We start from the raw sequence: 53,484 nt of genomic DNA on the forward strand, positions 1-53,484 counted from the left end.
CGCGAATGCAGTGAGTCAGTCGCTGCTAATATTGCTTGATAAACCGCATTCGCGAGCAAGCCCGCTCCCACAACAGCCGGTTTCCACACTCAACTGGGTGGCGTTTCGGTTTTCAATTGCTCGCGAAACGCCTTGGGTGAGAACCCGACCCGGCGGCGGAACAGCCGAGAGAAGTTGGTCGGGTCGGAAAAACCCAGCACCTCCGACATTTCATTGATGGTCATGCTGGTGTAGGTCAGCAGGCGCTTGGCCTCCAGCAATTGGCGGTCGTGCATGATCTGCAGCGCAGGCTGCCCACCCAACTCCCGGCACGTCCCGTTCAGGTGTGAGACCGAGATGCCCAGCTTGTGGGCCAGGTCTTCGATCTTCGGGTGTTCGCGGTAATGCTGTTCGACCAACTGGGTAAAGCGCCGGAAGTATTCACGCCCCCGTGGGGCCCGAGGGTGGCGACGCTGGATGGCCTGGCGGCTGATCCACACCAGCAGCACGCTGACCAGTGCGTGCATCATCATGTCCCGCGCCGGTTGTTCATCGGCGTACTCATCCTGCAAGCGGACGAACAGGCTGTTCAGGTAATCACTGTCCTTGCCTGCCGGGTAACTGCCCAGCGCCTGCAAGGCCTCTACCGTGGTGCCCAACTGCGTCTGCAAATGGCTGACCAGCGGCGCCGCGAGCGTCACCACGTAACCTTCGACATCCTCGGAAAAACGAAACCCGTGCACACACAGCGGCGGTAATACCTGCAGGGTCGCCTCGTTCAGGGTGGTGCGCTGACCTTCTATTTCAAGCTGTGCCTGGCCTTTGTGCACGTACAGCAACTGGCACAGATCCGCGTGCCGGTGGGGCTGGATTTCCCACTGGTATTCCCGGCTGCGTCGGGAAATGGTTTCGCAGTGCAACAAATCGGGGGTCGGCCATTGCTGGTTTTCCCCGTAAAGCTTGAAGACCGGAATTGCGGTTTTGGTCATGGTTTCAATCCGATACTCAGGAGAGTGGTGCGGTAATCGCCCCGATTGGCAAAAAGCGCAGGCTTTGTCTCAGTTTTCACCTTCTTATGCCGGCCACTCAAGTGAAAAATGTCAGCTACAAGACCAATGACAATTCTTTCACCCCATCCGTTCGGATGGAGCTTGCGGGCGATAAAAATAATGAAAACGCTGAAAACCCAAGTCGCCATCATCGGCGCCGGTCCTTCGGGACTGTTGCTCGGCCAACTGCTGCACAATGCCGGGATCGAGACCCTTATCCTAGAGCGCCAGAGCGCCGATTACGTGCAAGGCCGCATCCGTGCCGGGGTGCTGGAGCAAGGCATGGTCGACCTGCTGAGGCAGGCGGGCGTCAGCCAGCGCATGGACACCGAAGGCCTGGTGCATGATGGCTTCGAATTGGCGCTCAATGGCCAGCTTACCCACATCGACCTCAAGGCGCTGACCGGCGGTCAGTCGGTGATGATCTACGGCCAGACCGAAGTCACCCGCGACCTGATGGCCGCTCGCACCGCCGCTGGCGCCATCACCCTGTACGAGGCCCGTGACGTGCAGCCCCACGGACTCAAAAGTGATCGGCCCTGGCTCACGTTCGAGCATCAGGGCGAAGCCTTTCGCCTGGAGTGCGACTACATCGCCGGTTGCGATGGTTTCCATGGTGTAGCGCGCCAATCGATCCCGGCCGATTCACTCAAGGTGTTCGAGCGGGTCTACCCCTTCGGCTGGCTGGGCATCCTCGCCGATACGCCGCCGGTGCACGCTGAACTGGTGTACGCCAAGCACCCGCATGGCTTTGCCTTGTGCAGCATGCGTTCACCGACCCGCAGCCGTTATTACCTGCAAGTGCCGGTGGACGAACCGATTGACGAATGGCCCGATGCGCGCTTCTGGGACGAACTGAAAACGCGTCTGCCCAGCCATCTTGCCGAGGACCTGGTAACCGGCCCATCGATTGAAAAAAGCATCGCCCCGCTGCGCAGTTTCGTGGTGGAACCAATGCAGTACGGGCGCCTGTTCCTGCTGGGCGACGCGGCGCATATCGTACCGCCCACCGGCGCCAAGGGTTTGAACCTGGCGGCCAGTGATGTGAGTACGCTGTATCGGATCTTGCTCAAGGTCTACGGCGAAGGACGGCTGGACTTGCTGGAGCGCTACTCTGCCATCTGCCTGCGGCGGGTCTGGAAGGCCGAGCGGTTTTCCTGGTGGATGACCTCGATGTTGCATCAGTTTCCCGAGGCGGACGGTTTCAGCCAGCGCATCGCCGAGAGTGAGCTCGATTACTTCATCCACTCCGAGGCGGGGCGCAAGACTCTCGCAGAAAATTACGTCGGACTTCCTTACGAAGCTATCGAATAGCCTGCTATCGTATCGAGCATTCCCGTGGGCCGCCTTTTCCCGCGGGCCCTGCTCGAAGGTTCCGCCGTGACGCACCTCAACCAGCCCGTTCCGCCGCTGCCCGCCGTGCGCAGCATCCTCGCCTCGCTGATGATGGCGATCTTCCTGGGGGCTCTGGACCAGACCATTGTCGCCGTGTCCATGCCGGCCATTTCCGCACAGTTCCACGACGTCAACCTGCTGGCCTGGGTCATCTCCGGCTACATGGTGGCGATGACCGTGGCGGTGCCGATCTACGGCAAGCTCGGCGACCTGTACGGACGACGGCCGATGATGCTGATCGGCATGGGCCTGTTCACCCTGGCCTCGCTGTTCTGCGGCATGGCGCAAAGCATGGAGCAATTGGTGCTGGCGCGGATCCTCCAAGGCATCGGTGCTGGCGGCATGATATCGGTGAGCCAGGCGATCATCGGCGACATCATCCCGCCCCGCGAACGTGGGCGCTACCAGGGCTATTTCAGCAGCATGTACGCGGTGGCCAGCGTCGCCGGGCCGGTGCTCGGCGGCTACATGACCGAGTACCTGTCGTGGCGCTGGGTGTTTCTGATCAACCTGCCTTTGGGCGCTGGCGCCTGGTACGTGGCCCATCGCACCCTGGTCGGGCTGCCGGTGCCGCAGCGCAAGCCGATCATCGATTACCTCGGTACTGTGCTGATGATCGTCGGCCTGACCGCCTTGCTGCTGGGCATCACCGAAATCGGCCAGGGCCATCATTGGCGCGACGACGAAGTGCTGGGGCTGTTGATGATTGCTCTGGTGGCGTTGACGGTGTTTGTCTGGCATGAGCGCCGTGCGCGTGAGCCGTTGTTGCCGATGCATCTGTTCGCCAACCGCAGTGCAGTGTTGTGCTGGTGCACGATCTTTTTCACCAGCTTCCAGGCGATTTCCCTGACCGTACTGATGCCGTTGCGTTATCAGACGGTGACCGGTTCCGGGGCCGACAGTGCGGCCCTGCACCTGCTGCCGCTGGCGATGGGGTTGCCGATGGGCGCCTATTTTGCCGGGCGCATGACCTCGGTGACCGGGCGCTATAAACCGATGATCCTCAGCGGCGCGCTGCTGAGCCCCTTTGCAATCCTCGGCATGGCCATGAGCGCACCCCAGGCGGTGGGGCTGACGGCGATGTTCATGCTGCTGTGCGGGATCGCTGCCGGCATGCAGTTCCCCACCTCGCTGGTGGGCACGCAAAACTCGGTGGAACAACGCGACATCGGCGTCGCCACCAGTACCACCAACCTGTTCCGTTCCCTCGGCGGGGCAGTGGGGGTCGCGTGCATGTCGGCGCTGTTGCTGGCGCTGTTGCAGGATTCGAGCTTCGCCCACCTGGCCAGCGGCGCGCTGGTGAGCGAAGGCAGCTCTGGCAACGTACTGCTCGACGGCCTCAACGCCGCCCCCGGCCCGGCGCAAGACGCCCTGCGGGGAGAACTGGCGGTGACGTTCCGGCATTTGCTGATGGTGAGCGCCGCGGTATCGCTGCTCGGGCTCGCGGCAGCAATCGCAATGCCGAACCGAGTGCTGCGCGGCCGTGAGGACAAAGCCAAATAAACTGCCCGGACGCTAAACCAACCGCAACCACGATGCGAAGCGCGCCGCTCTTGATCTTGCCGTTGCTTTTGATCTCAGGCGCCCCCCACATCCAGGTCGCCTGTCAGGCCGCTTTCGCGGGCAAGCCCGCTCCCACGGTTGGATCGCGGGGTAACAGTTGAATAACGGTCGGCTGTCAGGCCCTCACCGCAAATCGTATTTCAACGTTCCATCAAGGGCTGTAGTACCCGACCGCCACCATGAAATGCCCCGCCTTGCGCACATACGCATGCTTATTCTCGACCTTATCGGTCACCGGGTTCTTCCAGCGGTACTTGTATTCCCCCTGATCCTGCTCGGCCATCAACTTCAGGATCGGCTCTCCCACCGGCCGGCCATCCGGATCCTTGATCTTGCTGAAATCGGTATTGACCAGCCGCAGGTTGGTACCGTGGGCCACATAGCGCTTGGTCTTGAGGTCCACCACAAACACATAGAGGTCATCCTGCAGGAAGCCTCCCTGCAATGAGTTGATGGCCTTGAGCGTGCCCGCTTCATCCTTGAGCAGCGCGCTCACCGCCTTATTGCGCAGGGCCCTGGCCTGTTCCGGAGTGGCCCGTGGCAAGTAATAACCCACCGCCAGGATGCGTTCGCCCACGCGCTGATAAAACACGTGTTTATGTTCGATCTTGCCGTCGTTCCAGTTCTGCCAGCGGTAATCGGCCTGCTGGATGCCCTGGCCTTCCGGAACCTTGAGCGCGTCCTTGAAGGACTGGCGCAGATCCGGTCCCAATACGTCGGACACATCGCGGCCGATCAAGGCGGAAGAGGGCCCGCCACTGGCCAGCAGCACACCCTGGGTGTCGACCACGAACACATAGCGGTCCTGGTCGATGAACTCGCCTTGCCGGCTGAAGGCGGCAAAGGCCTTGTCGCCGTTGCTCTGGTAGTAAGCCAGGGCTTTTTCCAGCAATGCCTTGGCTGCCTGCGCGTCCTCGTCCTGAGTCGTGGCGGCGTGCACCTGGCTGAAACACAACAGCAGCAGCCAAGTGAGTCGGAGCAGTCCCTTCATGGCCTATCCCTCGTTATTGTTGGTGTGACCACAGCGTAGACGCCCGTGGCTCAAGGTGCCGCCAGCCATTGATTGACGATGCCGTCATACACCCCGGTGGCGACGCTCAGGTGCAACCACTGGTCGACGTAACTCTTCCACGCCACATCATCGCGTGGCAGCAGAAAGGCTTTCTCACTGTATTGCATCTGCCGCTCCGGGTTGACCGCACACAGCCCAGGCTTGAGCTTTTGCTGGTAACGCGCTTCGCTGGCGTCAGTGATCATCACGTCGGCCTTGCCCGCCAGCAGTTCGTCAAAGATGGTCACGTTGTCATGCAAGCGAATGTTCGCCTGGCCGAGGTGCGCGCGGGCAAACACTTCGTTGGTACCGCCCGCCGGCTCGATCACCCGCACCTGGGGCTGGTTGATCTGCTCGACGGTCTGGTAGCGCTTCACATCGGCGCAGCGCACCAGCGGGATCTTGCCATCCACGCCCAGGGCCTGGCTGAAGAACGCCTTTTTCTGGCGTTCCAGGGACACGGAAATGCCGCCCACGGCGATATCGCAGCGCTGGGCCAGGAAATCCGGCATCAGGGTTTTCCAGGTGGTAGGCACCCATGTGATGTTGGCGTTGAGGCTCTTGGCCAGGGACTCGGCCATGGCAATGTCGATGCCTTCATAGCGGCCGTCGGCACGCAGCGAGGTATAGGGCTTGTAGTCACCGGTGGTGCAGACCGTGAGCGTGCCGCGCTCAAGCACCTGGTCAAGGCGCGAAGGGGCCGTGTCGGCCAGGGCGCTGGTTGTCAGGCTTGCCAGTACACACAGGGCTAAAGGTGCTTTCATGCGGTGGAATCCTCGGGGCAGGGTGAGGCTGTTGTTTTTGTAGGCGCGAGCTGGCTCGCGAAGCACTCAAGGATGTCGAGTTTAGCCTGACGCCCCGCGTCATCGTAACGTCCTTCGCGAGCAAGCTCGCTTCTACAGAGGCAAGCAGCGTGACATTGGTGCGGCGAATGTTTAGCCAAGTTGCAACCAAACTCCGTCAACCCTGAATTTACCCACCTATGCAGGCATGTGACGCTGGCGGTTATCTCTAGCACTGTGATCCCCGCATGGACGGCTCCTCCGATACCCACCCCGCGACACTGCCGTCCGATCTCGCGTTCTGGGCCCTGTTCCACTGCCGACACGCACGCCCACCAGATACCGCATTCCTACGTTGATCCATCCCCTGGATGGCGCGCACCTGTGCGCCTGCCCGACACCTACGTATGAGAATGCCCATGAGTGTTTTTGCCAGCCTGCACGAAGCCCAGTCTTTCCTTGAACACAACCCGGACATCGAGATGTTCGAGTTGTTTATCCTCGACAACAACGGCGTACCACGCGGCAAGTTGTTGCATCGCGATGAACTGCTGGCGGTGTATGAAAGCGGCCGCCCCTTGCCCAGCACCATCCTTGGCCTGACCATCAACGGCGACGACGTGGAAAACTCCGGGCTGGTCTGGGAGGTCGGCGATATCGACTGTCGCGCCTACCCGATCAGCGGCAGTTTGCAACGCATGCCGTGGCGGCTGATTCCCACCGCCGCCGTGCAGGTCAGCATGCACCCGACCGAAGGCCTGCCCGCCACCGTGGCCGACCCTCGGCATTTGCTCGCCAAGGTGATCGATGGCCTCAAGGCCGATGGTTACTACCCGGTGATGGCGGCGGAGCTGGAGTTCTACCTGCTCGACCAGAAGCCGGACAGCAATGGCCGTCCGCAACCGGCGCGCGATGTCGACGGTGGGCGCCCGCGCTCGACCCAGGTTTATGGCCTGCGAGAGCTGGAGCAGATCGAGCCCTTCCTCGCCGACCTCTACAGCGCCTGCAAACTGCAAGGCATCCCGGCGCGCACGGCGATTTCCGAATACGCGCCGGGCCAGGTGGAGATCACCCTGGAGCATCGCATCGACGCCCTGCAAGCCATGGACGAAGCCGTGCGCTACAAACGCCTGGTCAAAGGCGTGGCACATAAACACGGGATGGCCGCCTGCTTCATGGCCAAGCCGTTCGACGACTTGGCGGGCACCGGCATGCACATGCACGTGAGCCTGGCGGACGCCGAGGGCAACAACCTGTTCGCCAGCGAAGCCACGGACGGCACGCCGCTGTTGCGCCAGGCCGTGGGCGGCATGCTCAGCACCTTGCTTGATTCACTGCTGATGTTCTGCCCCAACGCCAACTCATACCGCCGCTTCCAGACCAACAGTTACGCTCCGCTGGCCGCCACCTGGGGCGTGGACAACCGCACCGTCAGCCTGCGCGTGCCCGGCGGGCCGGCCAACTCGCGGCACATCGAACACCGCATCTGCGGCGCCGACGCCAACCCCTACCTGGCCGCCGCGGCGATCCTGGCCGGCATCCATCGCGGCATCCGTGAACAACGCGACCCCGGCGCCCCGGTAGAAGGCAACGGTTACGCCCAGGCCAAGGAATTGCTGCCCACGGACTGGTTGACCACCCTGCGTGCACTCGAAGGTTCAAGCTGGGCGCGAGAGGCATTCGGCACAGAATTCCTCGGCGTGTACCTGGCGGTAAAACGCGCCGAATATCGCCAGTTCATGGGTGAAGTGGGGGAGCAGGATTGGCGCTGGTATTTGCATCAGGCGTGAGCGGATTGACGGTAGTGAGGGTTTCGACCTTTTTTTCACGTTGCAGTGGTTAAGCTGCAAATCAAGGTCGTTCACTGCCGTTCCACCCCTATGAGCCCGCGATGTCGCCACAACCACCTTCCTCCATCGAGATCGAATACGCCGAGCGCTGCGACCGTGAGCACGCCAGGGTCTGCGGCGAAACGCGCCCGCCCGGATTGCGGCGGCGCCTGGCGTCGTGGCGCGATGAGTGGTTGGTACGCCAGGCGCTGAAAGTCGCCGGTGAACCTGGGCTGGTGCTGGACCTGGCCTGCGGATCCGGGCGCTTCTGGCCGGTGTTGGCCGAACACATCAACCGGGTGATCCTGGCGTCGGACAATTCCCAGGACATGCTCGACCATGCCCGCACCCACCACCCGGCGTCCTTGCTCAAGCGCGTCAAGACATTCCAGGGCTCGGCGTTTTCCATCGGTCTGTCGGCGAATGCGGTGGACTGCATTTTCTGCCTGGAATTGTTTCGGCATGTGCCCAGCAGCGAAGGGCGGCAGGCGCTGCTGCGCGAGTTTCACCGGGTCAGCCGTGACACGGTGATTGTCTCTGTCAGTTCTCGTACTGCGGTTGAGGACGAGTTTCGCCAGGCTGGCTTCAAGGTCCTGCACCACCAGGAATTCATGCCAGGCTCAAGCCTGTGGCGGGTCTACGTGCTGCGTAAGAGAGGATAAGCCCCGTCTGTCGGACTATTCTTCATATCCTGTCGGAGTTTTCATGGACGCCTGTGCACTGCGGATGCTCGCAAGTCCCTTTCGCGATATATACTGCGCGCCATTCTTCAAGGGAGAGCCGTGTGGCCATCGATATTCACTGGATCTGCGACAACGATAGCCTCGGCCAGCATTGCGCCGAATGGCAGCAGTTGCCATTCGTCGCCCTCGACACCGAATTCATGCGGGTCGACACCTTTTATCCCATTGCCGGGCTGATCCAGATTGGTGATGGCGTTCGCGCTTACCTGATCGACCCCCTGACCATCGACAACTGGCAACCCCTGGCCGCCTTGCTGGAAAACCCGGCGGTGATCAAGGTGGTGCACGCCTGCAGCGAAGACCTCGAAGTGTTGCTGCGTCTGACCGGCAGCCTGCCAGTGCCGTTGTTCGATACTCAATTGGCGGCGGCTTACTTGAACCTCGGTTTCTCCATGGGCTACTCGCGCCTGGTGCAAGCCGTGCTGGATATCGAGCTGCCCAAGGGCGAGACCCGTTCGGACTGGCTGCAGCGGCCACTGTCCGAGACGCAGGTCAGCTACGCCGCCGAGGACGCGGTGCACCTGGCCGAGGTCTATACGCGGCTGCGCCCGCGGCTGTCGGATGATAAATACGCCTGGGTCCTGGAAGACGGCGCCGAGCTGGTCGCCAACCTGCGCCGCGAAGTCGACCCTTACGAGGTGTACCGCGACGCCAAGCTGGCGTGGAAACTCTCGCGTGCACAACTCGCCGTGCTGCGTGAACTGTGCGCCTGGCGCGAGCAGCAAGCCCGCGCCCGTGACCTGCCGCGCAACCGCATCATCCGCGAACACTCGCTGTGGCCCCTGGCCAAATCCCAGCCGGATAACCTCGCCGCCCTGGGCAAGATCGAAGACATGCACCCGCGTACCGTGCGTCAGGATGGCCAGTTCCTGCTGGACCTGATCAAACGTGCCGGCAGCGTGCCGATGGACCAATGGCCGCCTGCCGTTGCCGAGCCGTTGCCGGTGGATGCCGCCGCACTGATCAAGCAACTGCGTGCCCTTGGCCAGGCTGAAGCCGAACGCCTGGACATGGCGCCGGAACTGATGCTGCGCAAGAAAACCCTCGAAGCCCTGGTCAAAAGCGGCTACCCCGATGGGCCTTACCAATTGCCAGACTCGCTGCGTGGCTGGCGCCGCGAGTTGATGGGCCAGGCGCTGCTCGACAGCCTGGCCATTGCCGGAGAACAGCCTTGAAACGTATTTGCTCCATCTACCGCAGCAAGAAGAAAGACGGGATGTACCTCTATGTGCTCAAAAGCGATGCCCTCGAGCGCGTGCCGGAGCCGCTGATGGAGGCCTTCGGCAAGGCCCATCACGCGTTTGACATGGTACTGACGCCGGAGCGCAAGCTGTCCCGCGAGGACATCGCCGTGGTCCTGGAAAACCTCGACAAACAGGGCTACCACCTGCAAATGCCGCCGGCCGAGGATGAGTACATCGAACACTTGCCCGAAGAGCTGCTGCGCCGCAACGACCCGATGTGATCGGCGAGTGCCCCAGGGCACAGGCTTCAATGGAATCGTATAAGTGGGCGGTGGCCGTAAGGATGCGGGCGGCCGCCCGTACTGTTTTTGAAAGGTTTTAAGCATGCGTGTTCTGATTGCTGAACAGGATCACCCGCTCTACGCCAAGTTGCTGGGCGAAGCGGCACCGGACCTGGAGGTGCTGACCAGCGGCGACTCGGCCGAGCTGTCACGCCTGGCCGCTGACTGCCCGGTATGGCTGGGCCAGCCGGACCTGTTGGCCACTTTGTTGCGTCAAGGTCATCACCCGCAATGGCTGCAATCGACCTGGGCCGGCATCACCCCATTGCTGGCCGAAGGCCTGCCCCGTGACTATCGCCTGACCCGAGCGGTCGGCATCTTTGGCCAGGTCATGGCCGAGTTTGTCCTCACCTACATGCTCGGGCACGAGCGCGAGGTATTGGCGCGCCTGGTCAGCCAGGTCGAACGCAAATGGGACAATCGCATGGGCCAGAGCCTGGCGGGGCGCAAGGCGCTGATCGTCGGCACCGGCGATATCGGCCAGCGTGTCGCCGAGTTCCTGCTGCCTTTTGGCGTGAAGCTTTACGGTATCGCCAGCACCGCACGCGAGCAGGCACCGTTCATCGAGGTGGCCGGGCTCGACCAGTTGGGCCGGCTGGTGGGGGAGGTGGACTACGTGATCAACCTGCTGCCCAATACGCCGAATACCCATGACCTGTACGACGCGGCGCTGTTCAAGCAATTCAAGCCGACCGGCTTGTTTATCAACGTCGGGCGCGGCGTGGCGGTGGTGGATGCTGACCTAGTCGAAGCCTTGAAGGAAGGGCATTTGGCGGGTGCGGTAATCGATGTCTGCCGCCAGGAACCGTTGCCGCAGCGTCATCCGTTCTGGACCGCCTGGGGGCTGTTGCTGACCGGCCACAGTTCGGCGCCGACTTCACCGGAGTTGATGGTTGAGCTGTTTGTGCAAAACCTGCGGGCGTACCAGGCCAAGGACGCGTTGCGCGGGGAAGTGGATTTCGAGCGCGGTTACTGAAACCACCGCAACGTTGTAGGAGCCGGCAAACCGGCTCCTACAAGGTGCTACAGGCTGAAATCACCTTCTGAAACCAGCTCGCTCAGCGGTTTGCGCGGGCTGGGTGTTTCACGGCCTTGCAGGTATTCCGGCAGGCTCGACTTGTCCCCCAGCTTGCCAATCGCCACGGCGGCATGCAGTGCATAACCTTCCGGGATTTTCAGCTCTTTGCGGGTCAGCTCCTGGTCGAAGCCGGCCATGCCGTGGGTGTGCCAGCCGCTGAGGCTGGCCTGCAGCGCCAGGTGGCCCCAGGCGGAGCCGGTGTCGAAGGTGTGCCACAGGGCGGGGGTTTCTTCCGTGGCGCCGGGGGCGATGAAGTCGGTTTTCGAGGCGATGATCACCAGGGCCGACGCATGCTGTGCCCAGTTACGGTTGAATTCATTCAGCAAACCCAGGAAACGCTCCCAGTCTGGCGTGTCGCGGCGCGCGTAGAGGAAACGCCACGGCTGCGAGTTGTAGGCGGAAGGTGCCCAGCGTGCGGCTTCGAAGAAGCTCAGCAGGGTGTCCTTGGAGATACTCTCGCCGGTGAAGGCGCGAGGCGACCAGCGGTCGGTGAACTGGGTGTGGATCGGATAATCGGCAACACGGGTCATGAGCAGTTCCTGATCGTCAATTCGGCGCTCAAAGCTACTGCGCGGCCACTAGACTGACAAGTGTTGTTACACCGCCAGTCGCTAGCGCTTGGTTCCAGCCGCCTGGGGCACTAGACTGGCGGCCTTTTCACCTACCGATACTGATGTAGAGCCATGGCCGCCAAAGTCGAACCTTTCTGGATACGCAAAACCCTCGAGCACCTCGACCAGGAGGAGTGGGAGTCGTTGTGCGACGGTTGTGGCCTGTGCTGCCTGCAAAAGCTCGAGGACGAAGACGACAACAGCGTCTATTACACGCGTATCGCCTGCAAACTGCTCGACCTGAAAACCTGCCAGTGCACCGATTACCCCAACCGCCGTGCGTCGGTACCGGACTGCATCCAGCTCACCCCAGGCCAGGCCGACCAATTCAAATGGCTGCCGCCGACCTGTGGTTATCGCCTGGTCAGCGAACGCAAGGACCTGCCGTTGTGGCACCACCTGGTCTGCGGCGACCGCGACGCCGTGCACCACGAACGCATTTCCCAGTCCGGGCGCATGCTCAGCGAAGGCAGCGTGCCCGAAGACGACTGGGAGGATTACCTGATTTTCCGCGCGGGCTGAACAAGGAGTGTGTATGAGGGGGGGATTCAAGCTGACGGCATCGGTCCTGCTGTTGGCGCTGAGCATGCCGGCGTGGTGCGCGAAGAAAGTCGACCTGGATTATCACGTCAAACTCCTGCCCCAGAGCGATCAGGCCGAAGTACGGGTGAGCCTGTCCCAGGGCTCGGCGGTGCGCAGCCTGAACTTCGACCTCGGCCACGACGGTGACTACAGCGACTTCAAGGCCGATGGCCAGTGGAGCGTCACCGAGCACCGTGGCCTGTGGCAACCCAGTGCCAGCAAAGCCAGCCTCACCTACCGCGTGCGCCTCACCCACGCGCGCAAGCCGGGTAGCTATGAGGCGCGCATGACGCCGAGTTGGGCGCTGTTTCGCGGTGAAGACCTGGTGCCGCCGGCGCGGCTCGACCAGCAGGACGGTATCGAGCTGGTCTCGCGCCTGGTGTTCGAACTGCCGGCCGGCTGGAAAAGCGTCGAAACCGCCTGGCCGCGCATCGGCAAGCACAAGTTCCGCATCGACAACGTCTCGCGCCTGTTCGACCGGCCCACTGGCTGGATGCTCGCCGGCAACCTCGGCAGCCGCCGCGTGCGCCTGGGCGAGACAGAAGTCACCGTGGCCTCGCCCAAAGGCCAGGCCATGCGCCGCATGGATGTGCTGACGTTGCTGACCTTCGTCTGGCCGCAGGTGGAAGCCGCTTTCCCGCGCCATCCGGCCAAGCTGCTGGTGGTGGGCGCCAGCGATCCGATGCGTCGCGGGGCGTTCTCGGCGCGCGACTCGCTCTACCTCAACAGCCGTACCCCGTTGGTCAGCGAAAATGGCAGCAGCCCGTTGATTCGTGAAGTGGTGCAGGCGATCGGGCGCTTCAACGACCACGACACCAGTGACTGGATCAGCGAAGGCCTGGCCGAGTACTACGCCATCGAGTTGGTGCGCCGTGCCGGTGGCATTACCGATGAACGCTATCAGGCGATACAGGCGCGTTTGGTGAAGGAAGGCAAGGACGTGACCAGCCTGCGTGGCGAACACGTCAGCGGTGCGACAGTGTCACGCGCGGTGGTGGTGTTGCAGGAGCTGGACCGCGAGATCCGCGTGAAGACCCACAACAAGCGCTCCCTGGATGACCTCGCGCAAGCGGTGATGCGCGCCAACCGCATCACCACCGCGGAGTTCGTGCAACTGGCCGAAAGCGTCATCGGCGAGTCATCGGTGGTGCTGGATAACAAACTGCTGCGTTGAACTCGCCGCGAACCCTTGCTGAACCTGCCGCAAAACCTTGTAGGAGCCCGGCTTGCCGGCGACAGGGCCCTCAAGGACGCCATCGCCGGCAAGCCGGGCTCCTCCAGGTCGGGGTGGTGTCAGCCGGTGGTTTTTACGGCCTTCTCAGCCGCCACTTCGGCCTTGGTCTTCAAGTTCTTCAACTCTTCCCCGGCCCGCTCGATCTTCGCGCGCACGGTGTTCATTTCCTGACGGCCCTGCTCGAGCTTTTCCTTCAGGTTGCTGTGCCCGGTAAAACCACGGGCCAGTGCCACACCGCCAATCGCTACCTGAATCAAACCGAAAATCCCGCCACGGCGCAGGCCTTTGCCGACCATCATCACGCCACCGGCCACCGAGCCGATGCGTTCCCAGCCGTGCACGTTTTGCGCGGGCTGGGTCTGGAACGGCGTGTGTTCGATGATAGGTCGCAAGGTTTTGCTGTCGCTCATGATCTGTCTCCAAAGAGGGCTAGTGATAATCAGCTGACTGCCCGCAGGCGCCGGATGTTCCCGAAATATCAGTACTTGGGGCCCGAACGGGTGTTGTTGCCCTTGGCCAGGCGATCGTAGAGCACCACGTTGACGGTGGCGGCGAGGTTCATGCAGCCGGTGGTCGGGATGTAGACCACGTCTTCGCACCAGTCGCGGATCTCCTTGTCGAGGGAGCCGTCTTCCGGGCCGAAGATATACAGCGCGCGGTCGGGGTGGGTGTATTCCGGCAGGGGGCGGGCGCCTTCCACCAATTCCACGGCGACGGGGATGCAGCCCAGCGGCAGGATTTTTTTCAGGTCATCGATACCGATCAGCGGAATGTCGTGGTGGACCTTCTTGGTGTCGGTGATGAAGTCCCGGGCGCGCTCGTAACGCACGCCGGTGTAGAACACCGAGGCCACGCCGTAGCAGCCGGCGGCGCGCATGACCGAACCGACGTTTTCGGGGGATTTGGGGTTATACAGACCGATGCAGCTGTAGCGTTTATTGCCCACGGGGAAGGGTGCCTTGGAGAAAAACCGCGATTATACGGCCTTGGGGTAATGGGGTGTTTGGGCGATCGCTTTCGCGAGCAAGCCCGCTCCCACATTTGTCCCGTATGTCCCTTGAAATGCGGTCGAATGTGGGAGCGGGCTTGCTCGCGAAGAGGCCAGAGCAGGCAAAAAAGAGCTTCAGTCGTCTTTTTTCATCAGGCCCGCCAACGCCGCAAACGGGTTATGCGTGGCCTTGGCAATCGTCGGGCTGCTGGTGGAGCCTTCGCCGAAGTACTGCTGGTCGGTGTAGCGCGAGTGTTCGTTGTCGTGGCAGTACAGGCACAGCAACTCCCAGTTGGAACCGTCCTGCGGATTATCATCATGATTGTGGTTTCGGTGGTGTACGGTCAGTTCACTCAAGCGTTTGCCGGAGAACTCACGGGCGCAGCGGCCGCACACGTGGGGGTACATCTTCAGGGCTTTATCGCGGTAGCCCATTTCCCGGTCGCGCTGGGCATCGGCGAGGATACGGTCCAGCTTGGCGGTGTGGGAGGGCGGATTGGTCGAGCTCATCATGGCTCCTGGCTATTTGGTGGTTCACGGATAGGGTTGATTCTAGCCGCTCGGGCTATAAATAACCGCTTCACTTTATCGATAAGGACTTGAAACGCATGCGTCTGCATTCATGGACTGTTGCATTGTTGCTATGTGGGATGGCTGCCCAAGCCCAGGCGTTCTCCACGCCAAAACCCGGGCAGGTGATCGAGGTGGCACTGGAGCAATTGCACCCGACCCAGGCGGTGGTGGGTTTTGACCAGATTTACTACAGCCTCGGCCTGTTCGCTGACAAACCCGCGAAGGTCTTCGATGAATACTGCGAAACCAACGGCCAGGGCGAGGCCGACACAGTGCCCAAGAGCGCGGATCTGCACAAGCCGGCGAGCTTCACCTGCAAGGACCCGGTGGGCACTCATCCCGAGGATATGAAAACCGTGGTGGTCGGCCCCGGCGGCCAGTTGTACCTGACTGACGGTCACCACAGCTTCACCACCTTGTGGGAGGTGCCAGGCGGCGGCCCGCGCTTGAACATGTGGGTCAAGGTCACCGACGACTTCAGCAACAGCCCGACCATGGCGAACTTCTGGCAGCGCATGGAAGCGGCGCGCAAAGTCTGGCTCAAGGACAATCAAGGCCAGGCCCTGCCGCCCGAGCAGTTGCCCGCCCACCTGGGTTTCAAGAACCTGCAGGACGACACCTTTCGCAGCCTGGTGTATTTCACCCGCAAGGCCGCGTATGGCAAGCCGGACAGTGGGGAGATCGCACCGGAGTTCCTGGAGTTTTACTGGGGTTACTGGCTGCGTACTCAAATTGATCTGGGCAAGTACAACCTGAACAAGAAGGGCGGCTACAAGGACGCCATTGAGGCCGTCGCAAAGCGCATGGTCAGCCTGGCGCCGGGCTCACAGGTCGGCGACAGCGGTTTCACCGCCCATCAACTGGGCGGCATGACTAAACTCGACCGAAATGAGCTGGAAAAGACCTTCGACAAAAAAGTCCCGTATGTGATCGATTACCGCAATTCCCTGCGCTAACCGATCACACCTTCTGCGCAATCCAGATGGTATGCCGCGTGCCCTTGTTGCCGTGGGCAAACACCTGCACTTCCTCTGCCTTGAAACCGGCCTTGCGCAGTTTGTCGCTGAACAGCTTGTCCGCGCTGGCCGACCACACGGCCAGCACGCCTTTGGGGCGCAGGGCCTTGGCGCAGGCGGCCAGGCCGCCGGCGGAATAGAGCCAGCTGTTGGCCTTTTGCGTAAGGCCTTCCGGGCCGTTGTCCACATCCAGCATGATCGCGTCAAAGCCCTGGGGCTCGGCCTGTAGCACCTTGGCCACGTCTTCCTGGCGGATCACGGTACGCGGGTCCAGTAAGGGGCGGCCGGATTTTTCTCCCAGCGGCCCTCGGTTCCATTCCACCACGCCCGGCACCAGTTCGGCCACCACCACTTCAGCGGTCTTGCCCAGATGCTTGAGCGCCGAGGCCAGGGTAAAGCCCATGCCCAGGCCGCCAATCAACACCCGCGAACCGGGGCGGCCGGCGACTTTGCGGCAGGGGATTTCCGCCAGGGCATCTTCGGAACCGTGCATGCGCGTGTTCATCAACTGGCCGCCGTCACCGCCCTGGATCTTAATGACGAAATCTTCGCCGTACTCGAACAGGCACAAGGCACCGCCGTTGTCGGGAATCGGGGTGGTGTCGAGCAGAACGAAACGTTTCATGGAAATCTCATTGGGAAGGGCATTCTTGCGCGGTTGGGAGTAGCCTTGTGACATTCCGGTCAGGCCATGGAGCCATCGATGAAGTGCAGCATTCTAACGGTCATTGTGTTGAGCGCGCTCGCATTGGGTGCGGCGCAGGCTCAGGAGTTGCAAACCGTACCGGTCGCGCCAGCCCCGACACCGGGCGCGCCGGGCACCCCGACGCCGACCTTGTACCCGCAAGTCACCCCGCCCGCCGTGCCCAAGACCAATGGCTCGCCGCCCCTGGTGCCCATCGTGCTGCCGACGCCGCCGAAGGACCAGACCGTGCCCGGCCTGCAACAGAACGACAGCAAGCCGAAGACGCCTGGTGGTTAAAACTGTTGCGAGAGGAGTTGCCCATCGGCCATGCGCAGGCGCTTGGACAGGGCGATGGCGATTGCGCGGATGATCTTGGCAGCCACCCTGGGCGCCTCGTTGAGCATCTTTTCCAGGGCGTCCTTGCCCAGGTTCAGCAGCACGCAGTCGCTGGCCGCCACGCAACTGGCGGAACGCCGCTCGCCGTCAAGCACCGCCATTTCGCCAAAGGCCCGGCCACTGCGCAGGGTGGCGATCGTCAGGCGCTGGCCTTCATGATTGGTTTTCTGCACCGCCACCTGGCCGCTGTGGATGATGCACATGAAGGTACCGGCATCGCCCTCGAGGAAGATCACTTCGTCACGGGCGATGCTGCTGATGTTGAAGTAGCCGGCGGCCACATGAAAATCTTCCGGCAACAGCGGGTCGAACAGGCCGCAGTCCATGAGCATGTCGCGGATTTCGTTATTCAGAAGCGTAGGTTGTGGCATGGCTGCAGTATTGATCCATCAATCATTTTGGGCGGTCCTGTGTTCAGACAGGACCTCCCGGCGAAGTTCCTTGAACCAGGCCCAGCGCCTTGAACACAAATCCATATTCGAGTGCTACGTCACGTAATCCCTGGTAACGACCGCTCATGCCACCGTGGCCGGCGCCCAGTTCGGTCTTGAGCAACAGCAGGTTGTCGTCCGTCTTGGTATCGCGCAACTTGGCCACCCACTTGGCCGCTTCCCAGTACTGCACGCGGCTGTCGTTGTAGCCGGCGATCACCAGCAGGTGCGGGTAGGCCTGGGCGCTGACGTTCTCGTACGGTGCGTAGGCCTTGATGCGCTCGTACACCTCGGGCTCCTGCGGGTTGCCCCACTCGTCGTACTCGGTGATGGTCAGCGGCAGTTCCGGGTCGAGCATGGTGTTGAGCACGTCGACGAACGGCACTTCGGCAATCGCCGCCTGGAACAGCTCGGGGCGCTGGTTGAGCACCGCACCGATCAACAGGCCGCCGGCACTGCCGCCGCTGATGGCCAGTTGCCTGGAGGTGGTCAGGCCCTCGGCGATCAGGTGTTCGGCACAGGCGATAAAGTCGCTGAAGGTGTTCTGCTTGTGTTCCTGCTTGCCGGCGCGGTACCAGGCTTCGCCCAGTTCGCCGCCACCGCGCACATGCGCAATCGCGAAGGCCACGCCACGCTCCAGCAGGCTAAGGCGTGCATGGGAGAACCACGGGTCGAGGCTCGAACCGTAGGCGCCATAGCCGTACAGGTACAGAGGCACAGGCTTGCCCGACTGATCGCGCTTGACCACCAGGCTGATCGGCACCTGAGTGCCATCCGCCGAGGTGGCCCACAGGCGCTGGCTCACATAGTCGTCAGCGTTGAATACGCCGAGCACCGGGGTTTCCTTCAGCACCTGTTGCGCGCCGTTGACCAGTTCCAGCTGGCGCACCTGGGCCGGGCGGTTCAGGGCTTCGTAGCGCAGGCGAATCCTGTCGCTGACAAATTCCAGGCTGTTCTGGACGTAGAGGCTATAGGCGGCGTCCGGCAACTCCACGCGATACGCCGGCACGCCTTGCGGGTGCACTTCGATCACCGGCAGGCCGCCGATGCGCAGGCTCAGGGTCATGGCGCTGGCATTCAGGCTCACGCCGTCGAGCATCACCTCGTCGCTGTGGGGGATCAGGTTCTGCCATTCATCCTCGGTTGGGATGTCGCCAATGTCGGTCGCCACGAACAGTGCGTAGTTGATGCCGTCGCGGTTGCTGCGGATAAACCAGGTCCACGCGCCATTCAACTGGCCGTGATCGACATCGTATTCATGGTCCTCGACCCGTGGCGCCAGGCAGGTGAAGTCCAGGTGCGGCTGGTTGGCATCCAGCGCCCAGATTTCGCTGGTGGTCTTGCTGCCCAGCGACAGCAGCAACTGGCGCTCGGAGCTGGAACGGTAGCAATGCAGGAAGAATCGGCCGTCCGGCTCGTGGAACACTTCCTGCGCGGCCGTGCCGTCCAGGCGGTAGCGATAGAGTTTGTGCGGGCGATGGGTGTCGTCCAGTTCGCCGAAGAACAGGGTCAGGCTGTCGTTGGCCCAGGTCATGCTGCCGTCGCAGTCCTGGAACTCCAGTTCGCTGACCTTGCCGGTGGCCAACTCCTTCACGTACAGGGTGTAGATCTCTTCACCGCTGGTATCGAGGCTGTAGGCCAGGCGCTGGTGGTCGGGGCTGATGCTGAACGCGCCGAGGGAAAAGAAACCGCCATTGGCCAGCACGTTCGGGTCCAGCAACAGTTCTTCGCTGCTGTCATCCACCTGGTTGCTGTCGTCGGCCAGACGGCGGCAGCGGTAGTGACGGGCGTACTCGTCGCCGGCGGTGGTGCGGGTGTAATAAAGATACGGGCCCCACGGCGAGGGCAGGGACAGATCGGTTTCGAGAATGCGGCCCTTGATCTCCTCGAACAGGGTTTCGCGCAGCGCCTGCTGGTCGGCGAGCTGGGCTTCCTGCCAGGCATTTTCGGCCTTGAGGTAATCGAGCACTTCAGCGCTGTCACGCTCCTGCAGCCAGGCGTACGGATCCTGGCCTGGGGCCTTGCGGGCAATCGGGGTGGTCGATATAGGCATGGATTATTCTCTATCTGGCGGACGGTGGCAGGCATTGCAGCCGCGACACGCAAAAGCCGTTATCATAGCCGCCTGTTTGCCAACCTTGCCATGGACACCATGACCGAGAACGACTATCTGACCGCTTGGGGCCTTTACGCCTTCGCCGCTTTGGGCTGCCTGTTGGTGTGGTGGCGCATGACCCGCTGGATCTGGCGCTGGCTGCGCGAGCCGCTGCAATTGCTGATGGCGGTGCTGCTGTTCAGCCCGACCATCGTCGACCCGGTCAAGACCCAGTTCGCACCGGCCGTGGCCATCACGGCCCTGGACCTGGTGCTCAAGGTCGGCAACAACGCCTGGCGGGCCATTTCCGATCTGTTCATGTACACCATGATTGCCTTTGGCGTGTACATCGTGTTTGTGCTGATCCGCTGGCCCATCGAGCGCGCCGCCAACGCCCGCCGTGAGCGCAAGGCCGCCGCCGCGGCAGCCCTGGCCGCCGAACCGGATGAAGATGAAGATGACGTGCCTTTCCGCCGTCCTGCACCCGTGAGCGGTATGCGCGTAGAACCGCGCCTTTAACGTCGTCCGCCCTGCAGCGAGAGCCCTGGCATGTGTGAATTATTGGGCATGAGTGCCAACGTCCCCACCGACATCGTGTTCAGCTTTACCGGGCTGATGCAGCGCGGTGGGCGCACCGGTCCCCACCGTGACGGTTGGGGCATTGCGTTCTACGAAGGTCGTGGCTTGCGCCTGTTCCAGGACCCGGCCGCCAGCAGCGAATCGGAAGTCGCGTTGCTGGTGCAGCGTTACCCGATCAAAAGTGAAGTAGTGATTGGCCATATCCGCCAGGCCAATGTCGGCAAGGTCAGCCTGGCCAACACCCACCCGTTCGTGCGCGAGCTGTGGGGCCGCAACTGGTGCTTTGCGCACAACGGCCAGTTGGCGGACTTCAACCCCCGCGCCACCTTTTACCGCCCGGTGGGTGACACCGACAGCGAAGCGGCCTTCTGCGACCTGCTCAACCGCGTGCGCGAAGCGTTCCCTGAGCCGGTGGACATCGAGAAGGTGCTGCCCGACCTGATCGCCGCCTGTTCCGAATACCGCAGCAAAGGCGTGTTCAACTGCCTGCTCAGCGACGGCGACTGGCTGTTCTGCTACTGCTCGACCAAATTGGCGCAGATCACCCGGCGCGCCCCGTTTGGCCCGGCGCGTTTGAAAGATGTCGACGTGATCGTCGATTTTCAGGCCGAAACCACGCCCAATGATGTGGTGACGGTGATCGCCACCGAACCTTTGACCGACAACGAAAACTGGACCCGCTACGAACCGGGCCAATGGAGCCTGTGGCGACGCGGTGAATGCGTCAGCCAGGGCATCACCGAGTAAGGATATCGCCCATGTTGCTCAGTTATCTGCGGTTGGTGCTGTTTGCCATTGGCCTGTTGGTCGGTGTGCAAGTGCCGGGGTTCATCAATGACTATGCCAAGCGCGTCGAAGCCCACCTGATCGAGGCCCAGACCGGCCTCAGCGGGTTTGAAAGCACCGCACGGCAATTCTTCAACGGCGATTTGAAGGCGTTGGTGGCGCATTACCGCGCCAGTGACGATCCGGTGTTCCAGAGTGACGCCAACAGCCTGGGCGCCATGCTTGACCGCCAGGTGGCGTTGGACAAGCAATTCCAGGCCATGCAAGGCCCGTGGTACATCCGTGCCCTGCAAGTGGCGGTGGCCGCCGACCCGGATATCCGCCAGGAAACCTGGAATGGCTACAGCTACCAGATCCTGCTGACGCCTGAGGCAATGGGCTGGGGCTTGGGCGGGGCGATGCTGCTGTCGTTTGGCCTGGAATGCCTGTTCCGCCTGATCGACTGGGTCGTGCTGGGCGGCAAGCGCCTGCGCCAGAGCCGGCCGATCGAAGAGCGAGACCTCAAAGGCCTCTAAAGACCGACGCGGTCAACTGTGGGAGCTGGCTTGCCTGCGATAGCTATTTATCAGTTAATGCATCAGTGACTGATACACCGCTATCGCAGGCAAGCCAGCTCCCACAGTTTTAATCGGGTTTCGTCAGTAACATTCTGTCTTCACCGACTTCCCCGGCATAGCGGGCAACGACTTTCTGACACAACCCCACAATCTCCTCCACCAACTCTACCCCCACGCGCCACGACACCACCACCTGCAAGTTCGGCAGTTTCTGCCCCATCGGCAGCATCACCAGTTCGCCGCGCGCCAGTTCTTCGCTGACCAACACCGGCGGCAGCGCGCCAATGCCGAAGCCATCGCGCAACAAGCGAGTAATCGCCGACACCGAGTTCACACAGTTCATGCGGGGCGCGGCCACGCCGTTGGCTTGCATCAGGCTGATGACGTCCTGGTGCGGATGGGAGTTTTTCGAATAGGTGATGATGCGCTCCTGGGCCAGTTCGGCGAGGGAGGCGTAGTCACGGTTGTAAATCGACTGGCTGGCGACGATCCAGGCCATGGGGTGGCTGGCCAGTTCCAGGCTGCGCACAGTTTCCAGGCGCAGCAGGTCGGTTTGCAGAATCAGGTCGAGAAAGCCTTTTTGCAGCTGATCGCTGAGGTTCAGCGCGGTATCGGCGACCAATTCGATTTCTACCAACGGGAAGTGGTCCATCAGTTCCGCGACCAGGGGGCTGAGCCAGGTGTGGATTACCGTGTCCATGGCACCGATCCGAATGCGCCCGACCTTGCTGCTGGTGGTCTCCAGGGACTGCTTCAAGCCCTGCATGGTCACCATCATCTGCTCGGCATAGTCGAGCACCTTCAAGCCTTCCGGGGTCAGGCTCACGCCACGTGAATCACGCAGAAACAGCTTCACCCCCAGCTCGCTTTCCAGCACCGCGATGCGGCTGGAGATCGACGCCTGGGTGGTGAACAATTTCTCGGCAGTCAGGCGGAAACTCTTGAGCTTGGCCACCCAGACGAAGGTTTCGAGGAACTTCAAATTCATGGGATCAACTTTTTCTTATGCATGGATCGGTTTTTATTAGTTGGACGCCGCACCGGGCCAGCGCCAAAAATCGAGCCATTCCACGATAAGCGCCGTTGGGGTGTCAGGACAAGTTGCGAGTTCTGCGTAAAAAATCCCACACTACAAAAAAATAAAGCCTACAGGAGCGACAGGCCGTGAGCCGTCTTTTACTCAATTGCGACATTGGCGAAAGCTTTGGCAACTGGACCATGGGTCTGGACGCCGAGGTCATGCCGTTCATTGATTGCGCCAACGTGGCGTGCGGCTTTCATGCCGGTGACCCGAGCATCATGCGCAAGACCGTCAGCCTGGCGCTCAAGCATGGCGTGCAAGTCGGCGCACACCCGGCGTACCAGGATCTGCAAGGCTTTGGTCGTCGCTCCATGGCCTACACGCCCCAGGAAGTCCAGGACCTGTTGCACTACCAGATCGGGGCCCTCGACGGCATTTGCCGGGCCCAGGGCGGGCGCGTCAGCTACGTGAAGCCCCATGGGGCGATGTACAACGACATGATGGCCAACCCGGCCCAATTGCGTGCGGTGATCCAGGCCGTGGCGGCCTACGGCGAACTGCCGTTGATGCTGCTCGCGACCCGCGACAACAGCGCGGCCCAAGTCTTGGGCGATGAATACGGTGTAACGCTGTGGTTCGAAGCCTTCGCCGACCGCGCCTATGACAACAAGGGCCACTTGGTATCGCGCCAGTTGCCCGGTGCCGTGCACCACGATTCCGACACCATCGTGCAGCAAGCCTTGACCATTTCTCGCGGTGAGCCGCTGACCGCCAGCGACGGCAGCGCGCTGGTCCTGCAGGCCAATACCCTGTGCGTGCATGGCGACAACGCCAGCTCGGTCGCGGCCGTGCAGCGCATTCGCGAGGCGTTGAAGCCGGTATGAAGCCACGCATTGAAGTGGTGGCCATCGACTGCCTGATGGTGCGTCTGTTCGACGTGATCGCCGAAGCCAATATGCCGTGGATGCTCGCCGCCACCCAGCGCCTGCGCAGCGGTTTTGGCGCGGCGTTGGTGGACCTGGTGCCGTCCTACACCACCTTGATGGTGCATTACGACCTGACTGCATTGAGCCCGGCCCAGGCGCGGGAGCTGATCGACCTGGCCCTCACCGACCTGCAGCCGCAGGCCCAGGGCAGCGGCCAGTGCCATGTGCTGCCGGTGTGGTACGACCTGAGTGTCGGCCCGGAGTTGACCTTGCTCAGCGAGCGCAGTGGCCTGTCTGTCGACGACGTGATCCGCCGCCACAGTGCCCACGAATACCAGGTGTTCGCCCTCGGTTTCGCGCCCGGTTTTGCCTTTATGGGCCTGGTGGATGAAATCCTCGCCACGCCACGCCTCAACACCCCGCGCAAACGCGTGGCGGCCGGCAGCGTTGGCATCGCCGAACGCCAAACCGCTGCCTACCCGGTGGTCTCGCCGGGCGGCTGGAACCTGATCGGTCGCACGCCGGCCAGACTCTTCGACCGCCAGCGCGACGGCTACAGCCTGATGCAACCGGGCGACACTGTGCGCTTCGCGTCGGTCGATCACGCTGAATTCATCACGCTGGGTGGCGATGACACGCCGTTGGAGGCGCAGGCATGAGCCGCTTGATCATCGAGGCCAGCACGCCGCTGTGCCTGTTGCAGGACGCCGGTCGCTTTGGCGTGCGCCACCTGGGTGTGACCCAGGGCGGGGCGCTGGATTGGGTGTCGATGTCCTGGGCCAACTGGCTGCTGGGCAATGCGCTCGACGCGCCGGTGGTGGAAATCACCCTGGGCGGTTTCACCGTGCAGGCCGAGGATTATTGCCTGCTCGCCCTGGCCGGAGCGGACCTGGGCGCCTATATCGACGAGCGCGCCATCAGCCCTGGCCGCAGTTTCATCCTGCAAAAGGGCCAGCGTTTGCGCTTTACCCAGCCGTTCAGCGGCGCGCGGGCTTACCTGGCGGCACCGGGCGGGTTTGATGCGCCGGATGTGCTCGGCAGTTGCGCCACGGTTGTGCGGGAAGAACTGGGCGGGGTGGATGGTTTCGGCAAAGCGTTGGCCGAAGGCGGGCGCCTGGCGTATTCCGGTGTGGGCGGTACGATGAACGTGCTAGGCGACCCTAACCTGCCGGCCAAGGCGGCATTGGACGTGATCGTCGGCGCGCAGATCGGCCAGTTCAGCGGCCAAAGCCTGTTTGATGCGTTCAATACCGAATGGGCCCTGGACAGCCGCGCCGACCGCATGGGCATGCGCCTGCTGGGCACGCCATTGCAGTACCAGGGGCCTTCGTTGATTTCCGAGGGGATTCCGTTGGGCGCGATCCAGGTGCCGCCGGACGGGCAGCCGATCGTGTTGCTCAATGACCGGCAGACCATTGGCGGCTATCCGCGCCTGGGCGCGTTGACGCCGTTGGCGCTGGCGCGGCTGGCGCAGTGCTTGCCGGGGGAGAAGGTGCGGTTGGCGCCGGTGGTGCAGGAGACGGCGCACCGGCAGCATGTCGACTTCTTGCAGCGTTTTCGCTGACCCCTGCAGGAGCCCGGCTTGCCGGCGATTGCGCCCTTGAGCCTTATGCAAGACGGGTGGACGCCATCGCCGGCAAGCCGGGCTCCTACGGATCGTGCGGGGTTACTTGGAGAGGAAGCGCATCCCTTCTTCGAGCCCGCGCAGTGTCAGCGGATACATCTGATCCTCCACCAACTCCCGCACAATCCCCGTCGACGCCGTATACCCCCAGGTGTCCTTTGGGTACGGGTTGATCCAGATCAGCTTCTTGTACTTGGCCATGAAGCGCTGCATCCACACATAGCCCGGCTCTTCATTCCAGTGCTCGACGCTGCCGCCGGCCTGGGTGATTTCGTACGGGGCCATCGACGCATCGCCGATGAAGATCACTTTGTAATCAGCGCCGTACTTGTGCAACAAGTCTTGGGTGGACGTGCGCTCCGAGGTGCGGCGTTGGTTGTTCTTCCACACCGATTCGTACACGAAGTTGTGAAAGTAGAAGTACTCCAAGTGCTTGAACTCGGTCTTGCACGCGGAAAACAGCTCTTCGCAGATCTTCACGTGGGCGTCCATCGAGCCGCCGATATCGAACAGCAACAACAGCTTGATGGTGTTGCGCCGCTCCGGCCGCATCTGGATATTCAGCAAGCCGGCGTCGCGGGCGGTGTGGTCGATGGTGCCGTCGATATCCAGCTCTTCCGCCGCACCCTGGCGCGCGAACTTGCGCAGGCGGCGCAGGGCGATCTTGATATTGCGCGTGCGCAGTTCCACCTGGTCGTCGAGGTTCTTGTACTCGCGCTGGTCCCACACCTTCACGGCCTTGCCCTGGCGCTTGCCGGCATCGCCGACGCGGATGCCTTCGGGGTTGTAGCCCCCGGAGCCAAACGGGCTGGTGCCGCCGGTGCCGATCCACTTGTTGCCGCCAGCGTGGCGTTCTTTCTGTTCTTCCAGGCGCTTCTTGAATTCTTCGATGAGTTTGTCGAGGCCGCCAAGGGACTGGATCTGCGCGCGTTCTTCGTCGGTCAGCGAGCGTTCGAATTCCTTGCGCAACCAGTCCTCGGGGATCAGCGCCTGCAGGTGATCGTCGAGCTTTTCCAGGCCGTTGAAATAGGCGCCGAAGGCCCGGTCGAACTTGTCGTAATGCCGCTCGTCCTTCACCAGGATCGCCCGGGACAAGTAGTAGAACTCGTCCATGTCGGCGAAGGTCACGCGCTGTTTCAGCGCGTTGATCAGGTCGAGCAGCTCACGCACCGAGACCGGCACCTTGGCTGCACGCATTTCATTGAACAGGTTGAGCAACATCAGCGATTACCGCGACGGCTCATGAACGCCAGACGCTCCAGCAATTGCACGTCTTGCTCGTTCTTGACCAAGGCACCGGCCAGCGGCGGAATGGCCTTGGTCGGGTCGCGCTCGCGCAGCACGGCTTCGCCGATGTTGTCGGCCATCAGCAACTTGAGCCAGTCGACCAGTTCGGAGGTGGACGGTTTTTTCTTCAGGCCCGGTACTTTGCGCACGTCGAAGAACACGTCCAGCGCTTCGCTGACCAGGTCTTTCTTGATGTCGGGGTAGTGCACATCCACGATCTTTTGCAGGGTGGTGCGGTCGGGGAAGGCGATGTAGTGGAAGAAGCAGCGGCGCAGGAATGCGTCTGGAAGCTCTTTTTCGTTGTTGGAGGTAATGATGATGATCGGGCGTTTCCTGGCCTTGATGGTCTCGTCGATTTCGTAGACGTAGAACTCCATCTTGTCGAGTTCTTGCAGCAGGTCGTTGGGGAACTCGATGTCGGCCTTGTCGATTTCATCGATCAGCAGGATCACCCGCTCCTCGGACTCGAAGGCTTCCCAGAGCTTGCCCTTTTTCAGGTAGTTGCGTACGTCGTGCACCTTGTCCACGCCCAGTTGCGAGTCGCGCAGGCGGCTCACCGCGTCGTACTCGTACAGGCCTTGATGGGCCTTGGTGGTGGACTTGATGTGCCAGGTGATCAGCTTGGCGCCGAAGGATTCGGCCAGTTGCTCGGCCAGCATGGTCTTGCCGGTGCCGGGCTCGCCCTTGACCAGCAGCGGCCGCTCCAGGGTGATGGCAGCGTTGACGGCCAGTTTCAGGTCGTCGGTGGCAACGTAGGCCTGGGTGCCTTCGAACTTCATCGGTGTTTCCTCGAATTCATCAATGCCCGGACTATACCGCGCAGCCCCGGCGATTGTGAACGCAGGCGGGTTATTCAGTCTCTGAATGACCGGTCACCCCACAATCCAAGTGTAGGAATGAGTTTATGTGGGAGCGGGCTTGCTCGCGAATGCGGTGTATCAGTCACAGGTATTTCAATTGACCCACCGCATTCGCGAGCAAGCCCGCTCCCACACAAGCCAGCCCACATTTAGTCCGTGCTCGGCTTGGGCTGTTCATACCGCGCGTTGAACGCCTGGATGAAACCGTTGCGCAATATCGCCAAAAATGCGGAGAACGCGCTGACATTTTGCTGGTGCACGCTGCCACTGAGTTCCACGCGGGTGGCGAACTGGTTCTTGCTCTGGTTTTTCAGCACGGTCTCGCTGGCGCCCACCACGGCCTCCCAGATCGAGCGGAAGATGTTCTTGTCCTTGTTTTCCACGTCCTGCTGCCAATCAAACACCTCGACATCGCGCAGCAGCGGCTTGATATAGCCGGTCAATTGGCCTTTTTCCGCCTGGGCTTCGATCACCACATCACCGGTGCCGGCCTTGAAGTCGAACTTGCCGTAGGCCGATGCGAAGTCGTTCATGCGCTTGAGCTGCAGGTCTTTGGCGCGGAAACGGAATTCGAAGTCTTCGAAATTGCTCAGCGGATCGAAGGTGGCGGTGGCTTCCAGGGGCGCCTGGCCCTGGAGCAGCGCCTTGCCGTCGAAGCGTGCGTCGCGCTTGCCTTTGACGTCGACGACGTTGGTCAGGTTATAGAAGCTGGCATTCACCGAGGTGGCGTTGAGGTTGACCTGGGGTTTGGAACTGAAGTTATGGAAGGCGATCTTGCCGTCTTCGATGCGCACTTCATCCAGGGTGATCGGCAACAGCTTGCCAAGCTGCTCGCGCCAATCGGTGCCCTTACCAGTCTGGGACGCCTGCTTGTTCGCGCCGCCATCGACGAAGTTCACTTCAGGGTTGATAAACAGCACCTTGGCCACTACCGCATGGTCGTACCACAGAGAGTGCCAGCTCACCGCCAGATCGATCAGCGGTGCCTTGACGAACGGTACCGGCACCTTGCCGTCGACCTTGATGATCTCCAGCCCGTTGATCTTGTAGGCACCGCGCCACAGGGCCAGATCGACGTCGATGACGTGGCCGCGGTAGTCGCCCATGTCCGCGAGCTTGTCATTCAGGTAGTTACGCACCAGATAGGGCAGGGCGATGGCCAGGGCGACCAGCACCACCACCAGCCCGGCGACGGTCCATAGCGGCCAGCTGTAGCGACGTTTCATGGGGCAGTCCTCTTTGCTCGTAGGAGATTGACTACGATCAAGTGCGCAACGTTCCTCTGACTGGACGCGTTGCAGCACGAGGCATACCCTTGGGGGCCTTCCAGAATCGAGCAATAGGACCCGTCATGAGCCGTATCTTTGCAGACAACGCGCACTCCATCGGTAATACGCCCCTGGTTCAGATCAACCGGATCGCACCGCGTGGCGTGACTATCCTGGCCAAGATCGAAGGGCGTAACCCGGGCTACTCGGTGAAGTGCCGCATTGGCGCAAACATGATCTGGGACGCCGAAAGCACCGGTAAGCTCAAGCCGGGCATGACCATTGTCGAACCGACCTCCGGCAACACCGGCATCGGCCTGGCGTTTGTCGCTGCCGCCCGTGGCTATAAGTTGCTGTTGACCATGCCGGCGTCCATGAGCATCGAGCGACGCAAGGTGCTCAAGGCCCTCGGCGCCGAATTGGTGCTGACCGAGCCGGCCAAAGGCATGAAGGGCGCAATCGAAAAAGCCGGCGAAATCGTCGCCAGCGATCCGGCGACTTACTTTATGCCGGCCCAGTTCGAAAACCCGGCCAACCCGGCCATCCACGAGAAAACCACCGGTCCGGAAATCTGGAACGACACCGATGGCGCCGTGGACGTACTGGTCGCGGGCGTGGGCACCGGCGGTACCATCACTGGCGTGTCGCGCTACATCAAGAACATCGCGGGCAAGCCGATCCTGTCAGTGGCCGTCGAGCCGATTGTCTCGCCGGTGATTACCCAGGCATTGGCGGGTGAAGAGATCAAGCCCAGCCCGCACAAGATCCAGGGCATTGGCGCCGGTTTCGTACCGAAGAACCTGGACTTGTCGATGGTCGACCGCGTGGAGCTGGTGACCGACGACGAATCCAAGGCCATGGCCCTGCGCCTGATGCAGGAAGAGGGGATTCTGTGCGGTATCTCCTGTGGCGCCGCGATGGCCGTGGCGGTGCGCCTGGCCGAGAAACCGGAAATGCAAGGTAAGACCATTGTAGTGATCCTGCCGGACTCCGGTGAGCGTTACCTGTCGAGCATGCTGTTCAGCGATCTGTTTACCGAGCAAGAAAACCAGGCTTGATGTCTGTCCTGTGGTGATTAGGCTTGTTGTGTTGAGCAGCTTTGTCGTGGTGAGCGGGATTGCTGTGGTGAGCAGGCTTGTTGTGGTGAGCGGGCTTGCCCCGCGCTGGGGCGCGAAGCGGCCCTCAAACGTCACCGCGTTTATCGCTGGAGAAATGCGGTGGCCCTATTGGGGCTGCTTCGCAGCCCAGCGCGGGGCAAGCCCGCTCACCACAACAAGCCTGCTCACCACAACAAGCCCGCTCACCAGAACAAACCTCTTTACCAGAACAAACCTGTTCACCACGGGGGTTGATGTGAGTCAGCGTTACTAAGCTAGGCCTTCTGCATAATGGCCCAACTGTTTATCATGACCGGCTGCTACGTCTGCTGTTGGCCAGGCGCTTATTTTCAGGAGTTGCTGCATGACCTTTTCTTTGGCCGCCAAACTGTCGGTACTGGCGCTGTTTATCGGCAGCACGCTGTATGTGCACCTGCGCGGCAAGGCGCGTTTGCCGATGTTGCGCCAGTTCGTCAACCATTCGGCGCTGTTCGCCCCGTATAACGCCTTGATGTACCTGTTTTCGGCGGTGCCGTCCAAACCTTACCTGGACCGCAGCAAGTTCCCCGAACTGGACGTGCTCAAGGACAACTGGGAAGTGATCCGCGAAGAGGCCATGCACCTGTTCGACGAGGGTTACATCCGCGCGGCGGAAAAGAACAACGACGCCGGCTTCGGTTCGTTCTTCAAGAAGGGCTGGAAGCGTTTCTACCTCAAGTGGTACGACAAACCCCTGCCATCGGCCGAGGCCCTGTGCCCGAAGACCGTGGCGCTGGTGAGCAGCATTCCCAACGTCAAGGGCGCGATGTTCGCGCTATTGCCGGGTGGCAGCCACCTCAACCCGCACCGCGATCCGTTTGCCGGCTCCCTGCGTTACCACTTGGGCCTGTCCACACCGAACTCCGACGACTGCCGCATCTTCGTCGACGGCCAGGTCTACGCCTGGCGTGACGGTGAAGACGTGATGTTCGACGAGACCTACGTGCACTGGGTCAAGAACGAAACCGAACAGACCCGTGTGATCCTGTTCTGCGACATCGAGCGACCGCTGAGCAATCGCCTGATGACCCGCATCAACCGTTGGGTCAGCAAGCAACTGGGGCGCGCGACCGCACCGCAGAACCTCGACGACGAGCGCGTTGGCGGGATCAACCAGGCCTACGCCTGGAGCAAGACCTTCAGCGACAAGTTCAGCGGTGTGGTCAAGCAGTGGAAGCGCAAGCATCCGAAGGCTTACCGCATTGCGCGGCCGGTGCTGGCGGTGGTGGTGCTGATGCTGCTGTGGAAGTGGTTGTTCGGCTGATTTGAAATGCAGTCAAAACGGTGGGAGCGGGCTTGCTCGCGAAAGCGGAGTGTCAGTTGATACATGCTGACTGATCCACCGCTGTCGCGAGCAAGCCCGCTCCCACATTGGTTTTGCAGTGTTGCTTAAGAGGCGATCAGCTGGCGCAGTACGTAATGCAGGATGCCGCCCGACTTGAAGTACTCCACCTCATTGAGCGTATCGATCCGGCACAGCACCTCAACCTTCTCGCTGCTGCCATCCTCCCGGGTAATCACCAGCGTCAGGTTCATGCGAGGCACGATCTCCACGCCCGTCAGCCCGAGAATGTCGACTTTCTCCTTGCCGGTAAGCTTGAGCGACTTGCGGTTCTGATCCAGCTTGAACTGCAACGGCAGCACGCCCATGCCCACCAGGTTGGAACGGTGAATCCGCTCGAAACTCTCGGCGATCACCGCCTTGACCCCTAGCAGGTTGGTGCCTTTGGCCGCCCAGTCACGGCTGGAACCGGTGCCATATTCCTGGCCGGCCACCACCACCAGCGGCGTACCCGACGCCTGGTATTTCATCGAAGCGTCGTAGATCGGCATTTTCTCGCCAGTGGGGATGTACAGCGTATTGCCGCCTTCCTCGCCGCCGAGCATTTCATTGCGGATACGGATGTTGGCGAAGGTGCCGCGCATCATCACTTCATGGTTGCCGCGGCGTGAGCCGTAGGAGTTGAAGTCGCGTGGTTCCACGCCTTGCTCGCGCAGGTAGCGGCCGGCGGGGCTGTCGGCCTTGATGTTGCCGGCGGGGGAGATGTGGTCGGTGGTGACCGAATCGCCCAGCAGGGCCAGCACGTTGGCGCCCTTGACGTCCTTGATCACTGGCAGGGGACCTGCAATATCATCGAAGAACGGCGGATGCTGGATGTAGGTGGAGTCTTTCTGCCACACGTAGGTGGCGGCCTGTGGCACTTCAATGGCTTGCCACTGCTCGTCACCGGCAAACACCTCGGCGTATTCCTTGTGGAACATGCCGGTGCTGACTTGGGCCACCGCGTCGGCGATTTCTTTGCTGCTCGGCCAGATGTCCTTGAGGTACACCGGGTTGCCGGCCTGGTCGTTGCCCAGCGGTTCGCTGCTGATATCGATGCGCACGGTGCCCGCCAGGGCGTAGGCCACGACCAGCGGTGGCGAGGCCAGCCAGTTGGTCTTCACCAATGGGTGTACGCGGCCTTCGAAGTTGCGGTTGCCGGACAGCACCGACGCCACGGCGAGGTCGGCCTTCTGGATGGCCTTTTCGATCGGCTCGGGCAATGGCCCGGAGTTGCCGATGCAGGTGGTGCAGCCGTAGCCGACCAAGTCGAAACCGAGCTTGTCCAGGTACTGGGTCAGGCCCGCTGCCTTGTAATAGTCGGTGACCACTTTGGAACCGGGGGCCAGCGAGGTTTTAACCCAGGGTTTGCGGGTCAGGCCCTTTTCCACAGCCTTTTTCGCTACCAGCCCGGCCGCCATCATCACGCTGGGGTTGGAGGTATTGGTGCAGGAGGTGATCGCGGCGATCACCACCGCGCCGTTTTTCAGGCGATAGGTCTGGCCGTCGTATTCGTAGTCGGTTTCGCCCACCAGGTCGGCATTGCCCACGGCAACCCCGCCGCCACCTTCGCTTTCGAGGCGGCCTTCTTCCTTGTTGGTGGGTTTGAATTGCAGGTCGAGGAAGTCGCTGAAGGCCTGGCCGACATTCGGCAGGGCCACGCGGTCCTGTGGGCGTTTGGGCCCGGCCAGGCTGGCCTCGACGCTGCCCATGTCCAGAGCCAGGCTGTCAGTGAACACCGGCTCCTGGCCAGCGTTGCGCCACAGGCCTTGGGCTTTGGTGTATGCCTCTACCAACTTCACGGTTTCTGCCGGACGGCCGGACAGGCGCAGGTAGTCCAGCGTCACCTCATCCACGGGGAAAAAGCCGCAGGTGGCGCCATATTCCGGGGCCATATTCGCGATGGTGGCGCGGTCGGCCAACGGCAGGTCCGCGAGGCCGTCGCCATAGAATTCGACGAACTTGCCCACCACGCCTTTTTTGCGCAGCATCTGGGTCACGGTCAGCACCAGGTCGGTGGCGGTGATGCCTTCTTTCAGTTTGCCAGTGAGCTTGAAGCCGATCACTTCCGGGATCAGCATCGACACCGGCTGGCCGAGCATCGCGGCTTCCGCTTCGATACCGCCCACGCCCCAGCCGAGTACGCCGAGGCCGTTGATCATGGTGGTGTGGGAGTCGGTGCCGACCAGGGTATCCGGGAACGCATAGGTACGGCCGTCCTCGTCTTTGGTCCAGACCGTGCGGCCGAGGTATTCGAGGTTGACCTGGTGGCAGATGCCGGTGCCCGGTGGCACCACGCTGAAGTTGTCGAAGGCGCTCTGGCCCCAGCGCAGGAAGGCGTAGCGTTCGCCGTTGCGCTGCATCTCGATGTCGACGTTCTGCTCGAAGGCGCTGGTGGTGGCGAACTTGTCGACCATCACCGAGTGGTCGATCACCAGGTCCACGGGAGAGAGCGGGTTGATGCGCTGCGGGTCGCCCCCGGCCTTGGCCACGGCGGCGCGCATGGCGGCCAGGTCGACCACGGCAGGAACGCCGGTAAAGTCTTGCATCAATACCCGGGCCGGGCGGTACTGGATCTCGCGGTCGGACTGGCGCTCTTTGAGCCAGGCGGCGATGGCCTTGAGGTCGGCGCCGGTGACGGTCTTGTCGTCTTCCCAGCGCAGCAGGTTTTCCAGCAGCACCTTGAGGGACATCGGCAGCTTATCCAGGTCACCCAGGCTCTTGGCGGCTTCGGGCAAGCTGAAGTAGTGATAGGTCTTGTCGTCGATCTGCAGGGTTTTAAGAGTTCTCAGGCTATCAAGGGATGACATTACATGACTCCTTATGGTCCGCACGGCTACGGACCTGACGGGACGAACAGAGCTTTCAACTTAGCCCTGTTTTCATTAGCAGGCTAATAACTGGACTCTATCGTTAAGTCCAAGGTTCCGAACTCGGCTATCATGCGCGCGTTTTCATGACAGGATTTGCGCTACAGCAAGCCCAGTTGCCAGGAGATTCAATGAACACCCTTTTTATGCACTGCCGCCCGGGCTTTGAAGGCGAAGTCTGTTCCGAGATCGCGGAGCACGCCGCGCGCCTGAACGTTTCCGGCTACGCCAAGGCCAAGACCGGCAGCGCCTGCGCCGAATTTGTCTGCACCGAAGAAGACGGCGCCCAGCGCCTGATGCACGGCCAGCGCTTTGCCGAGCTGATCTTCCCGCGGCAGTGGGCGCGCGGGGTATTCATCGACCTGCCGGAAACCGACCGCATCAGCGTGATCCTCGCCCACCTGCGTGAATTCCCGGTGTGCGGCAGCCTGTGGCTGGAGATGGTCGACACCAACGACGGCAAGGAGCTGTCGAATTTCTGCAAGAAGTTCGAGGTGCACCTGCGCAAAGCCCTGCTGAACGCCGGCAAACTGGTGGACGACCCAAGCAAGCCGCGCCTGCTGCTGACCTTCAAGAGTGGCCGCGAAGTGTTCATGGGCCTGGCCGAGTCGAACAACTCGGCGATGTGGCCGATGGGTATCCCGCGCCTCAAGTTCCCCCGCGAAGCGCCCAGCCGCTCGACCTTGAAGCTGGAAGAGGCCTGGCACCACTTCATCCCCCGCGACCAGTGGGACGAGCGCCTGCATGGCGACATGACCGGCGTCGATCTCGGCGCAGCGCCGGGCGGCTGGACCTGGCAACTGGTCAACCGTGGCATGCTGGTGACCGCCATCGACAACGGCCCCATGGCCGAGAGCCTGATGGACACCGGCCTGGTGCAACACTTGATGGCCGACGGCTTCACCTTCGTGCCCAAGCAGCCGGTGGACTGGATGGTCTGCGACATCGTCGAGAAGCCGGCGCGCAACGCCGCGCTGCTGGAAACCTGGATCGGCGAAGGACATTGCCGCGAGGCGGTGGTGAACCTGAAGTTGCCGATGAAACAGCGTTATGCCGAAGTGAAGCGGTTGCTGGAGCGCATCGAAGACGGTTTCAAGGCGCGTGGCATTCGCGTGGAGATCGGCTGCAAGCAGCTGTACCACGACCGTGAAGAAGTGACCTGCCATTTGCGTCGGTTGGTGGATGTAAGAAAAGCCAAATCGCGCTGAGGGTGATGTTTCCCCCGATATTGCGAGACAATGCGCGCCTGTTCAGGAGTGAAGTATGAGTCAGAACCTAGATTTGCCCGTCGACGGCACCCTCGACGCCACCGGGCTCAACTGCCCGGAACCGGTGATGATGCTGCACCAGCACATCCGCGACCTGGCCCCAGGCGGTTTGCTCAAGGTGATCGCGACCGACCCGTCCACGCGTCGCGATATTCCCAAGTTCTGCGTGTTTCTCGACCACGAGCTGGTGGATCAGCAGGAGCAGGCCGGTAAGTACCTGTACTGGATCCGCAAGAAGTCCGCTTAAACCCGCGCCTTGTCGGCACGAATGCGCCGGCGCGCACTGCGCGCCAGGCGCACCAGCAACATCCCCGCCGCACAGCTGAGGCCCACGATCAGCCCTTGCCACAAGCCGCTTGGGCCGCTGGGTTCGCCGAGCCAGTCGGTCAGGCCCAAGGCATAACCCACCGGCAGGCCCACGCCCCAGTATGCGAACAGGGTCAGCACCATGGTCACGCGGGTGTCCTGGTAGCCACGCAATGCGCCCGCCGCCGTGACCTGGATCGAGTCGCTGAACTGGAACAGCGCCGAGAACACGATCAACATCGACGCCAGGTGAATGACCACCGGGTCCGGGGTGTAGATCGCTGCGATCTGCTCGCGAAACACCAGCATCAGGCTGCAGGACAGGCAGGCATACGCCAGCGCCGTGCCCATGCCGACGCCCGCCGCGAAGCGCGCTTCACGCGGCTCGCCACGGCCGAGGGCCTGGCCGACGCGCACGGTCACGGCCATGCTCAGGGAGTAGGGGATCATGAACACCAGCGAGCTGACGTTCAGCGCGATCTGATGGCCCGAGACCACGGTAGCGCCCAGGCTGCCGATCAACAGGGCGATCACCGCGAAGATGCTCGATTCGGCAAAGATCGCGATGCCGATGGGCAGGCCAATCCCCAATACACGCTTGATCACGGCCCATTGCGGCCAGTCGAAACGCTTGAACAGTTCGCTGCTCTGGTAAGCCGGGCCCCAGCGGGTCCAACCGGCCAGGCCGAGCATCATCACCCACATCGCGATGGCCGTGGCCCAGCCGCAACCGACGCCGCCCATGGCCGGCACGCCCAGGTGACCGTAGATGAAGATGTAGTTCAGCGGGATATTCAATGCCAGGCCACACAGGCCCATCACCATGCTCGGCCGCGTACGGCCCAGGCCGTCACTGAAACAGCGCAGCACGTAATACAGTGCAATGGCCGGCATACCGGCGGCGATGCCGTGCAGGTAGCCCATGGACGGCTCGATCAGGTCCGGTTCCACTTTCATGGCATGCAGGATCGGTTCGGCGCACAGCAACAACAACGAGGCGGTGATGCCGACCACCACGGCCAGCCACAAGGATTGGCGCACCAATGGCCCGATCTCGCTGAACTGGCCGGCCCCGTAGCGCTGGGCGACTTTGGGCGTGGTGGCCAGCAGTGTGCCGGTCATCAGCAGGTACACCGGAATCCAGATCGAGTTGCCCAGGCCCACCGCTGCCAGGTCCTGGGGGCTGACGCGCCCGGCCATCACCGCATCGACGAAGCTCATCGCGGTGGTGGCCAGTTGGCCGATCATGATCGGCAGGGCGAGCGTCAGCAGGCCGCGCACTTCCCGGCTGATGCGGGCGGGGCGGGTGAGGGTGGCGGTGGCAGTGTTCACGTACAGGTGTCCAGTAGAAGCAAGCGCAAGGACGGCGGATTCTACGCTTTGACGCATCGGTCAGGAAAAAACCTGTGTTAGCGATTTGTTAGCGAGGGCTGCGATCCCTGTACACTGCGGGTCCGCCAAAGGAGCCTGCCATGCTGATTGTTGCCGACGAAAATATTCCGCTGCTCGATGCATTCTTCCAGGGATTTGGCGAGATACGCCGCGTACCTGGCCGTTCCATCGACCGCGCCACGGTCGAGCAGGCTGATGTGTTGCTGGTGCGCTCGGTGACCAACGTCAACCGCGCGCTGCTGGAGGGCACGAAGGTGCGCTTCGTCGGCACCTGCACCATCGGCACCGATCACCTGGACCTCGACTACTTCAAGCAGGCCGGCATCCAATGGTCCAGCGCCCCCGGCTGTAACGCCCGTGGCGTGGTGGACTATGTGCTGGGCAGCCTGCAGACCCTGGCCGAGATCGAAGGGGTCGACCTCAATCAACGCACCTATGGCGTGGTCGGCGCCGGTGAAGTGGGCGGGCGGCTGGTCAAGGTGCTCAAGGGCCTGGGCTGGAACGTGCTGGTCTGCGACCCGCCACGGCAGATCGCCGAGGACGGTGACTACGTCAGCCTGGCGCAGATCATCGAGCAGTGCGACGTGATCAGCCTGCACACGCCGCTGACCAAATCCGGCAACGGCTCCACCTGGCACCTGTTCGACCGCCAGCGCCTCGAGCAGCTCAAGCCCGGCACCTGGCTGATCAACGCCAGCCGCGGCCCGGTAGTCGACAACGCCGCCCTGCGCGAGGTGCTGCTGGAGCGCGAAGACCTGCAAGCGGTGCTGGATGTATGGGAAGGCGAGCCCGGAGTGGACGTCGACCTGTCTGACCTGTGCGTGCTGGCGACGCCGCATATCGCCGGCTACAGCCTGGACGGCAAGCAGCGCGGCACGGCGCAGATCTATCAGGCGTTCTGTGCGCACCTGGGCCACGAACCGAGCATTCACTTGAGTGATCTGCTGCCGCCACCCTGGTTGGCCGAAGTGCACCTGAATGCCTCCACCGACCCGGCCTGGGCGCTCGCGACCTTGTGCCGCAGCGTGTATGACCCTCGCCGGGATGACGCGGATTTCCGTCGCAGCCTCGTAGGAACAGTGGAAGAACAACGCAAGGCCTTTGACCTGCTGCGCAAGCATTACCCGGAGCGCCGTGAGATCGATGGCTTGAAGGTGCGCATCAACGGGGAATCCGCCGCGCTTTCGGCAATCGTCTCGGCCCTCGGCGCCGAATTGCGCTGACCTCGGCACTCCGATGGCGCGCAAAACCCTGTAGAGGCCGGCTTGCCGGCGATGGCGTCCGCAAGATCACCGCATGGCTTACGGCTGCTATCGCCGGCAAGCCGGCTCCTACAAGGGGGGCGGGCATAAAAAACCCGGCCACCAGGGCCGGGTTTCAAAGAGCGTAGGCGTTTCAGCCTTGCTGGGCAGGCTTGACCAGTCGCTGTTCCAGTTCGCTGCACGCTTGCTGGATCATCTCTTCGGTAATCTGCACTTCGCGGCCCTTGGCGTCGATGTACGAGCACGGCAACTGCTGCGGCTGGCGGATTACTTCAATCTTGGCATCGCTGCTGTTTTGCAAGGTCATGGCCTGTCTCCTCATCAGGTTGTGTACCTATTCTGCTTAGTGACTCTAAGCCTCCCGCGTGACCAGGCTGTTACAACTCCCTGCAAGGTCACCGGTTCGAACACCCAGTCCACCAGAAACCACTACGAATTTCCAGCCAAGGGTTAGACCGATAGCCTCTAGGGATCAGCATCGGCGGGCATAATTAACCTGACTCATTGTTATTTACCCAAGTTCCCCCAATGTTGGGGTGTAGATACTTATCTCCCCTGCGCAGGTGATGCCCTCCATGTTCTCAGTCCGTCAACGCCGTGCAATTCGCCTGGCCAGCCGCTTCATTGCGCCTTACCGCTGGCACGCGCTTGGCGCGCTGTTGGCGCTTATCGTCACGGCCGGTATCACCTTGTCGATGGGGCAGGGCATTCGCCTGCTGGTGGACCAAGGGTTCATGACCCAGTCACCGCACCTGCTCAACCAGTCCATCGGCCTGTTCATGGTGCTGGTGCTGGGCCTGGCGGTGGGCACGTTTGCACGGTTTTACCTGGTGTCGTGGATCGGCGAACGGGTGGTGGCAGATATCCGTCGGCAGGTGTTCAACCACCTGATCTACCTGCATCCGGGTTTCTACGAGAACAACCGCAGTTCGGAAATCCAGTCGCGGCTGACCACCGACACCACCTTGCTGCAATCGGTGATCGGCTCATCGCTGTCGCTGTTCCTGCGCAATGCCTTGATGGTCATCGGTGGCATCGTGCTGTTGTTTGTGACCAACCCCAAGCTCACCAGTATCGTGGTGGTCGCATTGCCGCTGGTGCTGGCGCCGATCCTGATCTTCGGCCGGCGCGTACGCAGCCTGTCGCGCCAAAGCCAGGACCGCATCGCGGACGTGGGCAGCTATGTGTCCGAGACCCTCGGCCAGATCAAGACCGTGCAGGCTTACAACCATCAGGTGCAGGACGAACAGCGTTTCGCCGTGACCGTGGAAGACGCGTTCATCACTGCGCGCAAACGCATCACCCAGCGTGCCTGGCTGATTACCCTGGTGATCATGCTGGTGCTCGGCGCTGTGGGGGTGATGCTGTGGGTCGGCGGTATGGACGTGATCAACGGGCGCATTTCCGGCGGTGAGCTGGCGGCGTTTGTGTTCTATAGCCTGATCGTCGGCAGTGCGGTCGGCACCCTGAGTGAAGTGCTCGGCGAGCTGCAACGGGCCGCCGGTGCCGCCGAGCGCATTGGCGAGTTGTTGCAGTCGAACAACGACATCCAGGCGCCCGCCACCGGCACCGTCCAACTGCCGGCGCGGGTCAGCGGCCGCATGGCGCTGCAAGACCTGCGCTTTTCCTACCCTTCACGGCCCGACAGCTACGCCATCGACGGCCTTGACCTGACCATCAACCCCGGTGAAACCCTGGCACTGGTGGGGCCGTCCGGTGCGGGCAAGTCGACGATTTTCGACCTGTTGCTGCGTTTCTACGACCCCCAGCACGGCCGCATCCTGCTGGAAGGCCACCCGCTGACCGAACTCGACCCCATGGACCTGCGCCGCCATTTCGCGCTGGTGTCCCAGAGCCCGGCGCTGTTCTTTGGCAGCGTCGAAGAGAACATCCGCTACGGCAACCCCACGGCCACCCCGGAACAGGTCGAAGCCGCGGCGCGCATTGCCCATGCCCATGACTTCATCCTGCAAATGCCCGACGGCTACCAGACCCACCTCGGCGACGGCGGCATGGGCCTCTCCGGCGGCCAACGGCAACGCCTGGCCATCGCCCGCGCCTTGTTGGTGGACGCGCCCATCCTGCTGCTGGACGAGGCCACCAGCGCCCTCGATGCCCAGAGTGAACACCTGATCCAGCAAGCGCTGCCGCAACTGATGCAGGGCCGCACCACGCTGGTGATCGCCCATCGGCTGGCCACGGTGAAGAACGCCGACCGCATCGCCGTGATGGACCAGGGCAAACTGGTGGCAATCGGGACGCACCAGCAGTTGATTGCGAGCAACCCGCTGTATGCGCGGTTGGCGGCGTTGCAGTTCAGTGACGGGGTGCAAGAGCCCGCCTCACACTAAAATCCCACCCATAAAAAAGCCCGCATCTCTCAATGCGGGCATCTGTGCCTCTGTAGGAGCGAGCTTGCTCGCGAAAAACGTCAACGATAACGCCGTTGTTCTGTTTTACGCGGTGCCCTCAGGTTCTTCGCGAGCAAGCTCGCTCCTGCATCATAGTGTTACTGATCATCAAAATACCGCTCATGCCAATCCACCAGCGGCTGGGGTGAATTGAGCTTCTGGCCGTAGATCACCGAATAAGACAGCACGTTCTGCACATACTGGCGGGTTTCGTCGAACGGGATGCTTTCCACCCACACGTCGAAACTCAGGTGATCCGCGCCGCGCAGCCATTGACGCACACGGCCGGGGCCGGCGTTGTAGGCGGCGGAAGCGAGCACGCGGTTGCCGTTGAACTGGCTGTGCACCTGGCTCAGGTAGGCGGCGCCGAGCTGGATGTTTTTGTCCGGGTCCAGCACCTGGGCAGGGGAGGCCAGGGGAATGCTGAACTTGCGTGCGGTTTCCTTGGCGGTGCCGGGCATCAGTTGCATCAGGCCACTGGCGCCGACGCCGGAGCGGGCGTCGTCCATGAAGGCGCTTTCCTGACGGGTGATCGCGAACACCCAGCTGGAATGCAGGCCACGCACCTTGGCTTCGCGTACCAGTGTGTCGCGATGGGCCATCGGGAAGCGGATGTCCAGGTCGTCCCAGTACTGTGCCTGGCTGATGGTGCGGATGGCCGGGAAATACCACTTCATGTCGTAGGCCAGCTTGGCCTGGGCAACCATCTCGTCGCGGTTGAAGTGACGGCTCACGTGGTACCACTCACGGCGGCCATCCACCACCTGGCCGCGCGCATAGAACTCCAGGGCGCGGCGTACACCCGGGGTGTTGCGCACCTTGTTGACCAGCGCCTGGCTCATCAGCAACGGCTTGTTCTTCAATTGATACGGAGCCTTGGAGCGATCCGCGGCGAGGAAACCGTAGAAGTCGCGTTCTTGCGCCAGGTTCTTGTACAAGACCAGCGCTTGCGGGTTCTTCGGCTCGGCCAGTTCCAGGCTGCGGGCTTGCCAGTAGCGCCAGCGGTTGGTGGTGGCCAGGTCTTGTGGGAGCTTGCGGGTCAACTGGTAGGCATCTTCCCAGCGGGCCAGGCGCAGCAGCAGGCGCAGGCGCCACTCGGAGACGGTGTTGTCGCGCAGTTCGGGATCGTACTTAGTCATGACCTCTAGGGCGCGCGGGTCATAGCGCTTGGCCAGGGTGAGGCCGATTTCCCGGGCGATCGACACTTTTTCGTCACGTGAGAAGTGCATGCTGCTGGCGTAGCCGTCGAGCAGGGCCATGGCCTTGTCCGGATCCTGGCGTGCCAGGCGGCGCAGGCCCAGGCCTACGGCGTCAGACATGGCTTCGGTGGCCGGCAGGAAACGCGATGGGTCGCTGAGCATGTCGGGCTTTTGCGCCACGTCCACCATCAAGCGACCTTGGGCACCGAGGGTGGGCAGGGTTTTCACCAGGCTGTTGGCCAGCGCGTAGTTGCGTGCTTCGGCGGCGAGTTTGGCGCGGTCCCAGATCTTCTGTTCGGTGAGTTGGCCGTCAGCTGCCCATTGACCGAAGGTGGCATCGCAGGCCGTCGGTTGGGACTTGCCGGTCATCCACAGTTTTTCGGCGGTCTTGTAGCCTTCGGCCTTCAGATTGTGGGTGAGCTGGAACTGGCCATGCAGGCAGTCCAGTTCGACGAAATTGAGCTTGGCGTCGTAGTACTTTTCAAAGGTCTGCCAGTCGCCACGCTCGGCCAGCCAGCGCAACCAGCGCAGTTTCATCCAGTTGGCCTGGGGCAGGTCGCCGTTCTTGGCGAGGAACTGTTCGATTTCCTGGTTGCTCGCGGTTTTCAGGCGGGCGGTCAGTTCGTCGTAGGCCAGGTACGGTGTCAGCGGGTAGTCAGCCAGCGCCTGGCTGTATTGCATGTACGGGCCGGTATCGCCCTTGGCCAGGGCACGTTTGGCTTCATCGTAATATTGACGTTGGGTGGTGAGGTCCACGGCCTGGGCGGATTGAACGGCGGTGGCGGAAAGAAGCAGACAAGATAAAAAGTTGAAAAGGCGACTGCGCATGAGACGTCCGTGCAGAGAAATCACGACTAGCGCCGGCACCGCCGACACTGATTGCCCCTAGCTTAGCCTTTTGCCAGCGGCCGGTGAAAGCTTTGCCGGCCGGTTCGTTCAAGTTCACTGGAAATGTCCTACAGAACGTGTCGGCAGCGAAAATGCCGGCCGCATCCCACCCTCAACTCAGGTAGAATGCGCGCCCAGTTTTTGGAGAAGCGTATGACCCTGCTCAAATTCAGCGATGTGTCCCTTGCTTTCGGCGCTATGCCGTTGTTGGACAAGGTGTCCTGGCAGATCGCCCGTGGTGAGCGGGTGTGCATCATCGGCCGCAACGGCACCGGCAAGTCCAGCATGATGAAGCTGGTAAAAGGCGACCAGAAGCCCGATGACGGCTCTGTTTGGCGCGCCCCGGGCCTCAAGATTGGCGAATTGCCGCAAGAATTGCCGGTGGCCGACGGACGGACAGTGTTCGACGTGGTTGCCGAAGGCCTCGACGGCGTGGGTGCACTGCTCGCCGAATACCATCACCTGGCGCAGAACTGCGTCACCGAAGAAGACCTGGACAAACTGATGCACGTCCAGCAGGACCTCGAAGCCCGTGACGGCTGGCGCCTGCAGCAACTCGTCGACAGCACCTTGAGCCGCCTGCAATTGCCGGCCGACAAGACCCTCGCCGAATTGTCCGGTGGCTGGCGTCGTCGCGTGCTGCTGGCCCAGGCGCTGGTGTCCGAGCCCGACCTGCTGCTGCTCGACGAACCAACCAACCACCTGGACATCGGCGCCATCGCCTGGCTCGAAGAAGCCCTCAAGGATTTCCAGGGCGCCGTGCTGTTCATCACGCACGACCGGTCCTTCCTGCAGAACCTGGCAACCCGCATCCTCGAACTGGACCGTGGTGGCCTGATCGACTGGAACGGCGACTACGCCAGCTTCCTGGTGCACAAGGAAGCCGCACTGGCGGCCGAAGAAACCGCCAACGCGCTGTTCGACAAGAAACTGGCCCAGGAAGAAGTCTGGATTCGCCAGGGCATCAAGGCCCGTCGCACCCGTAATGAAGGCCGCGTGCGTGCCCTGAAAGCCCTGCGCGTCGAGCGCAGCGAGCGTCGCGAGCGCACCGGCAAGGCCAATATCCAGCTGGACACCGCCGACAAGTCGGGCAAGCAGGTGATGGTGCTGGAGAACGTCAGCTTCCATCACCCGGACGGTCCGTTCCTGATCAAGGACTTCTCCATGGTCCTGCAGCGCGGCGACCGTATCGGCCTGCTGGGCGCCAACGGCACCGGCAAGACCACCTTGCTCAAGCTGATGCTCAGCGGCCTGCAGCCGACCAGCGGCACCGTTGAAGAAGGCACACGCATCGACGTGGCTTACTTCGACCAACTGCGCCATCAGTTGGACCTGGAAAAGACCGTCATCGACAACGTTGCCGAAGGCCGCGACTTTATCGACATCGACGGGCAGAGCCGCCATGTACTCAGCTACCTAGGTGACTTCCTGTTCAGCCCGCAACGCGCACGCACGCCAGTAAAAGCCTTGTCCGGTGGTGAGCGTGCGCGCCTGCTGCTGGCCAAGCTGTTCAGCAAGCCGGCCAACCTGCTGGTACTCGACGAACCGACCAACGACCTCGACGTGGAAACCCTCGAGCTGTTGGAAGAAGTGCTGCTGACCTTCAACGGTACCGTGCTGATGGTGAGTCACGACCGGGCATTCCTCGACAATGTGGTGACCAGCACCCTGGTCTTCGAAGGTGAAGGCAAGGTGCGTGAATACGTCGGCGGTTACCAGGACTGGCTGCGCCAGGGCGGTTCGCCACGCCTGCTGGGCGTGACCGAGAGCAAATCCGGCAAGGCTGACCTCACCTCGGCAGTCGTGGCGCCTGTGGCCGCAGCTGCCGCACCGGCCCAGGAAGCTGCGCCGGTGGCCAAGAAGAAACTCAGCTACAAGCTGCAGCGCGAGCTGGAAGCCTTGCCGGGTGATATCGACGCCAAGGAACAGCAGATCGCCGCAGTAGAAGCGGAAATGGCTGACGGTGGGTTCTACCTGCGTCCGGCGGCAGAAACCGCCAAGGTCATCGCTTCCCTGGAGACGTTGAACCAGGAGCTGGAAGCGTTGGTTGAGCGTTGGGCCGAGCTGGATGCCTGATTGATTCCAGTGCATTAAAAAACCCGGTGTTCATCTGATGAGCACCGGGTTTTTATATGAACCTGTAGGAGCCGGCTTGCCGGCGATTGCATTCTGTCAGTTGATACCTCTGGTGGCTGACGGTCCGCTATCGCTGGCAAGCCAGCTCCTACAAGGGGTTATGCGTTTTTGACCAGCTTCACCGCCAGCACATCGCACGGCGCGCCGTGCAGCACGTCATTGGCGGTGGAGCCCAGCAGCAGCGCCAGGCCGTGACGGCCATGGCTGCCGACCACGATCAGGTCGCAGCCCTGTTCCTTGGCGAGGTGGTGGATTTCCTGGCGCGGTTGGCCGTAAGTGAGGTGGGAGTTTTCCTTGGTCACTTCCGGGTATTTGACGATCAAGCGCTCAAGGCGCTCCTTGGCCTGATCGAACTGTTGTTGCTGCAGTTGGGAAAGGTCCATGGGCACGTCGCCGCCAAAGGCCATGGCCATCGGTTCGACGATATGCACCAGCGACAGCTTGGCGTTGCTGGCGACCGCGAAGGCGCGGGCGCGCTTGATCACTGGATCGCACTCTTCGGTCAGGTCGACAGCGACCAGAATATGTTCGTAGGACATGGGGCGTTCCTCCAGGGGACTGCAATAGATTCAGTATGGCTGCTTTCAAGCGAATGGGGTTGCGTCAGATCAAATCCGCTCATCTAGAAATTCGGGAGTACACATATGACGGTCTGGATAGTGGTGTCAATCCTTGTGGTGGTTCTGAGCCCGCTGGCATGGCTGCGCCCTTCGCGCCATCAGAGCGGGCGCATGGCCTTGCGCATGGAGGCGCGCCGCATCGGCCTGGCCATGCAACTGGCCCCCCAGGAGTGGCCGCACTGGCTCAAGCAAGAGCCGCCGAGCCCTTGCGCGCAGTACTGTCGCCCGCGGCGCGGCAGCGCGCCGGACATCTGGAGTTATTGGCAGTTGGAGCCGGGTGTGTGGGTCAATCAGTGGCGCGAAGTGTGCGTGGATGAGAAGTTGTTGCCGCATTTTGCAGCGCTGCCGGCCAACGTCTACAAGGTTGAGGCCGACAAGCAGATGATCGCCTTGTATTGGGGCGAGAAGGGTGAGGCGAGCGTGTTGAAGGCAATCGATACGCTGCTCAAGGCCTTGGCCTGACACCGACCCTGGCGGCCTGCGACAACCCCCTGTAGGAGCCCGGCTTGCCGGCGATGGCGTTCTCAAGATTGGCGCAATGTTTGCGGGCCCCATCGCCGGCAAGCCGGGCTCCTACAAAGGGCGTGCAAATCATGGAAAACGGCAGGCAATAAAAAGCCCGACATCATCATCGGGCTGGAGTTGGCCAGGCAGGCCGGTAAATCGGTGGTTCCTGCGTCGGATGTTCATCCAGACGCGTTACGGTTGTCGCTAGCCTAGCGGCATATCCCGTTCTGTACAGCCTTTTCCCACATCTTTTCTATTATTGATTCCGTGAATATTTGAATATTGACGAGTCGCGGGCTTAGGGTTGGGGTTCTGAAATGACTGGAAAGTCGCGTTTTTCCTAGCCTTTCGAGCGATTGACAATTGCCCGGAATTGGATGAAGGTGGCGTACCCAAATCAAACGGGCGTATGAATTGAGCGTTTGTCTGTCAGACTGCTCATACAGAATCCCGACTATCGCATTGGCGGGTGTGCCTGGCGGATTGGCATGAGCATTGACGCAACTGTCAGTGTCCAACCAGAGGCCAGCGTCCAGTGTGTACTGTTCAGCTTCCATATCGTGGAGATCAGTTGATGATTTACGAAGGTAAAGCCATCACGGTTAAGGCTCTTGAAAGTGGCATCGTCGAACTGAAATTCGACCTCAAGGGTGAGTCCGTCAACAAGTTCAACCGTCTAACCCTGAATGAATTGCGTCAGGCCGTAGACACCATCAAAGCAGATGCTTCGGTCAAGGGCGTGATCGTTTCCAGCGGCAAGGACGTGTTCATCGTCGGCGCTGACATCACCGAATTCGTCGACAACTTCAAGCTGCCCGATGCCGAGCTCGTGGCTGGCAACCTCGAAGCCAACAAGATTTTCAGCGATTTTGAAGACCTCAACGTACCGACCGTTGCCGCGATCAATGGCATCGCGTTGGGCGGCGGCCTGGAAATGTGCCTGGCGGCAGACTTCCGTGTCATGTCGGCCACGGCCAAGATCGGCCTGCCTGAAGTCAAGCTGGGCATCTACCCGGGTTTCGGCGGCACCGTGCGCCTGCCGCGCCTGATCGGTGCCGACAACGCCATCGAGTGGATTGCCGCCGGCAAGGAAAACAAGGCTGAAGATGCACTGAAAGTCGGTGCCGTCGACGCTGTGGTTGCCCCGGACAAACTGGCCGAAGCCGCACTGAACCTGATCAAGGGCGCCATCAGTGGCGAATTTGACTACAAGGCCAAGCGTCAGCCGAAGCTGGAAAAACTCAAGCTCAACGCCATCGAACAAATGATGTCGTTCGAAACCGCCAAAGGTTTCGTGGCTGGCCAGGCCGGCCCGAACTACCCGGCGCCGGTTGAAGCGATCAAGACCATCCAGAAAGCCGCGAACTTCGGTCGCGACAAAGCCCTGGAAGTGGAAGCTGCAGGCTTCGTCAAACTGGCGAAAACCTCGGCTGCACAAAGCCTGATCGGCCTGTTCCTGAACGATCAGGAACTGAAGAAAAAAGCCAAGGCCTACGACGAAATTGCCAAGGACGTGAAACAGGCTGCCGTACTCGGCGCCGGTATCATGGGCGGCGGAATCGCCTATCAGTCGGCGTCCAAAGGCACGCCAATCCTGATGAAGGACATCAACGAGCACGGTATCGAGCAAGGCCTGGCGGAAGCCGCCAAGCTGCTGGTCGGACGTGTGGACAAAGGTCGCATGACCGCAGCGAAAATGGCTGAAGTGCTTAACGGCATTCGTCCTACGCTGTCCTACGGTGATTTCGGCCACGTCGACCTGGTGGTCGAAGCCGTTGTCGAGAACCCGAAGGTCAAGCAAGCGGTACTGGCTGAAGTCGAAGCCCAGGTCAAAGACGACACCATCCTGGCCTCGAACACCTCGACCATTTCCATCTCGCTGCTGGCCAAGGCCCTCAAGCGTCCGGAAAACTTCGTCGGCATGCACTTCTTCAACCCGGTGCACATGATGCCGCTGGTGGAAGTGATCCGTGGCGAGAAGTCCAGCGAGCTGGCGATTGCCACCACCGTTGCCTACGCCAAGAAAATGGGCAAGAACCCGATCGTGGTCAACGACTGCCCGGGCTTCCTGGTCAACCGCGTACTGTTCCCGTACTTCGGCGGTTTCGCCAAACTGGTCAGCGCCGGTGTGGACTTCGTACGCATCGACAAGGTCATGGAAAAATTCGGCTGGCCGATGGGCCCGGCGTACCTGATGGACGTGGTCGGCATCGACACCGGCCACCATGGTCGCGACGTAATGGCTGAAGGCTTCCCGGACCGCATGAAAGACGACCGCCGTTCGGCGATCGACGCGCTGTACGAGGCCAAGCGCCTGGGTCAGAAGAACGGCAAGGGCTTCTACGCCTACGAGGCCGACAAGAAGGGCAAGCAGAAGAAAGTGGCCGACTCGTCGGTGCACGAAGTGCTGGCTCCGGTCATCTACGAACAGCGTGAGGTGTCCGACGAGGACATCATCAACTGGATGATGATCGCCCTGTGCCTGGAAACCGTGCGTTGCCTGGAAGACGGCATCGTCGAGACCGCCGCCGAAGCCGATATGGGCCTGGTGTACGGTATTGGTTTCCCTCCATTCCGTGGTGGTGCACTGCGTTACATCGATTCGATCGGTGTGGCTGAGTTCGTTGCCCTGGCTGACAAATACGCTGATTTGGGCCCGCTGTACCACCCGACCGCGAAGCTGCGTGAAATGGCCAAGAACGGCCAGAGCTTCTTCGGTTAAGCGCCCAGACGACTAGAGCGAGAATATTTATGAGCTTGAATCCAAGAGACGTGGTGATTGTCGACTTCGGTCGCACACCGATGGGCCGCTCCAAGGGCGGCATGCACCGCAACACCCGTGCCGAAGACATGTCGGCGCACCTGATCAGCAAGTTGCTGGAACGCAACGTCAAGGTCGACCCGAACGAAGTCGAGGACGTGATCTGGGGCTGCGTCAACCAGACCCTGGAGCAGGGCTGGAACATCGCGCGCATGGCCTCGTTGATGACCCAGATCCCGCACACCGCGGCCGGCCAGACCGTCAGCCGCCTGTGCGGTTCGTCGATGAGCGCGCTGCACACGGCCGCCCAGGCAATCATGACCGGTAACGGTGATGTGTTCGTGGTCGGTGGTGTGGAGCACATGGGCCACGTCAGCATGATGCACGGCGTCGACCCTAACCCGCACATGTCGCTGTACGCCGCGAAAGCCTCGGGCATGATGGGCCTGACTGCGGAAATGCTCGGCAAAATGCACGGCATTACCCGCGAAGCCCAGGACGCGTTCGGCCTTCGTTCCCACCAGCTCGCCCACAAGGCGACTGTGGAAGGCAAGTTCAAGGATGAAATCATCCCGATGAACGGCTATGACGAGAACGGTTTCCTGAAGCTGTTCGACTACGACGAAACCATTCGTCCGGACACCACCCTGGAAAGCCTGGCGGCTCTGAAGCCGGCGTTCAATCCAAAGGGCGGCACCGTGACAGCCGGCACTTCGTCGCAGATCACCGACGGTGCCTCGTGCATGATCGTGATGTCGGCGCAGCGTGCCCAGGACCTGGGTATCCAGCCGCTGGCCGTGATCCGTTCGATGGCTGTGGCGGGTGTGGACCCGGCGATCATGGGCTATGGTCCAGTACCGGCCACACAAAAAGCCTTGAAGCGCGCGGGCCTGACCATCAACGACATCGACTTCTTCGAGCTCAACGAAGCTTTCGCCGCACAGGCCCTGCCCGTGCTGAAAGATCTGAAAGTGCTCGACAAGATGAATGAGAAGGTTAACCTGCACGGCGGCGCGATTGCCCTGGGCCACCCATTCGGTTGCTCCGGTGCGCGTATCTCCGGCACTTTGCTTAACGTGATGAAGCAAAATGGCGGCAACCTCGGGGTAGCCACCATGTGCATTGGTCTCGGCCAAGGCATTTCCACCGTCTTCGAACGCGTCTAAGCGTTGGGTTGACGGAAGCCGGGGCCCAGTGCCCCGGTTTTTGTTTTTTGGCGGTTTTGTATTTTTTTTTAACAAATTTTGTAAGAGGGCCAGAGCATGAAAGTCGAACCAGGGCTCTACCAGCATTATAAAGGTCCGCAGTACCGTGTTTTCAGTGTGGCGCGACACTCCGAGACCGAAGAAGAAGTGGTGTTTTACCAAGCACTGTATGGCGATTACGGCTTTTGGGTACGCCCATTGAGCATGTTCCTGGAGACTGTCGAAGTTGACGGCGAGCAGGTCCCGCGCTTTGCTTTGGTCCAGGCCGAACCCAGTCTTTTTTCAGGGCAATAACGGCAGGCCGCGCAGAATGCTGCGCTTGACCTCACCTTGTTGCCACTATATATAGCGTTGCCGCGACAGGCGCCAACTGCCTTTCACTTCTCGAATTCAGGAATTTTCCGATCCATGGGCAAATCGCTGGTCATTGTGGAATCCCCGGCTAAGGCCAAGACCATCAACAAGTACTTGGGCAACGAGTACGTGGTGAAGTCGAGTATCGGCCATATCCGAGACCTGCCCACCAGCGGTTCGGCTAGCGCCAGCAAGGAGCCAGCCGCCAAGCGCGGCAAGGCGTCTGCGGGCGAAGGTCCGGTACTCACCCCTAAAGAGAAAGCGCGCAAGCAGCTGGTCTCGCGCATGGGGGTGGACCCGGATCATGGCTGGAAGGCCAAGTACGAAATCCTTCCAGGCAAGGAAAAGGTCATCGAAGAGCTGCGCCGGCTCGCCAAGGATGCTGACACCATCTATCTCGCGACGGACTTGGACCGCGAAGGGGAAGCCATTGCCTGGCACCTGCGGGAAGCCATCGGCGGTGACGACAGCCGCTACAAGCGCGTGGTGTTCAACGAAATCACCAAGAAAGCCATCCAGGAAGCCTTCTCCAAGCCGGGCGAACTGGACATCGACCGTGTGAACGCCCAGCAGGCCCGGCGTTTCCTCGACCGTGTCGTGGGCTACATGGTCTCGCCACTGCTGTGGGCCAAGATCGCCCGTGGCCTGTCCGCCGGCCGTGTGCAATCGGTAGCGGTGAAGCTGGTGGTGGAGCGTGAGCGCGAGATTCGTGCGTTCATCCCCGAAGAATACTGGGAAGTCCACGCCGACCTCGGCACCGCCAAGGGCGCCAACGTGCGCTTCGAAGTGGCCCGCGAGAAAGGCGAGGCCTTCAAGCCGCTGAACGAAGCCCAGGCCATGGCCGCGCTGGAGAAACTCAAGTCTTCCAGCTACAGCATCGTCAAGCGTGAAGACAAACCGACCAGCAGCAAGCCGTCGGCGCCGTTCATCACATCTACCCTGCAACAGGCCGCGAGCAACCGCCTGGGCTTCGGTGTGAAGAAGACCATGATGATGGCCCAGCGCTTGTACGAAGCCGGCTACATCACCTATATGCGTACTGACTCCACCAACCTGTCGGTGGACGCGGTCGCCATGGCGCGCACTTACATCGAAAGCGAGTTCGGCAAGAAGTACCTGCCGGAGAAGCCGAACGTCTACAGCAGCAAGGAAGGCGCACAAGAGGCTCACGAAGCGATTCGTCCGTCCGATGCCAACACCGAGCCAAGCAAGCTCAGTGGCATGGAGCGCGACGCTGAGCGTCTCTACGAGCTGATCTGGCGCCAGTTCCTGGCCTGCCAGATGCTGCCGGCGCAATACCTGTCCACCACCGTGAGCGTGGGTGCTGGGGACTTCGAGCTGCGTGCCAAGGGCCGCATCCTCAAGTTCGACGGCTACACCCGTGTGATGCCGCAGATCGCCAAGCCAGGCGATGATGACGTGCTGCCGGACATGGCCCAGGGCGATACGTTGAAGCTGATCAAGCTCGACCCGTCCCAGCACTTCACCAAGCCCCCGGCCCGCTACTCCGAGGCCAGCCTGGTCAAAGAGATGGAAAAACGCGGCATCGGTCGTCCTTCGACCTACGCGGCGATCATCTCTACCATTCAGGATCGCGGCTATGTGGCGCTGCACAACCGTCGTTTCTACTCGGAAAAGATGGGCGATATCGTCACCGAGCGTCTGTCCGAGAGCTTCTCCAACCTGATGGACTACGGCTTCACCGCCGGCATGGAAGAGAACCTCGATGACGTGGCCCAGGGCGAACGCGACTGGAAAAACGTGCTGGACGAGTTCTACGGCGACTTCAAGAAGAAACTCGAAGTGGCCGAAAGCCCTGAGAGCGGCATGCGCGCCAACCAGCCGGTGATGACCGACATCCCGTGCCTGACCTGCGGCCGTCCGATGCAGATTCGTACCGCGTCCACCGGCGTGTTCCTCGGATGCTCGGGCTACAGCCTGCCGCCGAAAGAGCGCTGCAAGGCCACGGTCAACCTGGTGCCGGGTGATGAAATCGCGGCGGACGACGAGGGTGAATCCGAGTCGCTGGTGCTGCGTGGCAAGCACCGTTGCCCGATCTGCAGCACCGCGATGGACGCCTACCTGCTCGATGAGAAGCACAAGTTGCACATCTGCGGTAACAACCCGGATTGCGACGGCTACGAGATCGAAGAGGGCAGCTACCGCATCAAGGGCTATGAAGGCCCAAGCCTGGAGTGCGACAAGTGCGGCAGCGAGATGCAGCTCAAGACCGGCCGTTTCGGCAAGTTCTTCGGCTGCACCAACCCGACGTGCAAGAACACCCGCAAGCTGCTGAAGAGCGGTGACGCGGCGCCGCCGAAGATGGATCCGGTGAAGATGCCCGAGCTCAAGTGCGAGAAGGTCAACGACACCTACATCCTGCGTGACGGCGCGTCGGGGCTGTTCCTGGCTGCCAGCCAGTTCCCGAAAAACCGCGAGACCCGTGCACCGCTGGTGCTGGAAATCGTGCCGCACAAGGACGAGATCGATCCGAAGTACCACTTCCTGTGCGAAGCGCCGAAGAAGGACCCGGATGGTCGTCCAGCCGTGATCCGCTACAGTCGCAAGACCAAGGAGCAGTACGTGCAGTCCGAAGTGGATGGCAAGCCGACCGGTTGGAAGGCGTTCTACGACGGCGGTAAGTGGAAGGTCGAGGACAAGCGTCAGGGCGCTTGATCGACTGATCTGCGAAATACAAAGGCCGCCTGCATAGGCGGCCTTTTTCTTTGTACTTGCAGTGCGCTCGGCTGATCCTTGACACTGTTAAGCCAGCATCACGCTTATTCGTTGTGGAGATTGCCGTCATGGCCAACGAACTCTATACCCGTACCAACCAGAAAATTTACTTCGCGGGTCTGTCCCTGGAAGCCCTTGGTCGTGCCGAGGAAGGGAAGGAGATGAATGCCATCGCGCTGGTCCAGGCGGGGCGTGAAGCGGCGTTGTTCCACTTGTACGGCGCCTTGCTGGGCCTGTGTCATGAAATCGCCGGGTTTTACCGCCTGCCCCAGGCCGGTTCACCCCGTGCAGAAATGATCATGAATCGCGACGTGCTGGAAGCCATGGCAATCCCTGAACTGGCCGAGCTGGTGGAAATGGCCCAAAGCCCCGACAGCTGGATCGCACGCTTGCTCAAGGCGCATGCCGACATGTTCCAGCCGCCGCGTATTCCTCATGTGCCCAAGGGGGATGTGACCCAGCCGTTGATCGTAGCGGTTGCGGTGGAAGAGGAAGAGCCCAAGCCGTTGAGCCGGGAAGAGCTGGAAGGCTGGCGCCAGGAACTGAAAAAGATGGCGCTGCGCTTTCGCGAAGGCCTCAACGAGTGCTGATGATTGTGT

Annotated in this window: 49 protein-coding genes; 30 read left to right on the plus strand and 19 right to left on the minus strand. The window is 61.6% G+C overall.

Annotated features, from left to right (window positions below; all coding sequences use genetic code 11):
• Positions 1 to 89 precede the first annotated feature (89 nt).
• Positions 90 to 968: a helix-turn-helix domain-containing protein gene (locus BM70_RS0124280; RefSeq protein WP_025858446.1), complete on the minus strand. Its 879-nt coding sequence runs from the start codon at positions 966 to 968 to the stop codon at positions 90 to 92.
• 180 nt (positions 969 to 1,148) lie between these two features.
• On the opposite strand from BM70_RS0124280, the gene pobA reads away from it, so the two are divergent.
• Together pobA and BM70_RS0124290 are read left to right on the plus strand one after the other, a co-directional pair.
• The gene (pobA, locus tag BM70_RS0124285; protein WP_025858447.1) at positions 1,149 to 2,342 is read left to right on the plus strand and encodes a 4-hydroxybenzoate 3-monooxygenase; all 1,194 of its coding nucleotides are present in this window, start codon (positions 1,149 to 1,151) and stop codon (positions 2,340 to 2,342) included.
• Positions 2,343 to 2,408: 66 nt separating this feature from the next.
• Positions 2,409 to 3,926, plus strand: coding sequence for an MDR family MFS transporter (locus BM70_RS0124290; RefSeq protein ID WP_025858448.1), 1,518 nt, complete (start codon positions 2,409 to 2,411; stop codon positions 3,924 to 3,926).
• 211 nt (positions 3,927 to 4,137) lie between these two features.
• Here BM70_RS0124290 and BM70_RS0124295 read toward each other — a convergent pair whose 3' ends face one another.
• Both BM70_RS0124295 and BM70_RS0124300 read right to left on the minus strand, forming a co-directional pair.
• Positions 4,138 to 4,977: a cache domain-containing protein gene (locus tag BM70_RS0124295; RefSeq protein WP_025858449.1), complete on the minus strand. Its 840-nt coding sequence runs from the start codon at positions 4,975 to 4,977 to the stop codon at positions 4,138 to 4,140.
• Between the two features lie 50 nt (positions 4,978 to 5,027).
• A complete protein-coding gene (locus tag BM70_RS0124300; protein WP_025858450.1) occupies positions 5,028 to 5,801 on the minus strand; it encodes a transporter substrate-binding domain-containing protein in 774 nt (257 codons plus the stop codon).
• Positions 5,802 to 6,238: 437 nt separating this feature from the next.
• Here BM70_RS0124300 and BM70_RS0124305 point away from each other — a divergent pair, with 437 nt between their 5' ends.
• The 5 genes from BM70_RS0124305 (at position 6,239) to BM70_RS0124325 (ending at position 10,892) form a co-directional block, all read left to right on the plus strand.
• A complete protein-coding gene (locus BM70_RS0124305) occupies positions 6,239 to 7,609 on the plus strand; it encodes a glutamine synthetase family protein (protein WP_025858451.1) in 1,371 nt (456 codons plus the stop codon).
• A gap of 101 nt (positions 7,610 to 7,710) precedes the next feature.
• Positions 7,711 to 8,310: a class I SAM-dependent methyltransferase gene (locus tag BM70_RS0124310; RefSeq protein ID WP_025858452.1), complete on the plus strand. Its 600-nt coding sequence runs from the start codon at positions 7,711 to 7,713 to the stop codon at positions 8,308 to 8,310.
• A 122-nt stretch (positions 8,311 to 8,432) separates the two neighbouring features.
• The gene (gene rnd / locus BM70_RS0124315) at positions 8,433 to 9,566 is read left to right on the plus strand and encodes a ribonuclease D (protein ID WP_025858453.1); all 1,134 of its coding nucleotides are present in this window, start codon (positions 8,433 to 8,435) and stop codon (positions 9,564 to 9,566) included.
• Positions 9,563 to 9,856, plus strand: coding sequence for a YcgL domain-containing protein (locus BM70_RS0124320; protein ID WP_003189597.1), 294 nt, complete (start codon positions 9,563 to 9,565; stop codon positions 9,854 to 9,856). Before rnd ends, BM70_RS0124320 begins: the two co-directional genes overlap by 4 nt.
• A 103-nt stretch (positions 9,857 to 9,959) precedes the next feature.
• Entirely contained in the window at positions 9,960 to 10,892 is a 933-nt protein-coding gene (locus BM70_RS0124325; protein ID WP_025858454.1) for a D-2-hydroxyacid dehydrogenase, read from the plus strand.
• 47 nt (positions 10,893 to 10,939) lie between these two features.
• On the opposite strand, the gene BM70_RS0124330 is transcribed toward BM70_RS0124325, so the two are convergent.
• Positions 10,940 to 11,524: a nitroreductase family protein gene (locus tag BM70_RS0124330; protein ID WP_025858455.1), complete on the minus strand. Its 585-nt coding sequence runs from the start codon at positions 11,522 to 11,524 to the stop codon at positions 10,940 to 10,942.
• A 153-nt stretch (positions 11,525 to 11,677) separates the two neighbouring features.
• Between BM70_RS0124330 and BM70_RS0124335 the strand changes: the two genes are divergently transcribed.
• Positions 11,678 to 12,127, plus strand: a complete 450-nt coding sequence (locus BM70_RS0124335; protein WP_003172524.1) for a YcgN family cysteine cluster protein — start codon at positions 11,678 to 11,680, stop codon at positions 12,125 to 12,127.
• Positions 12,128 to 12,140: 13 nt separating this feature from the next.
• A complete protein-coding gene (locus tag BM70_RS0124340) occupies positions 12,141 to 13,361 on the plus strand; it encodes a hypothetical protein (protein ID WP_025858456.1) in 1,221 nt (406 codons plus the stop codon).
• Positions 13,362 to 13,480: 119 nt separating this feature from the next.
• Here BM70_RS0124340 and BM70_RS0124345 read toward each other — a convergent pair whose 3' ends face one another.
• The 3 genes from BM70_RS0124345 to BM70_RS0124355 all read right to left on the minus strand — a co-directional run bounded on the left by BM70_RS0124345 (position 13,481) and on the right by BM70_RS0124355 (position 14,919).
• Positions 13,481 to 13,831 (minus strand): DUF2892 domain-containing protein, encoded by a 351-nt coding sequence (locus tag BM70_RS0124345; RefSeq protein ID WP_025858457.1) that lies wholly within the window; start codon positions 13,829 to 13,831, stop codon positions 13,481 to 13,483.
• A 68-nt stretch (positions 13,832 to 13,899) separates the two neighbouring features.
• Positions 13,900 to 14,367, minus strand: coding sequence for an RNA methyltransferase (locus BM70_RS0124350; protein WP_003189607.1), 468 nt, complete (start codon positions 14,365 to 14,367; stop codon positions 13,900 to 13,902).
• Positions 14,368 to 14,544: 177 nt separating this feature from the next.
• Positions 14,545 to 14,919, minus strand: coding sequence for a YajD family HNH nuclease (locus BM70_RS0124355; RefSeq protein WP_025858458.1), 375 nt, complete (start codon positions 14,917 to 14,919; stop codon positions 14,545 to 14,547).
• Between the two features lie 98 nt (positions 14,920 to 15,017).
• On the opposite strand from BM70_RS0124355, the gene BM70_RS0124360 reads away from it, so the two are divergent.
• Positions 15,018 to 15,938, plus strand: a complete 921-nt coding sequence (locus BM70_RS0124360; protein WP_025858459.1) for a ParB/Srx family N-terminal domain-containing protein — start codon at positions 15,018 to 15,020, stop codon at positions 15,936 to 15,938.
• A gap of 4 nt (positions 15,939 to 15,942) precedes the next feature.
• On the opposite strand, the gene BM70_RS0124365 is transcribed toward BM70_RS0124360, so the two are convergent.
• Entirely contained in the window at positions 15,943 to 16,623 is a 681-nt protein-coding gene (locus BM70_RS0124365) for a spermidine synthase (RefSeq protein WP_025858460.1), read from the minus strand.
• Between the two features lie 78 nt (positions 16,624 to 16,701).
• Between BM70_RS0124365 and BM70_RS0124370 the strand changes: the two genes are divergently transcribed.
• Positions 16,702 to 16,980, plus strand: coding sequence for a hypothetical protein (locus BM70_RS0124370; protein WP_025858461.1), 279 nt, complete (start codon positions 16,702 to 16,704; stop codon positions 16,978 to 16,980).
• Here BM70_RS0124370 and BM70_RS0124375 read toward each other — a convergent pair.
• Together BM70_RS0124375 and BM70_RS0124380 are read right to left on the minus strand one after the other, a co-directional pair.
• A complete protein-coding gene (locus BM70_RS0124375; protein ID WP_025858462.1) occupies positions 16,977 to 17,450 on the minus strand; it encodes a cyclic nucleotide-binding domain-containing protein in 474 nt (157 codons plus the stop codon). The genes BM70_RS0124370 and BM70_RS0124375 overlap by 4 nt on opposite strands.
• A gap of 43 nt (positions 17,451 to 17,493) precedes the next feature.
• Complete coding sequence (locus BM70_RS0124380) at positions 17,494 to 19,563, minus strand: S9 family peptidase (protein ID WP_025858463.1); 2,070 nt, start codon at positions 19,561 to 19,563, stop codon at positions 17,494 to 17,496.
• A 24-nt stretch (positions 19,564 to 19,587) separates the two neighbouring features.
• On the opposite strand from BM70_RS0124380, the gene BM70_RS0124385 reads away from it, so the two are divergent.
• Genes BM70_RS0124385 through BM70_RS0124395 form a run of 3 tightly spaced genes read left to right on the plus strand, consistent with a single transcriptional unit; the run spans position 19,588 to position 21,485 of the window.
• Positions 19,588 to 20,124 carry a hypothetical protein gene (locus tag BM70_RS0124385; protein ID WP_025858464.1) on the plus strand — a complete coding sequence of 179 codons (537 nt, stop codon included), beginning with the start codon at positions 19,588 to 19,590 and terminating at the stop codon, positions 20,122 to 20,124.
• A 30-nt stretch (positions 20,125 to 20,154) separates the two neighbouring features.
• Positions 20,155 to 20,931 carry a class II glutamine amidotransferase gene (locus BM70_RS0124390; RefSeq protein ID WP_016975237.1) on the plus strand — a complete coding sequence of 259 codons (777 nt, stop codon included), beginning with the start codon at positions 20,155 to 20,157 and terminating at the stop codon, positions 20,929 to 20,931.
• Between the two features lie 11 nt (positions 20,932 to 20,942).
• The gene (locus BM70_RS0124395) at positions 20,943 to 21,485 is read left to right on the plus strand and encodes a DUF2937 family protein (protein WP_025858465.1); all 543 of its coding nucleotides are present in this window, start codon (positions 20,943 to 20,945) and stop codon (positions 21,483 to 21,485) included.
• A gap of 109 nt (positions 21,486 to 21,594) precedes the next feature.
• Here BM70_RS0124395 and BM70_RS0124400 read toward each other — a convergent pair whose 3' ends face one another.
• Positions 21,595 to 22,515, minus strand: a complete 921-nt coding sequence (locus tag BM70_RS0124400; protein ID WP_025858466.1) for a LysR family transcriptional regulator — start codon at positions 22,513 to 22,515, stop codon at positions 21,595 to 21,597.
• 176 nt (positions 22,516 to 22,691) lie between these two features.
• Between BM70_RS0124400 and BM70_RS0124405 the strand changes: the two genes are divergently transcribed.
• From BM70_RS0124405 to BM70_RS0124415, 3 genes are read left to right on the plus strand one after another with little or no spacing between them, the layout of a single operon-like run.
• Positions 22,692 to 23,432 (plus strand): 5-oxoprolinase subunit PxpA, encoded by a 741-nt coding sequence (locus tag BM70_RS0124405; RefSeq protein ID WP_025858467.1) that lies wholly within the window; start codon positions 22,692 to 22,694, stop codon positions 23,430 to 23,432.
• The gene (locus BM70_RS0124410) at positions 23,429 to 24,133 is read left to right on the plus strand and encodes an allophanate hydrolase subunit 1 (RefSeq protein ID WP_025858468.1); all 705 of its coding nucleotides are present in this window, start codon (positions 23,429 to 23,431) and stop codon (positions 24,131 to 24,133) included. Before BM70_RS0124405 ends, BM70_RS0124410 begins: the two co-directional genes overlap by 4 nt.
• The gene (locus BM70_RS0124415; RefSeq protein WP_025858469.1) at positions 24,130 to 25,038 is read left to right on the plus strand and encodes a biotin-dependent carboxyltransferase family protein; all 909 of its coding nucleotides are present in this window, start codon (positions 24,130 to 24,132) and stop codon (positions 25,036 to 25,038) included. Before BM70_RS0124410 ends, BM70_RS0124415 begins: the two co-directional genes overlap by 4 nt.
• A 102-nt stretch (positions 25,039 to 25,140) precedes the next feature.
• Here the strand turns inward: BM70_RS0124415 and BM70_RS0124420 are convergent, their stop codons facing one another.
• From BM70_RS0124420 to BM70_RS0124430, 3 genes are all read right to left on the minus strand, one after another.
• Complete coding sequence (locus BM70_RS0124420) at positions 25,141 to 26,319, minus strand: VWA domain-containing protein (protein ID WP_025858470.1); 1,179 nt, start codon at positions 26,317 to 26,319, stop codon at positions 25,141 to 25,143.
• A complete protein-coding gene (locus BM70_RS0124425) occupies positions 26,319 to 27,164 on the minus strand; it encodes a MoxR family ATPase (RefSeq protein WP_025858471.1) in 846 nt (281 codons plus the stop codon). Before BM70_RS0124425 ends, BM70_RS0124420 begins: the two co-directional genes overlap by 1 nt.
• 230 nt (positions 27,165 to 27,394) lie before the next feature.
• Entirely contained in the window at positions 27,395 to 28,471 is a 1,077-nt protein-coding gene (locus BM70_RS0124430; RefSeq protein WP_025858472.1) for a DUF748 domain-containing protein, read from the minus strand.
• 125 nt (positions 28,472 to 28,596) lie between these two features.
• Here BM70_RS0124430 and cysK point away from each other — a divergent pair, with 125 nt between their 5' ends.
• Both cysK and BM70_RS0124440 read left to right on the plus strand, forming a co-directional pair.
• Positions 28,597 to 29,571: a cysteine synthase A gene (cysK, locus tag BM70_RS0124435; RefSeq protein ID WP_010212098.1), complete on the plus strand. Its 975-nt coding sequence runs from the start codon at positions 28,597 to 28,599 to the stop codon at positions 29,569 to 29,571.
• 403 nt (positions 29,572 to 29,974) lie between these two features.
• Positions 29,975 to 30,913: an aspartyl/asparaginyl beta-hydroxylase domain-containing protein gene (locus BM70_RS0124440; protein WP_025858473.1), complete on the plus strand. Its 939-nt coding sequence runs from the start codon at positions 29,975 to 29,977 to the stop codon at positions 30,911 to 30,913.
• 125 nt (positions 30,914 to 31,038) lie between these two features.
• On the opposite strand, the gene acnA is transcribed toward BM70_RS0124440, so the two are convergent.
• Complete coding sequence (gene acnA, locus BM70_RS0124445) at positions 31,039 to 33,780, minus strand: aconitate hydratase AcnA (RefSeq protein WP_025858474.1); 2,742 nt, start codon at positions 33,778 to 33,780, stop codon at positions 31,039 to 31,041.
• Between the two features lie 191 nt (positions 33,781 to 33,971).
• Between acnA and rlmM the strand changes: the two genes are divergently transcribed.
• Both rlmM and tusA read left to right on the plus strand, forming a co-directional pair.
• Positions 33,972 to 35,048 (plus strand): 23S rRNA (cytidine(2498)-2'-O)-methyltransferase RlmM, encoded by a 1,077-nt coding sequence (gene rlmM / locus BM70_RS0124450; protein ID WP_025858475.1) that lies wholly within the window; start codon positions 33,972 to 33,974, stop codon positions 35,046 to 35,048.
• 55 nt (positions 35,049 to 35,103) lie between these two features.
• Positions 35,104 to 35,355, plus strand: coding sequence for a sulfurtransferase TusA (tusA, locus tag BM70_RS0124455; protein ID WP_025858476.1), 252 nt, complete (start codon positions 35,104 to 35,106; stop codon positions 35,353 to 35,355).
• On the opposite strand, the gene BM70_RS0124460 is transcribed toward tusA, so the two are convergent.
• The gene (locus BM70_RS0124460) at positions 35,352 to 36,746 is read right to left on the minus strand and encodes an MATE family efflux transporter (protein ID WP_025858477.1); all 1,395 of its coding nucleotides are present in this window, start codon (positions 36,744 to 36,746) and stop codon (positions 35,352 to 35,354) included. The genes tusA and BM70_RS0124460 overlap by 4 nt on opposite strands.
• A 140-nt stretch (positions 36,747 to 36,886) precedes the next feature.
• Here BM70_RS0124460 and pdxB point away from each other — a divergent pair, with 140 nt between their 5' ends.
• A complete protein-coding gene (pdxB, locus tag BM70_RS0124465; RefSeq protein WP_025858478.1) occupies positions 36,887 to 38,029 on the plus strand; it encodes a 4-phosphoerythronate dehydrogenase PdxB in 1,143 nt (380 codons plus the stop codon).
• A gap of 172 nt (positions 38,030 to 38,201) precedes the next feature.
• Here pdxB and BM70_RS33395 read toward each other — a convergent pair whose 3' ends face one another.
• Complete coding sequence (locus tag BM70_RS33395; protein ID WP_014717504.1) at positions 38,202 to 38,375, minus strand: PA1571 family protein; 174 nt, start codon at positions 38,373 to 38,375, stop codon at positions 38,202 to 38,204.
• A 259-nt stretch (positions 38,376 to 38,634) separates the two neighbouring features.
• Here BM70_RS33395 and BM70_RS0124475 point away from each other — a divergent pair, with 259 nt between their 5' ends.
• Positions 38,635 to 40,419, plus strand: coding sequence for an ABC transporter ATP-binding protein/permease (locus tag BM70_RS0124475; RefSeq protein ID WP_177326585.1), 1,785 nt, complete (start codon positions 38,635 to 38,637; stop codon positions 40,417 to 40,419).
• Between the two features lie 158 nt (positions 40,420 to 40,577).
• Here BM70_RS0124475 and BM70_RS0124480 read toward each other — a convergent pair whose 3' ends face one another.
• Positions 40,578 to 42,506 carry a transglycosylase SLT domain-containing protein gene (locus BM70_RS0124480; protein ID WP_025858480.1) on the minus strand — a complete coding sequence of 643 codons (1,929 nt, stop codon included), beginning with the start codon at positions 42,504 to 42,506 and terminating at the stop codon, positions 40,578 to 40,580.
• Positions 42,507 to 42,719: 213 nt separating this feature from the next.
• Between BM70_RS0124480 and BM70_RS0124485 the strand changes: the two genes are divergently transcribed.
• Positions 42,720 to 44,642, plus strand: a complete 1,923-nt coding sequence (locus BM70_RS0124485) for an ATP-binding cassette domain-containing protein (RefSeq protein WP_025858481.1) — start codon at positions 42,720 to 42,722, stop codon at positions 44,640 to 44,642.
• 158 nt (positions 44,643 to 44,800) lie between these two features.
• Here the strand turns inward: BM70_RS0124485 and BM70_RS0124490 are convergent, their stop codons facing one another.
• Positions 44,801 to 45,241: a universal stress protein gene (locus tag BM70_RS0124490; protein WP_025858482.1), complete on the minus strand. Its 441-nt coding sequence runs from the start codon at positions 45,239 to 45,241 to the stop codon at positions 44,801 to 44,803.
• Positions 45,242 to 45,346: 105 nt separating this feature from the next.
• Between BM70_RS0124490 and BM70_RS0124495 the strand changes: the two genes are divergently transcribed.
• The 6 genes from BM70_RS0124495 to BM70_RS0124525 all read left to right on the plus strand — a co-directional run bounded on the left by BM70_RS0124495 (position 45,347) and on the right by BM70_RS0124525 (position 53,475).
• Positions 45,347 to 45,784, plus strand: a complete 438-nt coding sequence (locus BM70_RS0124495) for a hypothetical protein (protein WP_025858483.1) — start codon at positions 45,347 to 45,349, stop codon at positions 45,782 to 45,784.
• 619 nt (positions 45,785 to 46,403) lie between these two features.
• Positions 46,404 to 48,551: a fatty acid oxidation complex subunit alpha FadB gene (fadB, locus tag BM70_RS0124505; protein ID WP_025858484.1), complete on the plus strand. Its 2,148-nt coding sequence runs from the start codon at positions 46,404 to 46,406 to the stop codon at positions 48,549 to 48,551.
• Positions 48,552 to 48,580: 29 nt separating this feature from the next.
• Positions 48,581 to 49,756 (plus strand): acetyl-CoA C-acyltransferase FadA, encoded by a 1,176-nt coding sequence (gene fadA, locus BM70_RS0124510; protein WP_016975260.1) that lies wholly within the window; start codon positions 48,581 to 48,583, stop codon positions 49,754 to 49,756.
• A gap of 96 nt (positions 49,757 to 49,852) precedes the next feature.
• Complete coding sequence (locus BM70_RS0124515) at positions 49,853 to 50,089, plus strand: DUF1653 domain-containing protein (RefSeq protein ID WP_010212074.1); 237 nt, start codon at positions 49,853 to 49,855, stop codon at positions 50,087 to 50,089.
• Between the two features lie 114 nt (positions 50,090 to 50,203).
• Positions 50,204 to 52,825 (plus strand): type I DNA topoisomerase, encoded by a 2,622-nt coding sequence (topA, locus tag BM70_RS0124520; RefSeq protein ID WP_025858485.1) that lies wholly within the window; start codon positions 50,204 to 50,206, stop codon positions 52,823 to 52,825.
• Between the two features lie 128 nt (positions 52,826 to 52,953).
• Positions 52,954 to 53,475, plus strand: coding sequence for a DUF6586 family protein (locus BM70_RS0124525; protein WP_025858486.1), 522 nt, complete (start codon positions 52,954 to 52,956; stop codon positions 53,473 to 53,475).
• Positions 53,476 to 53,484 lie beyond the last annotated feature (9 nt).

Source organism: Pseudomonas sp. CHM02 (genome assembly GCF_000612585.1).
GTDB lineage: Bacteria > Pseudomonadota > Gammaproteobacteria > Pseudomonadales > Pseudomonadaceae > Aquipseudomonas.

Bases quoted from the DNA above. Each gene is read 5' to 3' on its own strand.
- BM70_RS0124415 (WP_025858469.1), top strand. From the start codon at position 24,130: ATGAGCCGCTTGATCATCGAGGCCAGCACGCCGCTGTGCCTGTTGCAG.
- BM70_RS0124395 (WP_025858465.1), top strand. From the start codon at position 20,943: ATGTTGCTCAGTTATCTGCGGTTGGTGCTGTTTGCCATTGGCCTGTTG.
- BM70_RS0124280 (WP_025858446.1), bottom strand. From the start codon at position 968: ATGACCAAAACCGCAATTCCGGTCTTCAAGCTTTACGGGGAAAACCAG.
- pobA (WP_025858447.1), top strand. From the start codon at position 1,149: ATGAAAACGCTGAAAACCCAAGTCGCCATCATCGGCGCCGGTCCTTCG.
- acnA (WP_025858474.1), bottom strand. From the start codon at position 33,780: ATGTCATCCCTTGATAGCCTGAGAACTCTTAAAACCCTGCAGATCGAC.
- BM70_RS0124365 (WP_025858460.1), bottom strand. From the start codon at position 16,623: ATGAAACGTTTCGTTCTGCTCGACACCACCCCGATTCCCGACAACGGC.
- BM70_RS0124335 (WP_003172524.1), top strand. From the start codon at position 11,678: ATGGCCGCCAAAGTCGAACCTTTCTGGATACGCAAAACCCTCGAGCAC.
- BM70_RS0124370 (WP_025858461.1), top strand. From the start codon at position 16,702: ATGAAGTGCAGCATTCTAACGGTCATTGTGTTGAGCGCGCTCGCATTG.
- BM70_RS0124410 (WP_025858468.1), top strand. From the start codon at position 23,429: ATGAAGCCACGCATTGAAGTGGTGGCCATCGACTGCCTGATGGTGCGT.
- BM70_RS0124425 (WP_025858471.1), bottom strand. From the start codon at position 27,164: ATGAAGTTCGAAGGCACCCAGGCCTACGTTGCCACCGACGACCTGAAA.
- BM70_RS0124515 (WP_010212074.1), top strand. From the start codon at position 49,853: ATGAAAGTCGAACCAGGGCTCTACCAGCATTATAAAGGTCCGCAGTAC.
- BM70_RS0124375 (WP_025858462.1), bottom strand. From the start codon at position 17,450: ATGCCACAACCTACGCTTCTGAATAACGAAATCCGCGACATGCTCATG.
- BM70_RS0124330 (WP_025858455.1), bottom strand. From the start codon at position 11,524: ATGACCCGTGTTGCCGATTATCCGATCCACACCCAGTTCACCGACCGC.
- BM70_RS0124430 (WP_025858472.1), bottom strand. From the start codon at position 28,471: ATGAAACGTCGCTACAGCTGGCCGCTATGGACCGTCGCCGGGCTGGTG.
- BM70_RS0124480 (WP_025858480.1), bottom strand. From the start codon at position 42,506: ATGCGCAGTCGCCTTTTCAACTTTTTATCTTGTCTGCTTCTTTCCGCC.
- BM70_RS0124390 (WP_016975237.1), top strand. From the start codon at position 20,155: ATGTGTGAATTATTGGGCATGAGTGCCAACGTCCCCACCGACATCGTG.
- BM70_RS0124300 (WP_025858450.1), bottom strand. From the start codon at position 5,801: ATGAAAGCACCTTTAGCCCTGTGTGTACTGGCAAGCCTGACAACCAGC.
- BM70_RS0124310 (WP_025858452.1), top strand. From the start codon at position 7,711: ATGTCGCCACAACCACCTTCCTCCATCGAGATCGAATACGCCGAGCGC.
- tusA (WP_025858476.1), top strand. From the start codon at position 35,104: ATGAGTCAGAACCTAGATTTGCCCGTCGACGGCACCCTCGACGCCACC.
- cysK (WP_010212098.1), top strand. From the start codon at position 28,597: ATGAGCCGTATCTTTGCAGACAACGCGCACTCCATCGGTAATACGCCC.
- BM70_RS0124495 (WP_025858483.1), top strand. From the start codon at position 45,347: ATGACGGTCTGGATAGTGGTGTCAATCCTTGTGGTGGTTCTGAGCCCG.
- BM70_RS0124355 (WP_025858458.1), bottom strand. From the start codon at position 14,919: ATGAGCTCGACCAATCCGCCCTCCCACACCGCCAAGCTGGACCGTATC.
- BM70_RS0124400 (WP_025858466.1), bottom strand. From the start codon at position 22,515: ATGAATTTGAAGTTCCTCGAAACCTTCGTCTGGGTGGCCAAGCTCAAG.
- fadA (WP_016975260.1), top strand. From the start codon at position 48,581: ATGAGCTTGAATCCAAGAGACGTGGTGATTGTCGACTTCGGTCGCACA.
- BM70_RS0124305 (WP_025858451.1), top strand. From the start codon at position 6,239: ATGAGTGTTTTTGCCAGCCTGCACGAAGCCCAGTCTTTCCTTGAACAC.
- BM70_RS0124345 (WP_025858457.1), bottom strand. From the start codon at position 13,831: ATGAGCGACAGCAAAACCTTGCGACCTATCATCGAACACACGCCGTTC.
- rlmM (WP_025858475.1), top strand. From the start codon at position 33,972: ATGAACACCCTTTTTATGCACTGCCGCCCGGGCTTTGAAGGCGAAGTC.
- BM70_RS0124485 (WP_025858481.1), top strand. From the start codon at position 42,720: ATGACCCTGCTCAAATTCAGCGATGTGTCCCTTGCTTTCGGCGCTATG.
- BM70_RS0124340 (WP_025858456.1), top strand. From the start codon at position 12,141: ATGAGGGGGGGATTCAAGCTGACGGCATCGGTCCTGCTGTTGGCGCTG.
- BM70_RS0124525 (WP_025858486.1), top strand. From the start codon at position 52,954: ATGGCCAACGAACTCTATACCCGTACCAACCAGAAAATTTACTTCGCG.
- BM70_RS0124420 (WP_025858470.1), bottom strand. From the start codon at position 26,319: ATGTTGCTCAACCTGTTCAATGAAATGCGTGCAGCCAAGGTGCCGGTC.
- topA (WP_025858485.1), top strand. From the start codon at position 50,204: ATGGGCAAATCGCTGGTCATTGTGGAATCCCCGGCTAAGGCCAAGACC.
- BM70_RS0124295 (WP_025858449.1), bottom strand. From the start codon at position 4,977: ATGAAGGGACTGCTCCGACTCACTTGGCTGCTGCTGTTGTGTTTCAGC.
- BM70_RS0124360 (WP_025858459.1), top strand. From the start codon at position 15,018: ATGCGTCTGCATTCATGGACTGTTGCATTGTTGCTATGTGGGATGGCT.
- BM70_RS0124325 (WP_025858454.1), top strand. From the start codon at position 9,960: ATGCGTGTTCTGATTGCTGAACAGGATCACCCGCTCTACGCCAAGTTG.
- pdxB (WP_025858478.1), top strand. From the start codon at position 36,887: ATGCTGATTGTTGCCGACGAAAATATTCCGCTGCTCGATGCATTCTTC.
- BM70_RS0124490 (WP_025858482.1), bottom strand. From the start codon at position 45,241: ATGTCCTACGAACATATTCTGGTCGCTGTCGACCTGACCGAAGAGTGC.
- BM70_RS0124475 (WP_177326585.1), top strand. From the start codon at position 38,635: ATGCCCTCCATGTTCTCAGTCCGTCAACGCCGTGCAATTCGCCTGGCC.
- BM70_RS0124380 (WP_025858463.1), bottom strand. From the start codon at position 19,563: ATGCCTATATCGACCACCCCGATTGCCCGCAAGGCCCCAGGCCAGGAT.
- BM70_RS0124440 (WP_025858473.1), top strand. From the start codon at position 29,975: ATGACCTTTTCTTTGGCCGCCAAACTGTCGGTACTGGCGCTGTTTATC.
- BM70_RS33395 (WP_014717504.1), bottom strand. From the start codon at position 38,375: ATGACCTTGCAAAACAGCAGCGATGCCAAGATTGAAGTAATCCGCCAG.
- fadB (WP_025858484.1), top strand. From the start codon at position 46,404: ATGATTTACGAAGGTAAAGCCATCACGGTTAAGGCTCTTGAAAGTGGC.